This is a genomic window from Halomicroarcula saliterrae (assembly GCF_031624395.1).
In the GTDB taxonomy this organism is placed as follows: Archaea; Halobacteriota; Halobacteria; order Halobacteriales; family Haloarculaceae; genus Haloarcula; species Haloarcula saliterrae.
In genome coordinates, this window is the sequence record NZ_JAMQON010000002.1 from 1 (window position 1) to 56,464 (window position 56,464).

Consider the following 56,464-nt stretch of genomic DNA (forward strand, 5'->3'; position numbering starts at 1 on the left):
CGGAAGCCGTCGGAAGACGGCCGTGCGCTCTAAGCGAACACCCGCCGACACCCAGAGGGCGTCAGCAGGCCGTCGACCCGAGCACGCTGCCCGGGGCGACCTTCGCATCATATCCGATGGGAGGGGAATATATAAATGACTCGTCTCAGAGTCGCCCTGTGTCGGCCCCACATGGCGCACACGTGACGTGAGCCCGTCACACACTGAACCGCAAGATAGCGGCGGTGTATCGTGAATAGTAGTAAGAAATTATATATTAACTGCATCCGGACGGTTCGCCAGGGACGAACACCGGGGAGTATTGAGTGACTATATTTCTCCGGAGTGTCGGGCGCGAGCGCGCAACGTCGGCGACGCCACTGGCGTCTCGGAAGGCAGCTTCGGAGTCAACACTCGGTCGCAGAAACGGTAATTCAGGCGGTCAGGGAGTCGATGTGGCCCTCGGCTCGGAGCTGGTCCGCGTCCTGCCCCTCGTAGCGCCACTCGATGTTTGCCTTCTCGTCCTGCCAGTCCCACGGTTCGGCGAGCACGATGTCTTCCTCGTTAATCCAGGTCCGGAACTTCATCCGGCCGGGGATGCGACCCAGTCGCGTCTCGCCGTCTTCACAGCGAATCCGGACGTGGTTCCCGCCGAGGTGTTCAGTTACGACCGCGAACAGTTCGTCGTTTGTAGGCATGCGGAGATTCCGCCGCCCTGTATCTTCGCTCACAGGCCAGATAGGGTCTCTCGGGGTATAAGTGATTTGAGGGTTACGATAGCGCGTACCACACGGCGGTAATACGAGACAGCAGACTGATGGTGTGTCGGGTAACGGACGATTCGACGGGAGAAAGACCTCAGTCGGCGGCGAGCGTGAGCGGTTCGTCGCTCTCTGCGACCATATCGTCGGTGAGACCGTCCGCGAGCGCGAACACGGCTGCTTTGTGGTCTGTCTTGGACTTGTGAATCGATGTGGGTTTCACGCCGAGCTCAGCGTACTCGTCGTGTTCGACGGCTGTCCCGGTGTCGGCTTCGTAGTGGTGCTGTACCTGCGCGAGAAGGCTGTGAAGATGAATCAACTCTTGTTTCTTCATGGATAGTACCGCCTAGAAGACGAGGGGTTATAGTATTATCTTGCCACTTGTTACCAATATATAGCTGCGTAGCCACAGTACGCTCACGCTAATACGGAGTAGAATGGACGGGAAACCCACCTGTACGGCGATAATCGAACACTGCCGATGAGTGTCACCGATAGGCTGCCTCGACTGTGGACGCTGTGGTCGGCAGCGCGCCCGAGCCAGATCGCGCTCATCGGCCTCGTCTACGCGCTCGGAATCGGGATGGCACGGGCGCTGACACCCGCTGCTGTACCGTGGACGCACGTCGCTGTCGGCGGCGCCGTACTGGTGCCGGTCGCCCTCAGCGTCCACTACGCGAACGAGTTCGCCGACGTCGAGACGGACCGAATGACGGAGCGAACGCCGTTCTCCGGCGGGAGCGGTGCGCTGGAGCGAACCGGCGTTTCGCGAGGACTTCTCGCGCGCGCGAGCGGAGCAGCGCTCGCTGCCGGGGTCAGCGGTGGCGTGGTCGGCTGGCTGGCCGGGCTCGTGTCCACGACGGCGCTGGCGCTGCTGACCGGTATCGCGGGGCTAGGACTGGCTTACTCGCTCCCGCCGGTCGCGCTCGTACGGCGCGGCGTCGGCGAACTCACCAACGCCGTCCTGGGCGGGACGTTGCTCCCGCTGTACGGCGTGGCCGTCGTGGGTCGCGTCTCGCCGGCGACAGTGTTGGCCGTGCTTCCGTTTACCGTGCTGGTGGGCTGTAATCTGCTGGCGACCCACTGGCCGGACCGCGAGGCCGACGCCGCCGTCGGCAAACGGACACTCGCCGTTCGGTGGTCGCCGCGACGACTCCGCGGAGCCTACTGGACGCTTGCCGCCGTGGCCGTCCTCGTGACAGTCGGGCTCGCGGGGCGGGTGCTCCCAGTCACCGTCGTCACCACACAGACGCTCGCGCTGCCACCGCTCCTGTGGGGCGGCATCGTCCTCACACGCCAGCGCTCCCCGTTCCCGGCGGTGGCTGCGATGGTCGTCCACGCGGGCGCGAGCACAGCGGCGTGGTGGTGGCTCGCGCTGGGATAGGTCTCTAGCCGGTACTCCTCACGGGTCTCTATCGTTCCCCGTTCGTCGGTTTCGAGGCAGTCGCGGCCTCGCTACTCTTCGACGGCGTCGTGGGACCCGACGCCGCAGTTTTCGACGGCGTCGTGTGGCCCGACAGGCCCGTGGTTCGGACAGGCGCCCGCGATGGGTGTGTCGTTGAGACAGCAGTGGCGCCGCTCGGTCGCGACGAGGCCGGTCGCCAGCGGTTCGCCACAGCGCCGACAGCGAAGGGTCATACCCGACGTTGGTGGCGAACACTGTTACAGCTACCGGGCTTTTTATCCGCGCGACCCCATCCGAGAGGCATGAACGACGACGACCGTCCCGGGTTCAAACAGTTCACCCGGACGGCGGCGGCCAGAGAGCGACTGCTGGGAGCGGTGTCACCGGTCACGCGGACCGAACGAGCGGGGGTTCGGGCAGCCGACGGGCGGGTAGTGGCGACAGCCATCGACGCCGAGCGCGCGGTCCCCCACTACGAGCGGGCGGCGATGGACGGCTACGCCGTCCGGGCGGCCGACACCTTCGGCGCGAGCGAGCGGTCGCCGGCCTCGCTGCGGCTCACCGACAGTGTCGGGCCCGGAACGGCGACACGCGTCCACACGGGGAGCGAACTTCCCGACGGCGCCGACGCGGTCGTGATGGTCGAGTCGACTGATAGAACGGGCGAGGAGCTCTCGGTGTTCGAGGCAGTGCCCGAAGGGGGCAACGTCGCACCGGTCGGGGAGGACGTCGAGGCCGGGCAGCGACTGTTCGAGGCGGGACACCGACTCAGACCGTCGGACCTCGGGCTGCTCAAAGCCGTCGGGCTGGAGCACGTCGACGTGTACGAACGCCCGCGCGTGAGCGTGATTCCGACCGGAGAGGAGCTCGTCCAGTCGGACCCCGACCCCGGCGAAATCATCGAGACGAACGGCCAGACCGTCACGCAGTACGTCGAGCGGTGGGGCGGTGTGGCGAGTTATCGCGATATCGTCACCGACGATGCCGACGCGCTGCGGGCGGCCATCCGGCGCGATCTGGACCACGACGTCGTGGTGACGACCGGCGGCTCTTCCGTCGGCGAGCGCGACCTCGTGCCCGAGGTGGTCGACGACATGGGCGAGGTGTTCGTCCACGGCGTCGCCCTCAAGCCGGGCCACCCCGTCGCGCTGGGCGCCGTCGCGGACACGCCGGTCCTGTTGCTCCCGGGCTACCCCGTCGCCTGCATCGTCAACGCCGTCCAGTTCCTCCGGCCGGCGCTCGTTGAGGCCGGTCATCTGCCACGCGAGCCCCACCGGACGACCGAGGCGCGACTGGCCCGGAAACTCCCCAGCGAGCCCGGCGTCCGGACCTTCGCCCGGGTGGCGCTCAGCGGGGACGACGGGGAGCGAACGGCCACGCCGACCCGCACCAAGGGTGCAGGCGTTCTCTCGAGCGTCGCGCTGGCGGACGGGTGGGTCGTCGTCCCCGAGGAGCGGGAGGGGTACGCCGAGGGCGAGACCGTCGCCGTCGAACTGTGGGAGGGGTCCCGATGAGCGAGCGACGGGAGTTCCGCGACCTGGCGACCCCGGAGGAAGCACGGTCGGTCGTCGAGGGGCTCGATATCGACCCCGGGACGGAGACGGTCGCGCTCGCCGACGCGCGGGACCGCGTGCTGGCCGAACGGGTCGACGCCGCGCTCGACGTGCCCGGCTTCGACCGCGCGAGCATGGACGGCTACGCCGTTCGGGCCCGCGACACCTTCGGCGCCGACGAGGCCGCTCCCGAGACGCTCGACCTGGTGGGCGCGGTCCACGCCGGCGAGAGACCGTCTGTGACCGTCGAGTCGGGCACCGCCGCCGAGATATCGACCGGCGCGGTCATGCCCGAGGGCGCTGACGCCGTCGTGATGGTCGAGCGGACCACCGAGACCGACGGCGGCGTCGAGATACGAACCGCCGTCACGCCGGGCGAACACGTCATGCTCGCTGGCGCGGACATCGCCGCCGGAGCGCGAGCGCTCGGTCCCGGTACCCGGCTCACGCCGCGTGAAATCGGACTGCTCTCCGCGCTGGGCGTCGACGAGGTACCCGTCAGGTCTCGCCCGCGCGTGGGCATCGTCTCGACCGGCGACGAGCTCGTCCGGCCGGGCGAGGAACTCGACAGCGGCGCCGGCCAGATTTACGACGTGAACAGCTACACGCTGGCCGCGGGCGTGTCGGACGCGGGCGGCGAACCCGTGCTCTACCCCCACGCCGGCGACGACTTCGATGCGCTGGAAGGGCTGCTCCACGAGGCCGCCGACGAGTGTGACCTCGTCATGTCCTCCGGGTCGACGAGCGCCAGCGCCGTCGACGTCGTCTACCGGGTCATCGAGGAGCGGGGCGACCTCAGGCTCCACGGCGTCGCGGTCAAGCCGGGCAAGCCGATGCTGGTCGGGACCGTCGGTGAGTCGGCCTACGTGGGCCTGCCGGGCTACCCGGTCTCGGCGCTGACTATCTTCCGGACATTCGTCGCACCGGTCGTCCGCGACGCGGCGGGCATCCCGGAGCCACGGACCGCGACGGTCGCGGGCGAGATGGCGGTCGACGAGCGCTACGCCGAGGGGCGACTGCGCTACATGCCCGTGGGTCTCGTCGAGGGGAGCGACGGGCGGACGCTGGTCTACCCCGTCGACAAGGGCAGCGGCGCGACGACGAGCCTGGTCGACGCCGACGGTACCGTCGCCGTCGAGCCCGAAACCGACGTGCTCGCCGCCGGTGACGCCGTCGAGGTGACGCTGTTCTCGCCCGACGTTCGCGTGCCGACGCTGCTCGGCATGGGCGAAGACGACCCCCTGCTGAGCCGGCTACTGGACCGCATCGACCGGCCGCGCTACCTGCCGACGGGGACCGACGACGCCGACCGACGGCTCCGCGAGGGCGTCCCTGACGTGGCTGTCCTCGCCGGGCCGGAGCGTCCGGACGAGCCGGGCGTCGAGCTGGGCGACTGGCGCCGCGAGTGGGGGCTCGTCCTCGCGCCGGACAGCGAGGTAGACGAGCTCGCGGCGCTGGTCGACGGCGATCACCGCTTTATCAACCGCGACGGCGGTTCGGGCCTGCGCCGGAGTTTCGACGCGGCGCTGGAGCGTCTCGCCGACGAGCGCGACGCGGCGTTTGCCGACCTGACCGGAGCCATCGACGGCTACGACCTGACGGCACAGGCAAACGAGAGCCCCGCCCGGAAGGTCGCGGCGGGCGCGGCCGACGCCGGACTCGGCCTGCGGGCGACAGCCGAGACGCTCGACCTGGCGTTCGTCTCGCTCGGCACCGAGCGCGTGCGGGTCCGAGCGAACCCCGACCGGACCGAGAAGGCGAGTGTCGAACGGCTGCGGACCCTCCTCGCGGACCTGCAGGCCCCGACGGCTGCCCTCTCGGGCTTTGACACGTAGGGGCGCAGAAAGCCACTCAAGTGCCGGTCACCTACGGGGACGTATGCCTCCAGAAACGCCCGGTCTCCACCACGTCACCGCCATCGCAGGCGACCCGCAACGCAACGCCGATTTCTACGTTGGTGTGCTCGGACTGCGGTTAGTCAAGCGGACGGTCAACCACGACGACCCCGAGACCTACCACTTCTACTTCGGCGACGGCGAGGGGACGCCCGGGACGAACATCACGTTCTTTCCCTGGCGCGACAGGGGCCGGGCCGGACAGTTCGGCGCGGGCCAGACCCAGTGCGTGGCCTACGGGATTCCCGCGGACTCGGTCGACTACTGGAGCAGTCGGCTGGCGGACCACGACGTGGCAGTCAAGCGCTTCGAGCGGTTTGGCGAAGCCCCCGAACGGGCGAGCGGCGACGAGCCGCCGGCGGAGGAGGTGTTACAGTTCGAGGACCCGGACGGTATCGGGCTCGAGCTCGTCGCGAGCGACGGACCGACCGACGCCGTGCCGTGGGCAGACAGCCCGGTCCCCGAGCGCCACCAGCTCCGGGGGCTTCACAGCGTGACACTCGCCGTCGAGTCGGTCGAGCCGACCGCCGAGCTCCTGACCGAGTTGCTGGGGTTCGAGCACGAGGCGAGCGCGGGCGAGCGCCACCGCTACCGGAGCGCGACCGGCGAGTTCGCGTCCGTCGTCGACGTCGTCGAGACCGACCGCGGGCGGGGGCGCACGGGCGTCGGTACTGTCCACCACGTCGCCTTCCGCGTCGAGGACTTCGACGCGCTGGAGGCCTACCGCGAGGCGTACCTCGACTGGGGACTGCGTTCGAGCGTCATCATCGACCGAAAGTACTTCCACGCGCTGTACGCCCGCGAACCCGGCGGCGTGCTCGTCGAGCTCTCGACGATGGAGCCGGGCGTTACCGCCGACGAACCGCTCGACGGACTCGGCGAGTCGCTGGTGCTCCCGAAGGAGCTCGAAGGCGAGCGCGGGGCCATCGAACGCCAGCTCCCGCCGTTCGATGGCCCGCCGGTCCCGGAGGGGTAGCGAGATGACCGACGACCTCGCCGCCCCGTTCCGCTTCGAGTACGACCCCGCCACGGTCCGCTACGGCCCGAACTGCGTCTCCCAGCTGGCCAGCGAGCTGACCGCGCTCGGCTGTGAGCGCGCGTTCGTCGTCACCGGCTCGACGGTCGGCGAGACCCCGGCGGTGATGGACCCCGTGCGCGCGGGCCTCGACGACCGCCTCGCCGGCGTGTTCAGCGGGACGACGCCACGGAAACGCCTCGGAACTGCCTACGACGCCCTGTCGCGGTATCTAGAGGCCGGCGCCGACGCCATCGTCGCCGTCGGCGGCGGCAGCAGCCTCGACGTGGCGACGGTGCTGTCGGTGCTGGTGGCGACGGACCGCGAGCCGGCCGACGTCGGCGCCGAACTCGTCGAGCGCGGGACGCTGTCGGTGCCCGAGTCGGGACTCCCGCCGGTCGTCACGGTCCCGACGACGCTGGCGGGCGCCGACCTCTCGCAGGTGGCCGGCGTCACCGCCGACCCGGCGACCTGCCCGGTCGAGACGGCCGCGAGCGGGGCCGTCGGCGACTCCGAGCTGATGCCCGCCGCTGCCTGTTACGACCCCGTGCTGGTGGCGACCACGCCCCGGCGGGTGCTCGCGGGGTCGGCGATGAACGGGTTCGACAAGGGCGTCGAGACGCTGTACGCCCGGAACCGGACGCCCATCACCGACGCGACCGCGATGCGGGGGCTGGGCCTGCTGTCCGAGGGACTGTTGGCCTTCGGTGACGGCAGCCCGGACGAGCGGACCTATCAGCGGCTCACCCAGGGCGTCCTCCTCGTCCAGTACGGCATCTCCCGGCCCGACGGGACGACGCTGTCGCTGATTCACGCCTTCGGGCACGGTCTCACCCGGCGCTACGACGTCCAGCAGGGCGCCGCCCACGCCGTCGTCGCGCCCCACGTGCTCGACTACCTCTTCGACGCCGTCGACGGCCGACAGGAGCTGCTGGCCGAGGCGCTGGGCGTCGCGGGGACCGGAGACCCCGCGGCGGCCGCCGTCGAGCGGGTCGCCGACATCGCCGCGGCGCTAGACCTGCCGACCAGACTGCGTGACGTGGACGGCCCCACGCGCGAGGAGTTCCCCGAGGTGGCCGAGGCAGTGCTCTCGGACTCGTTTCTGGCGAACGCGCCCGCGGCGCTCGATATCGGTCGCGAGGACGTCGTGGGCGTCCTCGAAGCGGCGTGGTAGCGCTCACTCCAGCTCGCCGCGCAACACCTTGGCCGCGACGAGAATCGGGTCCCAGACGGGGCTGAACGGCGGCGCGTAGGCGAGGTCCAGCCGTTCCAGTTCGGCGACGGTGAGGTCCGACGAGAGCGCCGTCGCCAGCGTGTCGATGCGGATGGCCGCGCGGTCGCGCCCGACGATGGAGCCCCCGAGCACGCGCCCGCTCTCGCGGTCGGCGGTCAGGCTGACCGTCGTCTCCTCGTTCCCGGGGTAGTAGCCCGACCGCGAGCCCGCGGTGATGCTCGTCGTCACGGGGTCGAAGCCGGCGTCTCGCACGTCGTCGTGGTCGATGATGCCGACCCGGCCGGCCTCCAGCTCGAACGCCTTGACCACGGCGGTCCCAGCCACGTCGCCGACGGGTTCGGGGTCGCCGGCGACCGTCTGGCCGATGGCCCGCCCCGCTCGGTTCGCCGTCAACCCCAGTGGTACCCACACGGGCTCGCCGGTGACGGTGTGGTCGTCCTCGGCGCAGTCGCCCGCGGCGTAGACGCCGTCGACGGTGGTCCGGCCGTAGTCGTCGACGCTGACGGCGTCCGACGGGCCGAGTTCGACCGGGGTGTCTTCGAGCAGCCCCGTGTTCGGCGCGACGCCGATACCGACGAGCGCGAGGTCCACCGGCACGCGGCCGCCGTCGTAGACGACCGCGTCGACGCTGTCGCCGCCGGCCAGCTCCTCGACGCTGCAGTTCACGTGCAGTTCGACGCCCTGGTCGCGGAGGTGGTCGGCCACGCGCTCACAGACGGACTCACCGAACGGCGAGAGGAGGTGGCCGCCGCGCTGGAAGACGTGGGTCTCCAGCCCGTGGGCGCGGAAGGCCTCGGCCATCTCGACGCCGACGTAGCCGCCGCCGACGATGGCGACCCGCTCCGGTGGCGCCATCGCGGCGTAGTGGTCGACGAGGTCGGCGTCGACGTAGTCGATACCCGTGTCGACGGCCGGCTCGTCGGGGTCGGCGAGCGCGGCCCTGACGGCCGCCGCCGAGTCCAGACCGTGCATGGTAAAGGCCATGTCGCGGTCGAACCCGTCGATAGGAGCGGTGACGGCGTGGGCGCCGGTCGCGACCAGCAGGTCGCCGTAGGGCTGCTCGAAGGTCTCGCCGTCGTGTTCGACCGTCACCGTCTCGGCGTCGGTGTCGACGGCGACGACCTCGTGTTCCCGGCGGAGGTCGATGCCGCGCTCGGCCGCCGCTTCGGGCGACAGCGAGAGCAGGTCCGTGAGCCGCTCGACCTCGCCTTTCACGTAGTAGGGCGTCCCACAGTGGGCGTAGGAGACCCACCGTCCCCGCTCGAAGACGACGACGTCGCGGTCGGACTGTGCTCTCGTGAACTTGCTCGCGGCGCTGAGGCCGGCGGCGTCGCCACCGATGACCACGAAGGGGTCGCTCATACCGGAACGTGGGTCGCCTGTCACCTAACAGTTGAGTTACCCCCGGGTTACGGCCGGGCCAGCCCCACCACGTAGTCCGTGAACTCGAACGTCGGGATATCCAACCGCTCGTACAGCGCCGCCAACAGCCAGACATCGACCAGCAGAAGCTCCCCGCTGACCCGGCCTCGGAGGAGTGCGAGCGGAGAGTGTCGTCGGTCACTATCAGTGAGCCCATTACTAGATGTAACTATTAGTGGCAGGGAAGCGAACGACCGGCCATGAGCGACGGTACGAACGAAGCGCTGGAGATGTGGTGTGCGGGCGAGGAGTGGTGTCCGATAACGACGACGGCGACGCTCATCGGGAAGAAGTGGCACCCGGTCATCCTCCACCGCCTGCTGGAGCACGGCCCCTCGGGGTTCAACGAACTGAAGACGAACGTCGACGGCATCTCCTCGAAGGTGCTCTCAGACAGCCTCGAAGACCTCCAGGACCACGACCTCGTCGACCGCGAGGTCGTCAGCGAACAGCCGTTCCGGGTGGAGTACTCGCTGACCGAGCGGGGCGCTTCGCTGGAGCCAGTCATCACCGAGATGGCCGCGTGGGGGAAAGAACATCTCCGACCGCCCGACGAACGGGCCGACGGCGACCGATAGCCGGCGGTAACGACACCGTCTGTCCCGCAGCGTCGTACAGATTCAAGACGCTGGCTCCGTATCACCCGCTATGTATCTCGCCGACGAAGCCTGGCCGGATCTGGAATCGTATTTCGCGTCGGAGTCGCTCGCGCTCGTCCCACTCGGTTCGACGGAACAGCACGGACCACACCTCCCCGAGGGGACCGACCACATCATCGCCGAGTCTTTCGCTCGCGCGGCCGCCGAGGAGACGGGCTATCTCTGTACACCGACGATAAACGTCGGCGTCAGCCCGCACCATCGGCAGTTCCACGGGACCATGTGGGCCGACGGGCCCGCCTTCCGGGACTACGTCGAGAGCGTCACCCGCAACCTCGCGTACCACGGCATCGACCGCGTCATCTTCGTCAACGCCCACGGCGGGAACGTCGAACACCTCCGGGAGGTCGGCCGGCGGGTGCGGGACGACGGAACGATGTACGCCATCGAGTGGATGTGGGACGAGTCTATCACCGACCGCATCGAGGACGTCTTCGAGACGCCCGGCCCCCACGGCGGGCCCAAGGAGACCTCGCTCATCCAGCATCTGGCGGGGGAATTGGTCCACGAAGACCGCATCACGGACGCCCGCGACGGCGGCCTCGTCGAGTTCGACGAGGACGCGGTTCGCAAATACGGCGCCACGACGTTCTACGACGTCGTCGACTTACAGTCGACGGGCCATCAGACGCAGTCTGATGACGCCATCGACAACACGGCCAACGGCGTGCTGGGCGACCAGACCGACGCCTCCGCGGCCGTCGGCGAAGAACTGTTCGAGGCCGCGCTGTCGAACCTCTGTAAGCTCTGTGAGTGGCTGGCCGACCAGCCTTTCGAGGCCCTCACACCCAAACCGCACGTGTAGGCTTATGGTCCCCCCGACACGATGTAGAACTATCATGTACGAGCAACCGGACGGAGCGGGGGGAGCCCAATGAACACCCTCGACGAGATCGAACGCGCGGTCAAGGACACGTCACACTACGTCAGCGGCAACCTCGCGAACTACGCACACCGGTCCGCAGGCGAGAACCCGAGCGGCGAGGAGCAGGTCGGCGGCGACGTGTGGGCGGACGACCTCTACTTCGATGCGCTGTCCGGCATCGAGGGCGTCGGCGGCTACGCGAGCGAGGAACGGGAGACGGTCGTCGACACCGGCGAGGGGTACACCATCGCTATCGACCCGCTCGATGGCTCCTCGAACCTCGCCTCGAACAACAGCGTCGGGACCATCGTCGGCGTCTACGACAGCGACCTGCCCGCGAGCGGCCGTACCCTCGTCGGGTCGATGATGGTGCTGTACGGCCCCTACACCACGCTGACCGTGGCCCGAGAGGACCGCGACGTGGTCCAGGAGTACCTCCTCCGGGACGGCCACAGCGAGCGGTGGGGGACGTTCACCCAGCCCGAGGACCCGACGGTGCTCGGGATGGCCGGGAAGTGGGGCGAGCGAAGCGACGCGCTGAACGAGGTCGCCCAGCAGTTCTCCCGGGAGCTGAAACCGCGCTACGGCGGCGCGACCGTCGCGGACCTCGCGCAGGTCCTCGAATACGGCGGGCTCTTTGGCTATCCCGCGACCAACAAGTACCCCGACGGGAAACTCCGTGTCCACTTCGAGGCCGGCCCGCTCGCGTATCTCGTCGAGGCCGCCGGCGGCGCCTCCTCGGACGGGGCCCAGTCGCTGCTCGACGTCGAGCCGGACGAAGTCCACGGCCGGACCCCGACGTTCCTCGGGAACGAATCGCTAATCCAGCGTCTCGAAGACGGCCTCGCCGAGTAACGCACCTCGCGCCGGTTCTCACACCGATTCGTAGCGTCCCAGCCGCGTCCCGTCGAGCAGGAACGCCTCGGCGTCGGCCATCCCCGCCGGGAGGGACGGCGAGAGGAACGTCTGGCCCTCGACGTTGACCCACGTCCCGCCCGACCGGTCGTTGAACGCGGGGAAGACCACGAGTTCGCCGTCGACGTCCAGCGGGCGGTCGTACTGCTCGGTGAGGCCGTCGGCAGCCAGCGACCCCCGAAGCCAGACGCGCTCGTTCCGGGTGCCGCCGACCTCGTCTTCCAGCCGGACCACCGGGTGCTCGTGGCCCATACAGACCACGGCCGATTCGAGGACGTGCGGGGCGGGCCAGGTGTGGCCGTGGACGAACCCCACGTCCCCGATACTGACGCCGTGGCCCGGCGTCACCCTCACGTCGGCCCCGAGCTCCTCGAACACCGGTTCCAGGTCGCCGTCGTGATTCCCTTTCACGAGGGTAACCGGGACATCGACGGCCCCGAGGAGCGCGTCGAGTTCCTCGCGTTCGGCCTCGAACGGCGAGCCGATGGCGTGGCCGAGGTCGCCGACGACGACCAGTCGGTCGGCCCGGGCGCGGTCGAGAACCGATAGCAATCGCTCCCGTCGCCCTGTCGCCGCCGACCGGAGCTCGACCCCGTCGTACCGGAGGCCGGCCTCGATGCCGGCGTGGTAGTCGGCGACCGCGACTAGCCGCTGGCCGTCGGTCTCGACGGTGGCCGCCGGGACGCTCGGGATCGGTTCGACACGCATCGCTGTGCCGTTGGCGACCGCGGGCAAAAAGGGACGCGGGTCGCGGCTCAGATGGGCGTCAGCTTCCCGTCGTCGGGCTCGTAGCAGCGCCCGCCCATCAGCGCGTCCTGAATCGCGTCCTCGACGGCGTCGGGGTCCGCGCCGTACTCGTCGGCGACGGTCGAACGGACGGCCTCGCGGTCCGCGCCGTCGCCGTCGTTGAGCTCGGTCATGACCGCCATCACGGCGTCTTCGAGGTCGACGTCCGCCGCGGGTTCGCTCTCCGCGTCGGCCGACGCGCTCCCCTCGGTGGCCGACTCGGAAGCCGGGGCCTCGCTCGCCGAGTCCTCGCTGTCGGCGGCCGCCAGCTCGTCGGCGTCGGGCGTCTCGATGTCGGCCTCGCCGGCGTCGTCGACCTCCGTCCCGCTCTGGAAGTCGGTGCCGTACTCCTGCTCTATCTCCTCGCGCTCGTCCTCGTCCAGCTCGAACTCGGTGTCGAAATCGCCCACGTCGTCTTCGTCCCCGGCCGCGTCCTCGACATCGCCCGTGGCTCCGCCGTCGAAATCGCCCAGTGTTCCCGAGCTGCCCTCGCCGGCAGTTTCGGCCGACTGGCGTTCGTCCGGTTCTCCGGCCGACTGGAGTTCGTCCGGCTCTCCGGCGGACTGGCGTTCGTCCGGCTCGGTAGCGGCGCCGGTCGACGCCGCCGAGTCGTCGGCTGACGTTCCGCTCTCGGGGGCGTCGCTCGCGGTTTCGGTTCCTGTTTCCTTCGAGGGTTCTTCGTCGGCTGCAGTCGTCTCGGAGCGGTCTGTCTCGTCCGTGGTGTCGGTGGCCGACCCCGCCGTCGCTGGCTCGTCGGCCGGTGTCGCTTCGCCGACCCCCGTCTCCGTGCTCGGGTCCGCCTCGCCGCTTTGCTCGGTCGATTCGCTCTCGCCGGCTTCGGCCCCGTGAGCGTCGTCGCCCTCGACCGTCCCGCTATCGCCGGCGTCGGCCGACGGTGTCTCGTCGGGCGCGTCGAGGGCCATCGTCGCGAGCCCCGGAAGCGGGTCGTCCGTACCGTCGTCGGGCGACCGGGACAGCGAGCCGGCCTCGTCTCGCTCGCCCGCGACGACGCGCGTGGCGTTGAGCGCGAGTTCGCGAACGGCCGCCAGGTAGTCGCCGGTCGTCCCGTAGTAGTCGAGCGCCAGCGCGACGCCGGCCGCGTCGCTCTCCGCGACGCCGGCCTCGACCAGCGCGGTCCGGAGCGCGTCACCGGAGAGCCCGGACCGGCTGGCGCTCGCCATCCGACCGACGCGGTCGATGGTCTGCTGGGCGGCCTGGACCACCCAGCGGTCGCGTGTCTCGGCGTCGACCTCGCTGATGGATTCGGGCCTGATGGAGGTGAACACGCGGTCGCCGTCGTCGGGCTCGAAGGTCCGGGCCTTGCCGGTGACGGCGACGAACAGCGGCGGCGTCGCCGCTTCGAGGAAGGCCAGCGCTTCGGGCTGGTACTGTCCGGCGTACACCACGAACGGGCCGGTCGGGTCGACGATGCGCGCTCGCAGCACCTCCTCGTTGACCTGCTCCAGTTCCGTGAGAACGCCGACGACGAACAGGCGGTTGACCCGCGCGCCGGTCGGCGTCACGACGTAGTTCGGGGCGCGCTCCTCGTCGGACTCGGAGTAGGAGAACTCGGCGTCGTCGAACTCAGCGGCGAACAGGCGGTGGGCGACCTCGCGGCGTCCGGGACCGCTGTCCTCGGATTCGCTCATGCGTCCACCTCCGAGAGGAGGGCCTTCGCACGCTCGGCCGGGTCGGCCGTCGACTCGTCGAACTCGCTGGCGTTGAGGTTCGCGCCGTACTCGTCGACCGACAGCGAGCCACGGACCGCGTACTCCCGGCCGACTACTCTGTCGGCGATGCGGTCCGCGACGACCGTCTTGTCCATCGCGTCGCGGGCGTGTTCGCGGGCGTCGTCTAAGTCACCGCCGTACACCTGTTCGGTCAGTTCGTCGTCGAGGATGACCGTGACGGTCGCGGTGCCGTCGTCGAGGATGGCCTTCGTCCGCAGGTCGTCTTCGCCCTCGACCGCGCCGTGGGAGCGACACTGGCCGTTCTGCACCACACGGGAGCAGTCGGGACAGCGCTCGATGAGCCCGGAGCCGTCGCGTATCTGGATGACGTTGCCCACGAGCTCCACGTCGAACTGGCCGCCGCTCTCGACGGCCTCGCCGACCGACATCCGCGGGGCGTCCTCGGCCACGCTGACGGGTTCCGGGAGTTCGGTGACCGTCGAGAACTCCGAGATGTTCACCGACGGGGCGCCGCGGAACTCTCGGACGAACGTCTCCTCGATACGGACCGACGCGCCGGCTTCGATTTCGGCGTGGGGCTCCCAGTCCGTGAAGGGGAGCCGACCGGTGTCGTCGCCCACCACGCCGCTGAGAATCTCGGTCTCGCCGTCGCGGCCGTCTATCGTCTTGGTCTCGCATTCGAGCACCTGTACCTCGACGGTGATGCCGCGGTCCCCGGGTTCGAGCTCCCGGAGGTCGGCCTCGCCGCCGACCGGAGCGTCGATGTCGAGCGTCTCGTCGACGACGGTCGCGTCGGTGCTCTCCCCGAGGTTGAGTTCGGGGTTGCCGTCCCACTCGCGGACGCCGGCGTTACCGAACTGCACGGTCTGTCCCGGTTCGAGCCCGCCGTCGAAGCCGTCCCACGCGGTGTAGGAGATGGTCCCCGTCTCGTCCGCGAGTTGCCCCTCGCGGATGACGTGCTGTTCGCCGTTGTACTGGATCGACCGACGGCCCGACGTGAGCACCACTGCGGTGACCGTCACGTTCGAGTCGTCGGTGGTGACCTCGCCGATGGCCTTGCTCGACGGACCGGAGCCGCCGCCGGCGCTGCCGTCGCCGTACTTCCGGCGCAGGCTCTGTTTGGCCTCGTCCATCGGCACCGAGTAGTTCACCAGGTTCTCCAGGTCGCGTCTGACCTCCTCTTTGTCAACGTCGAGGTCGGAGGCGAGTTCCTCGACATGATCTTCGAGAGACATCGGTGGAGGGTTCGAGAGGGGTACTGAAAAGGGTTTGTGGCCGAACTGCGCTCGGAACGCTCCCCGGGGAGCGTCGGGGCCGCTACTACCGGCTGTGACGTTTCGAGAGCGTTCGCCACCCGGATGTGTCGAAGATATGTACGAGCGTACGGCCGGCAGTGTCAGCCGTCGTAGCCGGCGTAGTCCATCAGTTCACTGAACACGTCGCTGTCCATCGCCTCCCGGTAGACGACGCCGGTGACCATACCGCCCGGGTAGGTGTTCCCGTTCATCGCGTGGCTGACTTTGTGGCAGTGAGCCAGGTAGATACCCGGGTCGGCGTCGGCCTCGAACTCGATCGTGTGGCGACCCGCCGGTGGGACGCTGGTCACGTCCTGGTCGTGTCGCGCCACCTCCGGAACGGTCCCGCCGTCCTTGGCGACGACCCGGAACCGGTGGTTGTGGATGTGCATCGGGTGGTCCATGTAGCCGTTGTTACAGAGGTGGACTCTGACGGTGTCGCCCCGGTCTACGATAAGCGGCGAGCCGTCCTCGGGGTGGAGCGTCCGGGGCGCTGACTTCCCGTTGATGGTGAACGTGTCCGGTCGGCGGTTCCGGACGTCGTACGACGCGTCCATCCCGGCCATCTGCCGGTTGAGGCGGGAATCCCACTCCTTGAGCGTCAGGAAGTACTCCTTGTCGGCCGGTTCGTACCCCTCCGGGTCGACCCGGAAGATTCCGTACATGCCCATGTCGATGTGTCGATGGGTCTGGTAGTGACAGTGGTACAGATGCGTGCCGGGGACGTTCGCCGGAATCGTGTACGTGTGGGACTCGCCGGGGTTGATCTGAATGCCCGTCGTCGTCGGGACGCCGTCGTCTTCCCACTGCTTTCGGACCGCGTGGAAGTGCACGGTGTGCGGGCGGATGCCGTCGGTGTTGTCGAAGGTCACCTCCATGTCGTTGCCTTCGGTGGTCCGAAGGATCGGCCCGGGAACGCTGGGCTCCCTGTCGTCGGCTTTGAACGCCCACACCTGCGGTAGCTCGACGGGGCCGCCCATCGACTCCCCCGGATGGGCGAGATGGCGAGCGGGCGTCGACGACAGCGTCACCGACCCGCCCTGTTCGTCGACGTTGACGACTTCCGGAGGCGACGTGGTCGGCAGCTCCGAACCCTGGGTAGACTGCTGGGTCGGCGTCGACGCGGGTGCCTCGGCCCCCGATAGCCCCTGACAGCCCGTCACGCTCGCGAGCAGCCCGGCGGAGCCGGTCGCTGCCAGCAGTTCCCGCCGCGAGATACCCCGTCCAGGTGCACCGATTGGATTCGCCATTGTACAGGTAGAGATTGCGAGTGGTCCGGTAAATCCGGTCGAGTGTGTTCCCGGTGTCCGGGAATCCCGGACAGGCGTTTATATGCAAACGTCGAACTCCCGCCTGTACAATGCATCCAACCCCCGACAGGCGGTCGTTCGTTCGAGCAATCGGCGCAGTGACAATCACAGGGGCAGTCGCGGGCTGTTCGGGCGGCGAGAGTAGCGACGACAGTCCGGCCGCCGGGACCGATAGCGCCGTCCCGGAGGCCGTCTCGACGTATCTCTCCGACACCGAGAACTTCGACGGCACGCTGACAGACGAGACAGACACTGACGCGGTGACCGTGGAAGTAGGCGTCGACGGTAACGGGGGTGCCTTCGCGTTCGCGCCGGCGGCAGTCAAGATATCGACCGGGACGACAGTGACGTGGGAGTGGACCGGTGAGGGGAGCCAGCACAACGTCGTCGCCGAGGAGGGCGCCAGTTTCGAGTCCGAGCAAACGAGCGAGGCGGGGTTCACCTTCGAGCAGACGTTCGAGGACGCCGGTGTGGTGACCTACTACTGCCTTCCCCACGAGGGACTCGGAATGAAGGGCGCTCTCGTCGTCGAGTGACGGCGGCGGTTCAGTCGTCTGTGGACTCGTCGATACCGTCGACGAGCGCCGACGCGACCCGACCGTACGCACCGGCGCCGCCGGACTCCGGGGCGTGCCGGACGACCGGCTCGGTCCCGAACACGTCGGGTTCGTCGGGGACGGCCGCGAGCAGCGGCGTTTCGAGGCGTTCGGCTATCTCCTGCCCGGTCTCGTCGTCCGCGCGGGTGACGACGACGCCGGGGATGTGGCTGTCGACGTGTTCGGCCATCTCCTTCGTCCGGCTGGTGTCGGCCACGCCGTGTTCCTTGGCAGTGGTCACGAGGACGACGTCGTCGGCCAGCCCGCAGGGGACCATCGTCGCGTGGGTGACGCCGGCGCCGGTGTCCAGTACGACCACGTCGAATGCGGTCTTGAGCCGGTTACACACCGTCTTGAGCTCGGCGGGGTCGGCGTCCGTGTAGCGGTCGAGCGAGGGGTCACCGTACACCGCGGCGACGTCGTCGCTCGTATCGATAGCGGTTTCGAGCGGCGCCGCGTCGGCCAGCACGTCGTGTATGGTCGGTTCGTGGCTCGTGCCCAGCACGGTGTGCAGGTTCGGCATGGCCAGGTCGGTGTCGACGACCACGACGTCGAATCCGGCGTCATCGAGCGCGTACGCGGTGTTGACGGCCGTCGTGGTCTTGCCACAGCCACCCTTGCCACCGGCGATGGTGAGACAGTGGGCCCCGTTCATCTGTCAGTAGTGTACGGTAGCGGCCGCAAAAACCTATCTCTCCTCGACTGTCACCACGCCGGCCGATACGGGGCGGGGACCAGCAGAGCGGTCCCGCCGGCGCCGAACTAGTTACTGAACTCCGTACAGACCGGGATACCGAGCGTGTTGTACTCGCTCATCGCGGCGAGTTCGTCGGGCACCTGATGGATGTCGACAGTGTCGTCGACCAGCGCCGTCGGGTCGAGCTTGCTCGTCTCTATCATGTCGAGCATCTCGGAGTACCGCGAGGGCTGCAGGCCCAGCGACCCCTTGAACTCTATCTCCTTGGCGACGAACTCGTCGGTCGGGAGCGAGACGTGGCCCGCCTCCTCGCTCGTCGTCAGGCCGATCTGGACGTGGGTCCCGCCCTTCCGCAGGGAGTTCACCGCGTTCTGGCAGGTGGTGGCGATGCCCAGCGCGTCGGCCGACACGTCCGCGCCGCCGTCGGTGATAGCCCGGACCTCGGCCGCCGGGTCGTCGGTCTCCGAGGCGTTGACGGTCTCGACGGCGCCCAGCTCCTCGGCTTTCTCCAGTTTCTCGTCGGTCAGGTCGACGCCGATGACGTTGCCTCCCAGGGCGTCGGCGATGTGGACCGCCGAGAGCCCGATGCCGCCACAGCCGTGGATGACCACGTCGTCGCCGGCGCTGACGGGCCCTCGGTGGGCCATCGCGTGGAAGGAGGTCATGAACCGACAGCCACAGCCCGCGGCCGCCTCCGCGTCGATGTCCCCGGGCAGCGGGACGGCGTTGAGGTCGGCGTTGGGGATGTGGACCTCCTCGGCGAACGCGCCGGGGGCCTCGTTCATGAACCCGAGTCCGACGTGGTTCTCACAGATGTTCTCGCGGCCGTTCCGACAGAGTTCACAGGAGCCACAGGCGAAGTTGAACGGGATGGCGACCTCCTGTCCCTCGTCCAGTGCCTCGACGTTCTCGCCGACTTCGACGATGCGCCCGGTCGGTTCGTGGCCGAGGATGTGGGGTGGGTCGGGCCGGTAGCCGAACCAGTCCCAGTCGCCCTGCCAGCAGTGCCAGTCCGACCGACAGATACCGCAGCCGACGACCTCGGCGACGGCCCCGTCGGGGTCCACCTCGGGCCGGTCGACTTCCTGTACGCTCAGCGGCTCCTGAAACGCCTCCAGTAGTACGGCTTGCATGACAGTCGCTAGTACTGATTCCTGCCGCATAATAGTTGATTTACAATAATTATATATGTTCGGAGATACTAAGGAGCGCCGACCTCCGGACGAACGGATTCGTCTTTTACCTCCCGCTACCGGCCTCTGAGCTCGCAATTCGAGAGATCGGTTCCTTCGAGGCTCCGAATCTCGCCTCGTCATGTAAACGACACATAGTTTTTATATATGTTTGACGATAATCATTTACTGCTATGTCAGTCGATGACACATCCCAGAGTCCCGCGGAGCGAAAGTCCGCTATCGAGCAGCGCCACGAACAGGCCGCGGACGAGGTACTACCCGACCACCGGCAGCTGTACATCGGCGGGGAGTGGGTCCAGAGCATCTCGGGCGAATCCTTCGAGACCACCGACCCCACCACGGGCGAGACGCTCGCGGAGGTCGCGGCCGGTCAGGCCGAAGACGTCGACCGCGCCGTCGCGGCCGCCTGGGACGCCTACGAGGACACCTACAGCGACTTCTCGACCGCCGACCGGCAGGCGATGCTCGAAGCGATGGCCGACGCCGTCGAGGCGAACAAAGAGGCGTTCGCCCGGCTCGAATCGCTGGACAACGGGAAACCGATAACCGAGGCCCGCATCGATATGGAGCTGGTCGTCGACCACTTCCGCTACTTCGCCGGCATCGCCCGCTCGCACTCGGGCCGGACCGTCGACACGGACGACAGCCGACACGTCCAGACACTGCAGGAGCCCTACGGCGTCGTCGGCCAGATAATCCCGTGGAACTTCCCGCTGTTGATGGCCGCCTGGAAGCTCAGCCCCGCGCTTTCGGCCGGGAACTGCGTCGTCCTCAAACCCGCAGAGGAGACGCCGCTGACGATACTGAAGCTCATGGAGGAGGCCGACGACGTCGTCCCGGACGGCGTGGTCAACGTCGTCACGGGCTTTGGTCCGGAGGCCGGTGAACCCCTCTCGAACCACGAGGACATCCGGAAGCTCGCCTTCACCGGCTCGACGGAAATCGGCAGCGAGGTGATGAAAAGCGCCGCCGACAACATCACCGACATCACGCTGGAACTGGGCGGCAAGAGCCCGCTCGTCGTCTTCCCCGATGCGGACCTCGAACAGGCCGTCCAGACGACGATTACGGCCATCTTCTTCAACACCGGCGAGTGCTGCTGTGCCGGCTCGCGGCTGTTCGTCCACGAGGACGTCAAAGACGAGTTCCTCGACGAACTCGCGGCGGCGGCCGACGAGCTGACCGTCGACGACCCGCTGCTTGACTCGACGGACCTCGGGCCGAAGGTCACCGCCGAGCAGGTCGAGCGGACGATGGAGTACATCGAGCAGGCCGAGTCGGAGGGCGCCGCCTTCGTCACCGGCGGGAGCCAGCCCGACGACGAGGCGCTCTCGGACGGCTGTTTCGTCGCGCCGACGCTCATCGACGACATCGACCACGACAGCGACGCGGTCCAGGAGGAGATATTCGGCCCCGTCCAGGAAGTGTTCGAGTGGAGCGACTACGACGAGATGATCGAACTCGCGAACGACGTGGACTACGGGCTCGCCGCGGGCGTGCTCACCGAGGACCTCACGACGGCCCACCAGTGTGCGAAAGACATCGAAGCCGGTAACATCTGGGTCAACACGTACAACGACTTCCCGGCGGGCCAGCCCTTCGGCGGCTACAAGAAGTCCGGCATCGGCCGCGAGACCGCCCAGGAGGCCGTCGACCACTACACCCAGACCAAGACCGTCAACATCAGTCTGGACTGATGATTCCCTTCCCGCCGGTCGAGGGGGAGTTCCGCGCGAAGCAGGTCGCCGTCGCGCCCGAGGGGACCGCCTACGTCGTCCCCTCCGGGATGCACGAACGGCTCCGCGAGGCCGTCGCACCCGAGCGGACCGACAGCGACCCGAAGGTCGCGCTCGCCCTGGCGGGATGGCTCTGTCTCCAGACCGACGGGATGACCGACCGCGTCAACGTCGACGCGCCCGACGACTACTCCGACGGCGCACCGATTCGACGGTTCGCCCGGGCCCACGACGCGGGGTCGGTCGCGGTGGCGTTGCACCCCAGCGGGGAGGTCGTTCGGTCGAACGAGCCCGAGACGTTCTCGTTCGAGAAGTGACGGGGGGACTGCGTCGGCGGTTCGGCGCGTCACTTTTCAGTATCGACCGCGACGGGTCAGTATCGTGACGTTCGACGCCGTGCTCTTCGACCTCGACGGGACCCTCGTGGGGCCCACTCAGGACATCGCGACCGTGTACGAACGGGCCTTCGAGCGGGTCGGCGTGGAGCGATTCGCCGAGCCGCCGGAGCTGTGGGCCGTCCTCGACGGCCCGCCGGACCCCGCCGACCAGGTGGGCTATCTCGGCGCCGGCTTCGCCCGGCTCGCCGCCCAGCACGGCCGGCGCGACGTCGACCCGCTCGCGCTCGCCGAGGCGTTCGTCGAGGGCATCGACAACACGCAGGTAACGCTACACTCGGGGGCCGAGCGAGCGCTGTCGGCCGCCCGAGCGGCGGGAGCGACGGCCGTGCTCACCAACGGCCCCGAGGCCCGACAGGCGGACAAGGTCGGCGCGGTCGACCTCGACTCGCGGGTCGACACCGTCGTCTACGCCGGCGACATGGCGCGACGGAAACCACACGCCGCGCCGTTCGAGGCGACGCTCTCCGCGCTCGACGTGGCGCCCGACCGGGCGCTGTACGTGGGCGATTCGCTCGGCTACGACGTGGCGGGCGCGCACAACGCCGGACTGACGGCCGCCTACCTCGACGACGGCGACGGCCCGGCCCCCTACCGCCCCGAACACGTGCTCGAATCGCTCGCCGACCTCCCCCCGTTGCTGGAATGAACCGCTCGCTCGTCGCCGCGGTCGCCGAGTCGTGCTATCCGCGACGGGCGATACGCGCGGTCGAACCCGTGACCACGGGCGGGCGCCGGGAGACCGCGGTGGTCCGCTTCGACGGGCACGGGCCGCTGGTCGTCCAGCTGTCGACGGATATCGAAGCGGTCGAAACCGAAGCGGCGCTCGTCGAGGCAGTCCGGGCGCGGACCTCGGTCCCGGCGCCGGCGATTACGGCCACCGGAACCCGCGAGGGAACCGCCTATCTGGTGAGCGAACACTGGCCCGGCGAGGACCTCCACGAGACTTTCGCCGCCAGTGCGCCGGCGACCCAGCGCGCCGTCGCGGCGCAGTTCGGCCGCTATCTCGGTGAGCTCCACGCCGCGTTCGCGTTCGACGGCTGCGGTGAGCTGTCCGCGGAGACAGCCCCGTCCAACGGCGACCGCCTCGCCGCTTCGGGGACGGACTGCAGGCGCTGGCTCGTCGGGTACGGCCGACGCGCGGTCGACCGACTCCCCGCCGAGTTCGACTCCCACCGGGGGCGACTGGGCGACTGCCTCGACGCCGCGCCGGCCGACACCGCGACCCCGACCCTGTTCCCGTGGGACCTCCGGCCGGGCAACGCGCTCGTCGATTCGGGCGCCGTCTCGGCCGTCGTCGACTGGGAGCGCCCGATGGCCGCTCCGCCGGCCCTGGCCCTGGCCAAGGTCGAGTACCTCGTCGCCGACTGGTACGTCGACGACCCGGCGCCGCTGCGCCGGGCCGTTCGCGACGGCTACGGCGCCGTCAGACCCACCCCAGCGGTCGGTCCCCACCACCGGGTCGCGGCCATCGCAGCCAGCGCCGTCGACTCCCGCGGTGCCGTGACCAATCCCGGCTATCCCGAACGGGACCGGGCCGCGTCCGTGGCCTTCCACCGGGCGGCGCTGACCGCGGCACTGCCAGACTGACGCGGGGCGGCCGGGCGGTTCAGTCGCCCGTCGCGAACACCCTGTCGAACACCTTCCGTTCGGCCTTCCGGAGGTGCTGGTGGAAGGTCGGCGGGGCGACGCCGAGGGATTCGGCGACCGTCTCGCCGGAGGCCGCCCGCGGCCACTCGAAAAAGCCCGCGTAGTAGGCCGTCTCCAGAACCGTCAGCTGGCGGTCGGTGAGAGCCCCGGTGAGCGCGTTCCCCTCAGAACCGCTCCGGTCGCGTTTCGTCAGCTGGCGGCGCTTGAGGAGGGTCGCGTCCGGGTACCGGTCCTTCACGGCGTCGATGACCCGCGACACGTCCGCGGTCGGGGAGAGATGGACCGTCAACTGGTAGCTGCCGTCCTCGACGACCGCCGTCTCGACCGAGCCGCCCAGCGACGCGATAGCCGAGAGGATTGGGGGCTCCGAGACCCGGAGCTCGAACCGCTCCCCGTCCTCGCGGAAGCTCACCGTCTCGTAGTACGGGAAGGCCTCTACCATCCGCTCGACGGTGTCGGCGGCGGCCGGACTCGCCCGTCCGAAGAGGACGAACTCCCCCTCGTCGATAGAGACGGTGTGTTCGAGTTCGATAGTGCCCTCGTTTGGCCCCTCCATACCCATCGAGGCGAAGGCGTTCTCCATCTGGAACGACAGCTCGACCACCTCGTCAGAGAGCAGCGCTTGCTTGCGCTCGACGGCGGCGATAGCGTGGCCGACGATCTCGCCGAGCTGTCCGACCATCTCCCGCTCCTCGCCCTCGAACGCCGAGGGGCGTTGGGCGTACACGTTCAACACTCCGTAGGTCGTCCCGTCGTGGACGACGGGTATCGCCGCGGACGACCGGAAGCCGTAGGCCTCGACGTAGTCCCGCCACGGCTCGTACCGGCTGTCGGTAACGAGGTTCCGCGTGGTCTCGACCTCGCCCGTCCGGAAGGCTCTGCCCGTGGGCCCCTCGCTCCGGTCGTCCTCCGGGTCGACCGAGATGGTGATATCGTCGAGATACCCCTCGACGCCGGCTTCCGTCCGGAGGTTCACGGTCTGGCTTTCGGGGTCCGCGTCACCGATCCAGGCGAACATGTACGACTCGGAGTCGGCGAGCAGTTCGCAGACTGACCGCTCGATTTCCTCGCGCGTGGACTGCTCGATGACGGCCTCGGTTATCTCGCGGACGACCCGGTTGAGGCTGTTGAGCGCGGTGAGCTGTTCGCGCTGCCGTTCGAGCTTGCGCTCGCGCTCGACGCGGTCGGTCATATCCCGGGCGACGCCACAGCGCCCGCTGACATCGCGGTAGCTGTACGGGCGGAAGTGGCCCTCGACGGGCACCCGGTCGCCGGACGCGGTCCGGAACTCGAACTCCAGCGTCCCGACCTCACGGTCCCCCTCCGTGACCGCCTGTTCCAGCTCGTTCGCCCGCTCGTTGACCGTCTCGCTGTTGATGAGCGTCGGCCGTTCGCCGAGCAGTTCCTCACGGTCGTAGCCGACGAGCTCACAGAACGCTTCGTTGACGAGCACGAATCGATCGTCCCCGTCGAGCGCGTAGACCCCGTCCGGGACAGTCTCGGTGATAGTCGCGTACAGTTCGAGCTCCTGCTGGCGCTCGATGCGCTCGGTGATGTCCCGAACCACACCGGCACGCCCTTCCCCGCCGTCCACGGCGAACTGGCTGAAACGGCTCTCGACGGTGATGGCGTCTCCGTCTGCCGTGTACAGCTCCTCTTCGAACACCGCCACGTCCCGGTCGTCCCCGGTCTCGCCGCGGGCGAGTTCGCCCCGCTCTTCGAACCCGTCGCCGAAGACGGCAGAGGCGTGTGACCCCAGCAGCTCCGTCCGGTCGAACCGGGTCATCGAGACGAACGCGTCGTTTACCTGCTGGAACCGGTCGTCCTCGTCGAGGACGTAGATACCGTCGGCGACGGTCTCGACGATACGCTCGTATTCTTCGAGTTCCCGCTCGCGCCGCTTGCGGTCGGTCACGTCGCGGAAGTACACCGAGAGGCCGGTCTCGGAGGGGTAGGCCGCCACCTCGAACCAGGTGTCCAGTGGCGCGTAGTACTCCTCGAAGGTCACCGACTCCGTCGATTGGAGCGCCCGCTCGTACTCGGCCTGGAACACCGAGCCCTCGGCCTCGGGGAACTCCTCCCAGATGTTCCGCCCGATGAGTTCGCCGACCGGCCGGTCCAGCAGCCGTGCGGCCTGCTCGTTGACGTGCGTGAACCGCCACATCTCGTCGACGGCCATGAAGGCGTCGTCGATGCGGGCGAACACCTCCCGGAGCTCGTCGTCGAGCTCGTCGCGCTGGCGTTCGAGCTGCTCGGCCTGTTCGACCAGGCGAGTGATATCCGTCACGGCGGCGACGACCCGTGAGAGCTCCCCGTCGTCGGTCACCGGTGTCGCGTCGACCGAGAGCCACCGGGTCGTCCCGTCGTCTCTCCGGCACTGGACCTTCTGGTCGAACACGGGCGCGCCGGTTTCGAACACCTGACCGATGGGGAGTTCCTCGACCGAAAGCGGCTCGTCGTCGGGGTCGAGGAGCGTCAGGTCCCCCACGGTGTAGTCGTCGATGTTCTCGGTGGACAGGCCCACGATATCGGCCAGTCGCCCGTTGGCCCGAACGACGTCGCGGTCGGGGCCGAACTCCGCGAGCCCGATGGGTGCGGTCTCGAACACCCGTTCCAGCAGCTCCCGTTCGCGCTTCAGGCGCTCCTCGGCCTGCCTGTGGCCCAGCAACTCGCCGAGTTCCGCGGCGACCGACGAGACGAGCCTGACCAGCCGCTCGTCGGTCTGTCGGCGCTCCCCCAGCAGGAAGGTGAGCACGGCGACGGTGTCGCCGTCTGCCACGACCGGGACCCCGAGCGAGGACACCAGTCCCGCGTCGAGCGCCGCAGCGAGTCTGGGGTACACCTCCCGGGAGCCGGCTTCGAGGTCGGTCGCCCACTCGTACGTTCCGGACTCGTACACCCGCCCGGGGAGCCCCTCGCCGGGGTCGAACCTGAAGGACTCGGAGAAGTCGGCAAACGACGCGAGGTCGTCCGCGTGGTAGTCGGCCGGCGCGCGCCGCAGCTCCCCCTCGTCGGTTGGCATCCAGGCTTCGGCGTACTCCCAGTCGGTGACCGCACAGATGTCCGCGAGCGCCGCCTGCAGCCCGGCCTCGAACGTCTCGGCCGCCGCGACCGAGCGCGTCGTGTCGTAGAGCAGTTCCCGTTCGGCCTCGGCGTGTTTCCGCTCGGTCATATCGCGGGTGACCTTCGCGTAGCCGTCGAGGTCACCGTCGTCGTCGCGAATCGCCGTGATGGTCACGTTCGCCCAGAAGCGGGAGCCGTCAGCCCGCACCCGCCACCCCTCGTCCTCGACCGACCCCTCGGCCCTGGCCGCGGCGAGGTTCGCCTCGGGGACGCCGGCCGCGCGGTCTTCGTCGGTGTAAAACACCGAGACGTGCTCGCCCAGAATCCCCTCGGCCTCGTAACCCTTGATCCGCTCGGCGCCGGGGTTCCACGTCCGGACACGGCCCTCGGTGTCCAGCGTGAAGATGGCGTACTCCTCGACCGCCTCGACCAGCGACTGCAGCGTCTCGCTGCGTCCCGAACCGGTCGCGGTCTCGCGCTTGCGCTCGGTGATGTCGTCGTAGCGTTCGACGCGGCCGCCCGCGTGGGGGCCCGACTCTATCGGCTCGCTGTGGTGTTCGAGCCACCGCTCCTCGCGGTCGGGCCCGTCGGTGACGTGGCAGTCGAACTGTCCGGGCCCGCCCTCGCCCGCCCCGGTCGCGAGGACGGCCTCGCTGTCGCCGTCCGAGACGACGCCAGCGAGTCGCTCCTCGGCGAGCCAGCGATGGGGCCGTCCGAGGACGGCGTCACGGTCGAGACCGAAGTACCGCTCGGCCGCGTCGTTGACCCACGCGACCTCGCCGTCAGCGTCGACGACGACGAGAGCCGCGTCGACGGCGTCGAGGATATCGGGGGCGAGCGAGCCGCTGTCTCCATCCCGACTACTCGCCGGTGGGCGCCACCAGACCCGGGCACTCGCTCCCACTTTCTTCGTGGCCAGTCGGTCCGCCTCGACGAGGCGCTCCAGACGGGCGTAGGTGGTCCGACGCCCGACGTCGAGTTCCGCCGCGACCTCCGGCGTCGTCAGGGGCGTTCCGTCCGCGTCGAAACGACCGAGCGTCTGACGGAGCCCGTCGGAGAGCGCTATCGTATCCATACAGTGATACTACTCCCGGAGTGTCATTACGTTTCCGCCGATGGAAACCACGTCCGGACAGGGGCCGGAATGACCGAACCGGCCGCGACCCGAACGCCGACGATTTGTCAGCTGAGCTGGGCGTGGTTCGAGTCCGACCGAGCGGCGTGCGGAGCCTAATTTGTTCTAGTACAGACTTAGGCGAACACTCTACGTGAGTACAGACACCGGCACCGGACTGCCGACGAAAGAGGGTCAAACATGAGCAATACTTCAACACACGTTCCCGAGTCACCCGAGAGCATCACGGGGCTCTCCGAAACCGAACAATACCGGCTTCTGTCGGTCGAACGCCGTCGACTCGTCCTCGATATCCTCGAAGGGCAGACGGCCACGACGCTGGACCGGCTCGCCTCGGCGGTCGTCCGACGCGAGCCCGGGCTCGACCCGGCCGACGTGTCCGCCACACAGCGAGTTCGAGTGTCGCTCCACCACAAACATCTCCCCCTGATGGCCGAGCTGGGGGTTCTGGAGTACGACGACGAGGCGAATCGAATCCGACTGTAAGGTCGTCCAAACGCCCCGCCCCGCCGTGTGTTCTGCGTGCTTACTGAACCGGTAGGCGCGGGCACGTGGTCCGGTGTCGCCGCCCGCTCGCAGACGGGACAGAAGCGAGACGGTCAGCCCGCGGGCCGGGCACCACGCCGTCGGACCGTGAACTCACCCGTCAAGACCGAAAGCCGGACAGAGCCGGCGTGGAAACTCCGGCTTTCCTGGTTTACGTCCGTGGTTACAATTCATCGCCTGCACGTGGTCTCTCCGCACCGATGACCGATATCGACCCGAACGCGTGGCGAACGCTCGTACTCGACGCCGACAGTCAGGCCGGCCTCTGTGTGATCCGGTCGCTCGGGAGACGCGGAGTTCCCGTGACCGCGGGCAGCGAATTCGACCACTCCCTCGGCTCGCTGTCGAAGTACTCCGAGAACGACCTGTCACACCCGTCACCCACGGACGCGCCCGAGGCGTTCGTCGACCGGCTGTACGGCGTCCTCGACGAGGACGACTACTTCGCCGTCATCCCGGTCAACGACGCGACGAGCAAAGTGGTCTCACAGGCGAAGGCACGGCTCGAAGCGACGGGAACGATAGTCGGCATCGGGGACTGGGACCAGGAGCAGGCGGTGTACGACAAGGCGCGGACCTTCGAGCTGGCCGAGTCGCTCGATATCCCGATACCCGAGACCCACGCGCCGTCGTCGCTGGCCGAGGTCGAACGACTCGCCGACGACATCGCCTATCCGGTCGTCGTCAAATCGCGGAGCAAGTACGTCCGTGACCTGGCCGGTCGGCTCCAGCTCCACCGCGTCGGCGACGACAGCTACGCCGCCGACCCGGACGAGCTCGTCTCGACCTACAGCGACGTGCTCTCGAAAAACGAGCACCTCGAAGCGTTCCCACCGCTCATCCAGGCGTACGTGCCCGGTGAGACGACCACCACCGTCGGCCTCGCGGACGAGGGCGACCTCCAGGCCTGGTTTCAGGAGCGCCGGCTCAGAACGACGCCGGCCAGTGGTGGGAACTCGACGCTCATCCGCGGCATGCGCGACCCGGCGATGCGCGAACACGCCGCGGAGCTGCTCGACGCGCTGGAGTGGACCGGCCCCGTCCAGGTCGAGTTCATGCGTACCCTCGACGGCGAGTACTACCTCATCGAGGTGAACGGGCGGTACTGGGGGTCGGTCCCCCTCGCCGTCGCCTCCGGCGTCGACGTGCCGTGGCTCCACCTCTGCCAGCTCGCGGGGTACACGCCCACGAGCCCGCCGGTGTACCGGGACGACGTGGTCCAGCAGCGACTGCTGTACGGCGACTTCAAGTGGCTCGCCGAACGCCTCTCCGACGGGCATCCCTCGGCTCTCGCCGAGTTCCTCGCCACCTTCGGTTACGCGACGCCCGTGTTCGCGCGCACCGACGACCCCCTCCCGAGCGCCATGGCCCCGTTCAGGTGGGCGGAACACCGAGCGAGCAAGGTCTACGAGAAAGCGATGGGCGCGTTGTCGTCCCAGTCAGAGGACGCCCCAGAGGAGATGCCAAAGCAGGTCGCGACCGCTCCGGACGAATCGCCGTGAATTACGGGGTCCACGGGTGCCAGTCGAAACGGCCGGCTCGATTCCAGCGAGATGGTCGATGCTGACGGCGGTGTCGAAAACCGTCATCGGGGCCGCTCGAAGGGCTCGGGGGAGTCTTTCAGTCGGTCTCGGGCATCGTCGGCCGTCTCGTCGCTCCAGACGCCCGGATTCTTATTTTCACCGCCGCGGGCGAGACGGTTCAGGAACCTCCGATGTCTTCGTCGCCTCCGACGGTGAAGCAACCGTATTGAATTTAGTGACTTGGGTTTCGCGTTCCAGATTTGGCAGGGCTATCGTTCACTCCAGACAGCAGGAACTCCTGATACACTGAGTTAGCAAGATTCAGCCCGATATAATATTTCACGATAGAAATCCGGATACGCTGGTCAATCTGGGTCCGTGGTCCCAGTGGTGATTCTACCGTGCCACTGGCCGTTACTCTCGGCCTCGGTCGAGCGAGGGGTTAATCCCCGCGGTCGTATCTGCTATCATGGTGGCAGGGCCACGAGAGTCGCGACGGGGCGGTGTTGCAGCACCGAGTCTGTTTCTGGGAACTATTGCAGCAGTCCAGATGACTTCCGTATGATATTTTTACTTTGGGAGTATTAGTACTTTCCAGAGTTATAATAATATTGGGAGTAATAATACTCCGCCCACGCTCATTTGCCAGCGAAAGCCGATATGCGGTGTAATGGCTGGCCGAAAACCCGATGTGACTGATTAAGAGATTATTTCAGTTTTAGCTGACACCTCTGATCTAGTGTTATCTACGAACGAGGTAGCAGAATGCCTCCCGATAAAATCGAATGCGACACAAAAGCGTCTCAAAGAACTTCACTCAGAAGGACAAATTGAAAGTAAGCGAGCAGGACTTAGTTGAGTATGACGGTCAAAAGATTAAAAAGCCTAATACTTAGTGCTAAGCCTATTCAAGAGATATCGGTGTAGCCATTTCTATCAAAGCTTGCAGCATCAGCTGCAGTAGTCATGTCTGGGAATTCTTCGGCAAGAACCGAATAGGTGTAATGATTCATTCTCATTTGTTTAACAAATCCAGCATCCAGATCTTTACGGGATGAGTTAGACTTCACCGTCTGATATTCATTATATAATTTCTCGCAGGCTGGGCAGTGATTTATATCAAGGTTATTATTTTTCAACATCATATCTACTGCTTTAACATAGTGGTCGCTATCTTCAGTTGTGCTAACTGAGTGGGATGAAGAATCATATTGTCGCACACGTTTCGGAATATTCTGGAAAGCAGCATCTGGGATATCATTCGGGAAACGGGGTTCGATTGAGAAGTCACCAACCCCATCAACATTAGCATGCTTGCCCATCACAAGGCCGTAATTATAATTCACTTCACCTCTGGGCTCGAAAACATCGAATACATAAAAATCTTGATTCCCGATTTCTGACTTGATGAAGTCAATATTTGGTCTTACAGCAGTAGAAAGTTGGTCAACGTCAACAACATCAGCAAGAACTGCATCCTGATCACGCAGTTCACTAATGATAGATTTGAGTTCATTTTCTTCTGATGACGTGAATGTGTTAATGGGGATGAATAGTCGAACGCAGATACGGTTAAAATCTGACTGAAGACTCTGGATATATTGCACAAAACCAGAGTATGATATCGGATCAAGGCTACCAGAGATAACTGGTGTATAATCTAGCTTTGAATTTTTGCTAAAGAATTTAACCGGATCGTTGTTATAATCTGAAATAATATCGGATACGTCATCCTTGTGCTTGTTCTCTCTGTCTACAAGGTATCTTGGGAAGTCTACAAACACCTCGTCGAACTCGGACGTATAGTGTGCGATATTATTTAAATCGTCGTTGTGAACGATTTCCAGTAGCGGCTTTACTTTATTTGAGGCTTGCTGGCCGCTTTTTTGGCTCAATTCTTGGCTGAGTTTGTTCAGCGCTTTTTGTTCATTAACGCCATGACGAATTGCAGGTATAAATTGATACACATGCCCTGATATGTAACCCAGACATAAATGCTGTTTGGATATACTTACCTACCAAATGTTATGTGAGTTTTGCCAACACACTCACCTGAGTAAGATTATGAATCCAAGTACTGAAATTATTTAACCGAGACAGTTTATTGTAGGTTGTGGCCTATCCGAAGGGTTCAAATTCGGTGGGTCAAGATGCTCAGCATCATCAATTTCAGCGTACTGGACGCCGTTTCGGTGCATATCGTATAGCGAGACTCATCGACACGACCGACACCCCCGATAAATCACTGGCCTTCTATAGGTTCGACCGGCGCACCGTCAACAATCTGCGAAGAATCGTCAGCCTCAGGGTCAAATCCCGTCTTTTCCACCATCTCCGGTTCGTCATCTGGAATATCTGAATCCGGCCGCTTTTGCTCTATCATCTCGTTCGCGCCGGTACTGAACCGGACCAGCTGCGTCCCGGTGGCCTACACGGCGGCACGGAAAGTCAACTTCTCAGTACTACGTTCGAAAAGGGACTCTCCGTAGGCACCGATGTACTCACCGATGTCCCTCCCAACGTTCGTGATGTCCTCTACGTCCTCCCGGTTGGGTTCGAGGTCGGTGTCGACGGCGTTGATGGAGATCGGGCGCTTGTCGTCGTCCTGGTGGAAGTAGTCGTGGGCGTCTCGATGGGCAATCTCGCACTCTCGCAGGTGGGCGTCAATCGCAGTATGAAAATCGGATCCACTGGCTTAGTTTTGGCGGGGTGGTCACAGTAAGAGCGGAACTAGCAAGCATACGCCGAGCGGACGCGAGGCGTTTCACCGGTCGCGAGCGGAGCGAGCGACCGGCAGTTTTTCCCCATGTTTTTACAAGGAGTGGTGCCCGCAGCGAGCCGAAGGCTCGCGAGGACACCCGACGCCGTAAAAAGTGGTAGTGGGACCGCCGAGATTCGAACTCAGGTCCGACGGACCCCATCCGCCGAGGATACCGCTACCCCACGGTCCCGTGTTTTGGACGACGGGGGTTCGTTAATTAAGGGTGTCGTTTCGGGGGCGCTGTGTCACACCAGCACTCGCTCCGGGTCGGCCACCGTCCCCGACTCGGCGTCGGGGTCGCCGACCAGCGTTCCCAGGGCGACGGCCGACCCGTCGGGGGTGAAGACGGCCACCAGTTCACTCTGTTCCGGTACGGCATCGCCAACCGGGGCCGCTTCAGCACCGATGACGCCGGGCGCGTACACCGGCGCGCCGTCGGCGATGGCTTCGGCGGCGGTCGGGGCGACGACGAGCCGTGGCAGGTGGTCCAGCGCGCGCTCGGCGGGCTGGACGGCCTCGCGCAGGGCGCTCTCCTCGCCCGCCTCCGCGAACGCCAGCGCGTCGACGAGGTCGTGCATCGACACCAGCGAGCGGTCGTCGAACTGGCCGGTGACGGTCCGGCGGAGGTCGCCCATGTGGGCGCCGGTGCCCAGCGCCAGCCCGATGTCGTGACAGAGCTTCCGGATGTACGTGCCCGAGGCACAGCGGACCCGGAGCAGCGCGCGGCGGTCGTCGCGTTCCAGCACGTCCAGCGCGTGAATCCGGCGGGTCCGGAGCTGGCGCTTGACGGCGCTCTTGCGCGGGGGCTTCTGGTAGATGTCGCCCTCGAACGCCGAGACGACCGACTCGAAGTCCGCCGGCGCGCGGTCGTGCAGCTCCAGGACGGCGACGTACTCCTTGACGGCGTGGTCGAAGATGCGCGCGGCGCGGGCGGCGTCGCCCAGCAGGACGGGGAGACAGCCCGTGACCTTGGGGTCCAGAGTCCCGCCGTGGGCGACGCGGTCCTGCGCCGTGGCGTCGCGGACCCACGCGGCGACCTGGTGGGCCGACGGCCCCGGCGGCTTGTCGAGGTTCACGACGCCAAAGGAGAGCAGGGCGTCGCGGTCGCGGTCTTCGGGCGGGGCGCGGAGCATCAGAACTCGTAGCGGATGCCCTCGATGGGGGTCTTGCCCTCGTCGACGTCCGCGTCGTAGGAGTCGACGGCGTGGAGGGCGATACTCAGCGTTCCCTGCTGGTCCCACCGAGCGGTGTTGATAGCGAGGTCGTAGATAGAGAGGTCGTCGAACTCGATGTCGTAGTACTCGGCGTAGCGCTGGGCTTCGCTCTCGCTGCGCTCCTCGGTCTCGGTCCGGGCCTGCTCGAAGGGTTTGTTCTCCCGCTGGGCGATTCGGTCGGCGCGAACCGCGAGCGGCGCGGTGAGCCAGAGCTTGATGTCGGCGTACTCGCCGGCCATCCAGCCCGCCAGCCGCGACTCCAGGACGAGGTCGTCCCGTTCGGCGGCGATGTCGCGCAGCCGTCGGTCGAGGTCGCGGTCTATCTGGGCGTCGTCCTCGGCGGCCTTGTTCAGCTCCAGCGGCGTCATCCCCCGCTCCTCGGCCAGGGAGCGGAAGATGTCACCGCCGGAGACGTGCTCGTAGTCCAGCGCGTCGGCCAGACTCCGGGCGAGTGTGCTCTTCCCGCTGCCCGCGGGACCGGAGACGGTAATCAACATGGTGGTTCTCCGAGGCTACCGATAAAAGGAGTTGTGTCTTGCTGTCGCTGGAGCAGCTGGCGTGTTGGTTTCGCGAGCGTCGGTTCAGGACAGCCAGAAAGTCCCGGGACTGTCGACTCGGGGCCTCGCTGCGCTCCTCGCTCGTCTCACTCGCTGTGGTGCTTGCTTCGTCCGCAGTAGTCGAGCGACTGGGGGCTTTCTGGCTGTTTTCGCGTACGGTGAAGCAGTTAGAACGGAAAGGTAGGTGTCCGCCGTCTCAGCTAGCGGTGGGCGTGGTCTGGACGTTGAGCGCCTTCCGGATGACCTGCGTAAAGGAGAGCGAACACAGGAAGTACCAGACGATCCACGCCTGCATCGGGCCGACGAGCCCCTGGCGCCAGGTCTCGACGTCGCCGAAGAGAGGCAGCGTGATGACCGGCGAGCCGATGCTCAGCCCGGGGCCGAACACCATCCAGTATATCCAGAGGAAGACGGGGATGTTGATGAGCATGATCCACACCATCGGGCGGAACTGCTGTTTGAACATGCCCAGCTGGTCGGTCATGAGCTCCATCTGCTCCTCTTCGATGCGTTCGAGGGCCTCCTCGTCGTCGCGCTCCTTGGCCTCCTTGCGGCGCTCCTTTATCGCCTCCATCTTCGCCTGGTGGTCGCCCATCCCCGACATGTCCATCATGTTGTCCTGGAGAATCGAGGAGGTCGCCCCGGTGAAGACGGCCAGAACGAGGATGAGGACGTAGAAGGGGAGAATCTCCGCCAGCGGGCCGAGCGCGATGTCGATGGTCCCGCCGATAGCGTCCCGGATGGAGTTGATGGAGTAGCCGGCAAACAGGCCGACCGTCCCGAGGGCGGCCAGTTTGTCCCACTGGCTCCACCCCTCGTCGTCGTCCTCTTCGGGCGCGGCGTCGGTGTCTTCGAGCGCCTCGCGCACGGCCTCGGGGTCCTCCACGACGAACCCGTCGCCGTCGGCGTCGACGAGGAGGCCGGACTCGATGAGTCGGCCCCACTCGCCGCTGGTGATATCGTCACTCACGTCGCTCCACGTGACGGTCCCTTTCTCCTCGGCGACGTCGAGGACCTCGCCGAGCGCGTCGGTCATCGCTTCGCCGTCGTCGGCGAGTCGCTCTACCTTCGGCGCGGTTCGTGCCATTGTGCGTGGAAAAGCGGCGGCGACGTATGAACTTTATTCTGTGCGCTCGTCGACCGCCGACCGGATATCGCTCCAGACCTCGTCGGGCGTCTGCTCGCCGTCGATGGCGACGAAGCCGTCGTGGTCCTCGTAGTGGTCGATGACGGGTGCGGTGTTCTCGTCGAAGACGTCGAGTCGGTTGCGGACCGACTCCTCGTTGTCGTCCTCGCGCTGGATGAGCTCGCCGCCACACTGGTCACACACGCCCTCGGTCTCGGGCGGGTTGAACTCGACGTGGTAGTTCGTGCCACAGTCGTCACAGACCCGGCGGCCGGTGAGCCGGTCGACGAGTTCGTCCCGTGAGACGTCGAGCGAGAGGATGACATCGAGGTCGGTCATCCCTTCGAGCTCCTCGGCCTGGTCGAGGTTTCGTGGGTAACCGTCCAGCACGAAGCCGTCGGCGGAGTTCAGCGCCTCGTCGACGATGGCGTTGACGACGGCGTCGGGCACGAGGTCGCCCGCTTCCATGTACTCACGCGGGGTGTCGTACTCGGTGTCCATCTCGCTGATGTCCATGTCCTTGTTCGCCCGGAGCGCGTCGCCGGTCGTGATGTGGGAGACGTCGTACTCGTCGGCGATGTTCGCGCTCTGTGTCCCTTTGCCCGCTCCCGGCGGACCGAGAATCAGGAGTCGTGGGTTCGACATGTTCCCGAGTTCCGCCGGCGAGGTTAAAGGGTTGTCCAAATTCCGCCGGACACGGCAGCGACTCTCACCCCTACCCCAACCGGTAAAACCGCGCCGACCCTGTGCTCGCTATGCTCGAACCCGGCGACCCGGCCCCCGAAATCAGCGCACAGAACCAGTACGGTGAGACGGTCACGCCCGACTTCGCCGAGCCCACGGTCGTCTACTTCTACCCCGAGGACTTCACCGAGGGCTGTACCATCGAGGCACGTGACTTCCAGGAGACGATGCCGAAGTTCCGCGAGGGCGGCATCGCCGTCTACGGCGTCTCGATGGACTCCGTCGAGTCACACGACGAGTTCGCCGAGGAGATGGACGTGCTGTACGACCTGCTGGCCGACCCCGACGGCGAGGTCGGCGAGGCGTTCGGGCTGGACACGAGCAGCGGGCGAGTAGATAGGTACACCTTCGTCTTGGCCGACGGCGAGGTCAAGCGGGTGTACGACCCCGACAGATACGACCCCGAGGGCCACGCCGAAGAGGTGCTGCTAGAGACGCGCAACGAGTTCGTGCAGGGCGGCTGAGCCCGGGTTACGCCGGCGGCCCGTCCCACTCCTCGCCGTTGTCCCGCGGCTCGTAGCCGACGGTCTCGCGGGCGTCGTCGAGGTCGTCCAGCCACCGCCGGTCGTTGGCGCTGACGCCGTAGAAGTGGTCCCACTCGACCGTGTCGTCGTCGAGACAGCGGGCGACGAGCTGCGCGCAGTCCCGGCGTGACTGCCACAGCCCCTTCATGCGAGCCGCCATCTCCTCGTAGGCGTCGCTGCCGCGCTCCCAGCGCCCGGCTTCGACGCCCGCCTCCGCGTCGCCGTAAGGGTGGTCGTACTCGGGCCGGCGGACCGAGCCGATTCGCAGCGCGTAGAAGCGGATATCGTGGGCCTCGGCGGCCAGCCGCCCCAGGTCCTCGCCGTAGCACTTCGTCAGGCCGTAGCGCGAGTCCGGTCGGTGGGGTTCGTCGTGGCCCGCGAGAACCCCCTCGTCCCGGGACCCGTCGGGGTCGTTGTGGTACACCGCGGGCTCGTTGCGGACCTCGACCATCCCGACGGCGTGGTTCGATGAGGCAAACACCAGGCTATCGAGCCGGGCGTCGACGGCCGCCTCGGTGACGTTGTGAATGCCTTCGAGGGTATCCCGCTGGGCACCGGACCACCCCAGCGAGCGGTCCTCGGGGCCGCCGGTCCCCGGTGGCAACGCGAGATGGACCACGGCGTCCTGCCCGTCGAACTGCGGGCGGAGGGCCTCGTAGTCGCGCACGTCCGCGACCACGTCGGTGTGCTCGCCGTCCTCGACGTCCAGCAGCGTCAGGTCGTACTCGTCGCCGAGATGGTCGACGAGTGCGCCGCCGACGACGCCGTTCGCTCCGGTGATGAGAACGTCCATAGGGTGCGTTGGTCGCCGCGCTATTTCGGTGTTGGTGACGGGACTGGCGAGCAGACGGGACGGCGTCAGTAGATCTGGGCACCCCGACCGATACGGCTCTGGTACGCGCGGGCCTCCACGTCGTGCTCGCCGAAGGTGTCGAGCATCGCACTCGCGATGGCGCGCTGTGAGCCCTCGTAACACGCGGCAATCACCGTGGGACCGGCGCCGGAGATCGTCACGCCGGTCGCGCCCGCCGCCAGCGCGGCCTCGCGGACCGACTCGTAGCCGTCGATGAGTTTCGCGCGGGCCGGCGTGACCACGGTGTCGTGCATCCCCTCGCCGACGAGGCCGGGGTCGTCGCGGTGCATGCCGGTGGTGAGCGTGGCGGCGTTGCCCACGGTCTCGACCAGTTGCTCGACGCGGGCGTGTTCCGGGACCACGCGGCGGGCGTCCCGCGTCGAGACGACGATGTCGGGGAGACAGGCGACAAGCGGGATAGAGGCGTCGACCTGCCGGACGCCGGATTCGGTGGCGATGGTGAAGCCACCCAGAATCGACGGGGCGACGTTGTCGTCGTGGGCGTCGCCGGAGACGACGGCCTCGCCCTTGGCCGCGACGGGGACCAGCTCCTCGCGGCTGTAGCCGCGGTCGTACAGCGCGTTGAGGCCGACGGCCGCTGCGGCGGCGCTCGCGGCCGACGACCCCAGTCCCGACGCCGGCCGTACGCCTTTGTCTATCTGGATGTGCGCGGGGGCCGAAAGCGCCTCGGCGACGGCGCCGACGGTGTTTTTCTCCGGGTCCTCCGGGATGAACTGGCTGCCGGCGCCGGTCACCTCGATGGTCGTCCGGTCGGCCTTCGAGACGCGGACGATGTCGGCCGGGCGCTCCAGCGCGACACCGAAGACGTCGAAGCCGCTACCGAGGTTCGCGCTGGTAGCCGGCGCCCGGACAGTTAGCATGCCCTCGAATTTTTGCAGTGTGGTCAAAAAGGTAGCGGGTCGACGCACGCGCTCTCAGGATTGAGAACATGGCCCAAACTGATAAAGAGTAGAGACGGATGCTGGTAGTAGAGGGATGTACGCCGACGTCGTCGTGGTGGTTCTCGCTGGAAGTGCAGCCGGTGCTGTCGTCAGTGGGGTGCTCGCGGCGGGCGCGTGGCGCGACCGGACGGTCCCGGGGACGGTCCCGTTCGCCTGGCTGATGGTCGCCGCCGCCGGCTGGTGTCTGCTGAACATCGCGTGGCTCACGACCTCCGACCCGGCGGTCGCTACGGGCGTGTTCCTGTTTACGCGGCTCACCTCCGGCCTCATCGTCGGACTCTGGGTCGTGTTCGCGCTCGCGTACACGGGCCGGGACAGCTGGCTCACGCCCGCGCGGCTGGCCGGCCTGTTGCTGACGCCGACGCTGTACGCCGTGTTGGCGCTGACGAACCCGCTTCACGGGCTCGTCACGGCGAACGTCGTTTCGGTCACGCGCGCCGGTCTGACGCTGTTCGTTGGCCGGGCCGGACCCGTCTACACGGTCCAGACGGTCTTCGCCGCCGGCCTCGTCGCGGCCGGCTACGTCCTGTTCGGGGAGTTCCTGCTGCGCTCGCGGAACCTCTATCGCAAACAGACGTTCGTCATCCTCACCGCGGGGCTGTTGACCGCCGGCGCCCACGGCCTGTTCGTGCTCGGTGCGACCCCGCATCCCGGCATCGACAGCACGCCGCTGACGTTCGCGCTCAACGGCGCCCTCGTCGGGGTCGCGCTCCTGCGCTACGATTTCGTCTCGGTCACGCCGCTGGCGGGCGACCTGCTCGTCGACGAGCTCCCCGACCCCGTCCTCGCGCTCGACGGCGACGACCGCGTCATCGACTACAACGCGGCCGCGGCGACACTGCTCGGCACCGGGGAGCTCGGCGGACGCCCCGTGGACGAGGCCTGTGACGGCCTGCTCGGCGACATCGAGCGCGACGAGGTGTTCGCCGTCGGCGACCCGCTGTCGTACTACGACCCACAGACCAGCCCCATCACGGACCAGCGCGGCGCGGTCCGGGGCCGGCTGGTCGTCCTCCGGGAGGTCACCGGCCAGCAGCGCCGACAGGACCGGCTGGAGGCGCTGCAGGCGGCGACCCGGCAGTTCATCGAGGCCGACCAGCCGGAGACCGTCTCTGAGCTGACCGTCAGCTTCGCCACGCGGGTGCTCGACCAGAACGCGGCCGCCGTCTTCCTGGCCACCGACGACGGCCGGCTCGAACCGGCCGCGATGAGCGACGTGGTCTCGGAGTCGGTGGCCGAGTCGGTGTTGCAGATCGACCCCGAGCAGACACCGGCGCACAACCTCTGGCGGACCTACGAGAGCGGCGAGCAGCGCGTCGCCGAGTGTGGCGGCTGTGGCGTCCCGATGGAACGCGCGCTGATGGTGCCGATGGGCGACCACGGCGTGCTGGCTATCGCCTCGGCGGACGAGCGCTACGTGAGAGAAGACCGGCAGTACGCCCGGATACTCGCCCACACCACACAGGTGGCCCTCGAACAGCTCGCCCGCCAGCGCGAACTCAGGGAGAGCCGCGCGTCGATACAGCGCCGCAACGAGCAGATAGCGTTCTTCAACGGCGTCCTCAGGCACTCGGTGCGGAACGCGATGCTCGTCGTACAGGGGCGTTCTGACCACCTCAGAACCAGCGTCGGCGAAGACGAACACCACCACATCGACAGCATCACCGACTGGTGTGACCGCCTCACCGAGATGAGCGACGCCATCAGGGATATCAACGAGACGGTGACGGCCAGCGAGAGCGAGCGCCTGGAGGCGGTGTCGCTGTCGGCCGCCGTCCGGGACGCCGTCGAGCGCAGTGTCCCCGACGACAGCGCGGTCGCGGTCGAACTGGCGGTCGCCGACGACTGGGTGCGCGCCAACCACCTCGCCGAGGAAGTGCTCGGCAGCGTCGTCGAAAACGCCGTCGAACACAACACGAGTGCGGAGCCCCGCGTCGAAATCGAAACCCGGCACGCCGGCGACTGGATTCAGGTCCGCGTTGCGGACAACGGCCCCGGCATCAGCGACGAACTGAAGACCACGGTGTTCGAGCGGTCGCTCTCCAACGACCAGACCGCCGGCGGCTTCGGCCTCTACTTCGTCTCCGTGATGATGGACCTCTACGGCGGGAAGGTGTGGTACGAGGACAACGACCCGGAAGGCGCCGTCGCGACACTGGAGTTCCAGCGGGCCGAGCCGCCCGAGCGCGGGGCCGGGACGGCGGCCCGAGCGAACGCGACGACGGAAACACAAAGTAAATCCCACGACGAGTGAAAGCGCACTGTATGATCGGTGTCGTCGGTGGCGGTGTCGCCGGCCTCGCAGCGGCGTATCGGCTCCAGCAGCGCGGACACGACGTCCGCGTCTTCGAGGCGAGCGAGGACCTGGGGGGACTGGCCGCGGTGTACGAGACGGACGGGGACCCTATCGAGAAGTTCTACCACCACCTCTCGAAATCCGAGGAGACCATCGTCGAACTCGCCGAGGAGCTCGGCCTGGGCGGGGACGTCGAGTGGCGAATCGGGGAGAACGCCTACTACGTCGACGGCGTCGTCCACCCGATGGACAAGCCCTGGGAGATTCTCTCCTTTCCCCACTGGAGCCTCTACGATAAGTTCCGGCTGGGCATGCTGACCCTCGACGTCGACGTCCGGGGCGGGATACCGAAGTTCGACACCTACGAGAAACTCGAAGACTTCGAGGACGTCCCCGTCGAGGAGTTCGCCCGCGACCACACCACACAGAACGTCTACGAGACCTTCTTCGAGCCGCTGCTGGACGCGAAGTTCGGCTCCCGGAAAGCCGACGTGAGCGCCGCCTGGCTGCTGGGCCGCATCAAGTTCCGCGGCGAGCGCGACATCCTCAACGGCGAGATACTGGGCTACCTCGACGGCGGTTTCGGCCGCCTGCTCGACGCGCTGGTCGACGCCGTCGGCCGCGAGAACGTCGAGACGGGGACCCGCGTGACCGACATCGAGAGCACGGACGGCGAGGTGACGGGGTTGACCGCCGAACACGAGGGCGAGGACGGCGAGACGGTCACCGAGGCACACGACGTGGACAGCGTCGTCGTCGCGGCGATGCCCGACGTCCTCGAAGATCTGACCGGCTACCCCTGTGAAATCGACTTCCAGGGAACCGTCTGCTCGGTCATCAGCATGGACGAGCCGCTGCTGGACACCTACTGGCTGAACATCGCCGACGAGGCGCCCTTCGGCGCGCTCATCGAACACACGAACTTCGTCGAACGGGAACGCTACGGGGGCGAACACCTGCTGTACGTCGCCCGCTACATCCAGTCGCCCGAGGAGGACGTCTGGCAGCAGGACGACGACGAGGTGCGGGAGACGTGGCTCTCCGGCATCGAGTCGCTGTTCCCCGAGTTCGACCGCGACGCCGTGAACTGGGTCCGGACCTCGCGCAACCCGCGCACGGCACCGGTGTACGAACGCGGCTATCTCGACATGGTCGTCCCCTACGACCTCTCGGAGGACGTGGCCGACGGCGTCTACTACGCCGGGATGGCCTCGGAAGCCCAGTACCCCGAGCGGTCGCTCAACGGCGGTATCGTCGCGGGCTACGAAGTGGCCGACCGCATCCACGAGACGTAACCGCCGAACGGGGCTTCAGTCGGCGGTGTGCTCGTCGTCGACGCCGGGGGCCTCGCCGGGGTCGATATCTTCGGGTTCTTCCTGCCCGCCCACGACGAGTTCGCCGTCCTCGGTCTCGACGTAGGCGTCGTCGGCGAAGCCGCCCTCGGCGTGGGGGTGTTCGGGGTCGTCGAGCTTCTCGGGCGTCGACGGCGCCTCGGCGATGCCGTCGGCCGGCCGGAACGTCCCGAGGGGGTCCTCGATGGTGATACCGTGGCGTCCGAAGAACGCCTCGTAGCGCTCGTGGTGTTCGGTGAGCTCGTCGGCCGGGAACTCCATCATCTCCGTCCAGCCGTGGTTGTAGAAGTCGAAGTTGGCCTGCACGTGGGTTATCTCGCGGGCTTTGGCCTCCGGGAAGCCGGCCTCCAGCGCGGCGACGTACGTGTCCATCGTCGCGTCGAAGAAGTCGTCCAGATGGTCCCGGCGCTCGTCGGCCCGCTCCGGGTCGGCCTTCCCGGCGAAGATGTCCGTGTGCATCCCGACCAGGCGGTCGTTGACCTTCTCCCCGACCACCGGCAGCGTCAGTGCCTGCTTCGCGGCGAAATGTTTGACGTTCTGGCGGAGTTTCATCGATGCAGCGTTGGGAACGGAGCTTCTTGAAAGGCTCGACGGGTCGGGACGGGAGACGGACGCAGTCTGGCTCTCAGGGGCGCCGAGTCCACTGCTAGCCGGTATCGCAAACGATAGCGAGATAGCAATCCACATTAGGCGTCGTGCCGAAGCGTCCGAACATGAGCACGTCGCACGTGATTATCGGGGACGGTATCGCGGGAGCGTCCGCAGCGGAGACTATTCGGGAAGCGGACCCTGACGCATCAGTGACCGTCATCACCGACGAGGGAGAGGCCCTCTACAACCGGATTCTCATCAAGGAGTTCGCGAAGGGGAAACTGCCCGAGGCCCCCATCTCCATCCACGAGCCCGAGTGGTACGACGAGCGCGACATCGACCTCCAGCTCAACACCCACGTCACCGATGTCGAGCCCGTCGCCCACGAGATTCACACGCACGAAGGCGAGACCTACGAGTACGACAAGCTGCTCGTCGCCACCGGCGGGACGCCTGCACAGCTCCCCGTCGAGAACAGCGACGCCGACGGCGTCCACCACTTCTGGACGTTTCAGGACGCTCGGGGCATCCGCGAGCACGCAGAGGAGTCCGACCAGGGCATCATCGTCGGCGCGGGGCTGCTGGGTATCGACCTCGCCGCCGTCTGTGCGGCCCAGGGCATCGACGCCAAGTACCTGATGCGGGGGGACCGCTGGTGGCGCTACGCGCTGTCGGCCGACGGCGCGGAGATAATCCACGAGGCCCTGCGCGAGAACGGCGTCGAACCCGTCTTCGACTCCGGCGTCGACCGCTTCGAGGTCGACGACGACGGCCACGTCTCGGGGGCCGTGGACCCCAACGGCGAGCAGTTCGACGGCCAGTGGGCCGGCGTCGCCATCGGGCTGAACTTCAACACGGAGTTCCTCGACGGCGCGGGCATCGAGGAGGACGACGGCATCGTCGTCGACGAGTACATGCAGACCAGCGTCGAGGACATCTACGCCGCGGGCGACATCACCCAGTTCTACGACACCATCCTCAACTCGCGCGCCCAGAACGGCGCGTGGGGCTCGGCCAAGGAGCAGGGGTCGGTCGCCGGGCGGAACATGGTCGCCGACGACGAGGCAAAGGAGTTCCGCTGGGTCTCCTCGTACTCCATCACCCACTTCGACTTCCCCTTCCTCTCCTTTGGCCACCCTGCCCGGGGCGACGACGAGGCGGAACGGAAGTACTCCGACAGCGAGTGGCGCCGACTCGCCTTCGAGAACGGCCAGCTCATCGGCGGCGTGCTAATCGGCGACCTCTCCCAGCAGTCCAAGTTCAAGAAGCTCATCCGCGAGGAGCGCAAGGTCGCAGACCAGAAAGAGCTCCTGCTGGCGAAAGACGTCGACCTCGAAGAAGTGAAGGCCAACACGGCCGCGCCCGCCGAATAACCGCTTCTCGCCGCTTTTTGTCTCGGCTGTTCGATTGTGGGGCAGTTTTTTGTGCATCCGGGCACAAATAGCGCACGTGATTGGGCGACTGTTCCAGCGGTTCCTGAACGCGGTGTCCGGGGACAGCGACGAGGACAGAAGCGACGGGAGCGGTGACGACAGCGTGTTCGCCGGCTCGTTGCTGGACTGGTCGATCAACTACGGCCACGGCCCGGACGGCGGCCGCGGGGAGGCCGCCCGCGAGATGGCCCAGATACAGGAGAAAGCCGAGCTGCTGGACGAACAGGACCACTACCGACGGTAATCGCGGTCTGCTGGCGGCACCACAGCAGCGAACCTCGTTTCACCCCGTAACATCGGTACCTTTATCGGTAAAGTTTGATTTAACGGCTATTTATGGTGAAAGAATCTCGGCGCCGCGAGATACTGTCGGTGCTCGGGGCGGTGGGGGCCAGCGCGCTCGCAGGGTGTGGAACCCCGTCCGACGGGGAAACGAACTCACAGGACTCGGGTACTGCGGGGCCCTGGCCGATGTACTCGGTCGACGCGGCCAACGTCGGGAGCCTGCCGGACCAGTCCGGCCCGAGGGAGAACATCACGACCCAGTGGTCGTTCCGGACCAACGACGAGGTGTATTCCTCGCCGGCGGTAGCCGATGGCACCGTCTACGTCGGGAGTTCCGACAAGACCGTGTACGCGATAGATGCCGAGAGCGGTACGGAAACGTGGGCGTTCGATACCGACGGAGTGGTGTACTCCTCGCCGGCTGTCGTCGGCGGGACAGTGTACGTAGGCTGTCACGACACCAAGCTGTACGCGATAGACGCCGAGAGCGGCGAACAGGAGTGGGTGTTCTCGGAGCCCGGTAACAACCTCTGGACGCCCGCCGTAGCGAACGGGACGGTGTATGTCGGTAGCTGGGACAACAACCTGTACGCGGTCGACAGCGAGAGCGGGGAGCAGGAGTGGCTGTTCGAGACGGGCGGCGTCATCCAGGCGTCACCGGCGGTCGCCGACGGCACCGTCTACGTCGGCAGCGACGACGACACCGTGTACGCCCTCGACGCCGAGAGCGGCACGGAGCAGTGGACGTTACAAACAGGCGGCTTCGTCCAGTCCGCACCAGCGGTCGTCGACGGCACCGTCTACGTCGGGAGTCACGACGACACCGTGTACGCCATCGACGCCGAGAGCGGCGAGGAGCAGTGGCGCTACGAGATGCTGGGCTCACTCAACTCCTCGCCGGCAGTGGCCGACGGCAGGGTCTACCTCGGCAACATCGACGGGTTCGTCTACGCCGTCGACGCAGCGACCGGCGAGGAACAGTGGAAGTATCGGACTGACGGCTACGTCTCTACGCCTGCAGTCGTCGGCGACACTGTCTACGCGGGAAGCCGGGACAACAGCGTCTACGGACTCGACGCCGAGAGCGGCGAGGTGCTGTGGACCTTCGAGACCGGCAGTCGGGTCGAGTCCTCGCCGGCGGTGGCCGACGGCACCGTTTACGTCGGCAGTGACGACCAGTCGGTGTACGCACTGACCGAGGAATAACGAATGGCACGTCAGGACCATCTCTGCATGAAGGATACGAAACAGCAGCTCGGTTCCCAGTCGAACAGTGCGTCGAACAGCAGCCGCCGGGCCTTCGTCGCGGCACTCGCAACGGGCGCGACGGCCGGACTCGCCGGATGTGGCGGTAGCGGTGACGGTGGCAGTCCCGAGCAGACCGGCGAAAGCGCCGGAAGCGGCCCGCAACTCGACCAGCACGTGCGATTCTATCGCGGGGACACCGCCCGAACGGGTGCGTTCCCGGACCGAACCGGCCCCGACAGTGCCGTCTCGGAATCCTGGTCGGTCTCACTCGACATCCCACGGGGTGCTCGAATCAGAGGCCACCCATTTGCGGCAGGGGGGTCGGTGTTCGTCGTGTCGAGAAAGACGCTCCACGCGATAGATCCGTTCGACCAGTCGGTCCGGTGGCGGGTCGCCGACGGGAGCTTCAGGGGTAGCCTCGCCGTCGTCGACGGGAGCCTGTACGCGCCGACACGGGGGAGCGAGGTCCGCGTCTACGACACGGCGACCGGTGAGAAACAGTGGCAGTACGAAACCAGGGACAAGGTCCAGAACGCGCCGGCGGTCCGCGACGGGACTCTGTATCACGCCAGTTACTCCGTCGGCGGCCAGGGCAAACTGGCAGCGATCGACGTCGAGACCGAGCGGGAGGAGTGGGAGACCGAGTACAACTACGGCGGTGGAGTGACACCCGCCCTCACCGACGAGCGGGTGTTCTACGTGGGTGACAACGCCAGAATCGTCGCCGCGACGCTCGACGGGGAATCCGACTGGGAGTTCCTCGGCACGTACGAGAAGAAAGCGGTTTCAGTCGGTGGAGGTGGCGTCTACTTCGTCCGCGACCGACAGGGCGGCCGCGGATACCTCGACGAACAGGACGCCAGCGTCGTCGCACTGGACGCCGATGAGGGGAACAAGCGGTGGCGGTTCGACACGGGCAACGAGGAGATAGCGGGCGCTCCGGCCGTCGGTAGCGACGCGGTGTACGCCGCGAGCGGGAACAGCGTCTACCGAATCGACAGCGAGACCGGCGAGAGCGACTGGACGGCCACGTTGTCCGGCGGCGTACGGACGACCCCGATGCTGTACGGGGAGACGCTGTACGTTACGAGCGGTGGGGAGGCGCTCGTCGCACTGAACAAGGCCGACGGGTCCGAGCGGTGGCGTACCGAAGCGCCCACCGTCGGCTCGCACGAACCCGTCCTCGTCGACGGAACCGTGTACCTGGCTGCCGGCGACGCCCTTAGAGCGTACAGCTGAGTTCCTGGACTGTTCGTGAGCGATTCGTGAAGCGCACTGCTACGGCCGGCGGGCAGCCAGGCCGGCGACCCGCGATGCTGGCTGGCCCACTTTGATTTTCCCGCGCTTCGATAGCGGACAGACATGGCAGACACTGTCTGGGTCGTCCGTCACGGCCAGCGCCGGGACAGCGTCGACCCCGAGTGGGAGCACCACGCCGACCGCGTCCACGACCCGCCGCTGACCGAGCTGGGCCGATGGGCGGCGTGGCGGACCGGCCGCTACTTCGTCGAGTCGGTCGTCACGTTCGACGCCGTCTACGCCTCGCCGTTCCTCCGCACGGCGGAGACGGCCGAGGAGATCTGCCGCGAGACCGGGAACGTGGCCCTGCTGGAGCCCGGACTGGGCGAGCACCGCAACGCCGAGTGGTTCGAGACCGACCCCGAGACCGTCCCGAACGAGCGGCTGGCCGAGTGGTTCGACCCGATCGAACTCGACCACGACCCCCACGTCGTCCCGGAGTTCCCCGAGAGCCACAGCGAGGCCATGGAGCGGGCCGGGCGGGCCGCGCAGTCGCTCGTCGCCGACACCGACGGGACGGTGTTGTTCGTCGGCCACGGGTTGAGCGTCGGGGGCGTCGTCCACGGGCTCGTCGGGTCGGCCGACGAGGTCGAGGCGCCGCTGTGTGGGCTAACGCTGCTTGAACGCGACGGCGAGGAGTGGGTGCTGGAGTTCTCCGGGGAGACGAGCCATCTAGACGACGAGTGACCGCCGGGGCAGTGCCGGCGACCCCGAACGGGAACGACGCCCTTTTTTCGGCTGACAGCGGAGTATGCTGTATGGATGGCGGCAGCGGCGACATGACACTCGCGTTCGACCTCGGAGCGCTCAAGGAGCTGGCCTACCCGGACAGCGTGTTCACCGACGCACGCCAGTGGTCCGAGTACGTCGGCGTCATCTCCGAACAGCCGACCTACGTGGTGACCAACTTCACGCGAAAGCACCGCATCAGGCAGGACTTCTTCTCGGGGCCACGCGGGCGCGAGGAGAGTCTGGAGAACGTCAAAGAGCAGTTCGACACCGACCGACACGTCTTCGTCGGCAGCGGCGAGGCCGACGCGGCGCTCGCCGAGGCGACCGGCTGGGAGTTCCTCCCGGTCGCCGACGCCGCCGAGGCGGCCGACTGGGAACTGGGCGAGCCCCAGGCCCCCGAGGCGACGGCAAACGAGGACGCGGACGCGCGCGACGACTGGCCCTGAGCTGACCGGACAACGCGCCGGCCGGAGCGGGGACATTTATTACACAGTGTCGTGGAAACGAAGCTATGTCCCTGGATGTCGGGACGGCCCTCCGCAGTGGTATCGACGACCTGACCAGCGAGACCGGGGTGCTGGTCGGTGCAGTGTTTCTCCTCTACAACCTCGGCGCGGTCGTTGTCAACGAGAGCCTCACCGCGGAGCTGTTCGCGCTGCTGTACGAGCGGGGCGTCTACACGGAAGCCGAGCGGGCGGCGATAGAGTCGGTCAGCGGCGGGACGCCGTTCGCGCTCGGCGTCGGCCTCTCGCTGACCGTCGCACTGGTCGTCGTCGTCACGCTGCTGGGCGAACTCGTCCGCTACTGGGCGATACGCCTGTTTGCCGGGCCCGACGAGACGGCGACCGCCTCGTTCGGCGACAGAGCCGTGATGGCGGTCCTCCTCGGCGGTGGTGTCGCGGTGACCGTGCTGGTCTTCCAGTCGGTCCTCCCAATCGCGGGCCAGCTGGGCGGCGTGGCGACGACGCTCGTCGGCTCGATAGCCGGACCCGTCGTCGGGCTCGTTTTACTGACCGTCTTCGTCTATCTCCGCCAGGAGATCGCGCTGAACGACGGCGGGTACGGCGAGACGCTTCGCAACAGCTTCGCCCGGTTCATGGACGACCCCGCCTCGATTATCGTCCTGCTGCTGGTGCTCGGCCTGTTCGGCCTCGTCGGGAGCCTCCCGGGGTTCGTCACGGGGCTGGTCGGCGGCTCGTCCGCAGTCGGCGGCCTCCCCCTGTCCGTCGTCTCGCGGCTCCTTTCGGCGGTTCTGGGCACCGTGTTCCAGACGCTCGGCATCGCTGTGGTCACGGACGCCTACCTGCAGGTCAGGACCAGCGCGCGCGAGTCGGCGGCCTGAGCCTGCCACGGCACTGGCGTATCGCGGGCTTTAACCACGCCAGCGGCCTAGCGGTACCAATGGCAGAACCGCGCGTGCCCGGCGGGCGCGAGTCCGAGCTCGAACTCGCCTGCGGCGAGGTCATCGACACCCACGACGACCTCCACATGGGAATCCGGCAGTTCGACTGCGCGTGCGGGTCGACCCACGCCGTCGTGGTGGGCGCCCACCCGCTGGCCCGTTTCGTCCCCGAGTTTCTGGAGGAAATCCTCGTCGAGACCATCGAACCGGCCGACGACCACGAGGAGTTCACGATGGCCCACCTCATGGGCGTCGTCATCGAGGAGTTCCCCGAGAAGGTCGCGTTCGCCGACGCCAGCGAGGACGGCGCCGTCGGCTTTTCGATGGCCTGGGTGACCGATTTCGACGCCCGGCGCCTCCACGAAATCGTCGTCGAACTCATCGTCGAACTGATGGAACACGCCGTCTCCCACGCCGAGGACGACGAGATGGCCGCGGAGTTCGAGTCCCAGATGCTGGAGTTCGACATCGGCGTGTTCGTCGACCAGTACCGCGCCCAGAGAAACTTCGAGGACGAGCACGACTCGGCGGTCTGATAGGAATCGTCGTCGAGGCCACGGGACGCGCCGAGCCGGTCGGAACTAATCTACAGCGGTCCAGCTCCGTGAGACGAGTTCGCTGTGACGGGAACTGCGTGCCGGATGCAGCGGGTGAAATCGGCCGAGACGAGGGCGTGTGTGCACGAGCGCCCGAATCGGGCGGCGTCCGCAAGCGGGTCTCAGCCGCCTCGCCGAGCGCGCTCGAACAGGAGGATACCGATACCGAACGATATCAGCTCGAACAACCGCTCCGTGAGCGGCTTCTCTCCGAGGGTACTTCGAGTGTCGGCGACATACACGATGTAGTAGCGCCCGCTCGAACTGACGAGCACGGGTTCGGACAACGAATCGTCGGCCCACGCCGAGCCTGTTTCGACCGTTCGGCGAACCGGCCGCGCGGACTGTCCGACCGGCTGGGAATACAACTCGAACACCCTGCTCGCGTTGGTTCGTTCCAGCCCGAGCACGTATGCTTCGGCCGAATCGTTCCACCCCGTCGTGCGCTCGTACACCCGTCCAGTGTCGGCAAAGGCGACGTACGGCTCTCGCACATCGAGTCTCGAACTCCGAGCGCCGTTCCTCGCGCCGGGGTAGGGCGCCTGTATCGACGAGCCGTTGACAATTCGGGACTCCACCGCACACCGGCGCGAGTGGCGGGGCTCCTCGAAGCAGTCGATAGCATCGAAGCCGTTGAGCTCCGAGTGGTCACCCTCGACCTGAATCCGATTGTCGTCGACCGTAACGAGTGCGGCTTGGTACTGGTAGTCCCTTCCCGTGATGTCCAGTGCCGGCCCCCAGACCGGCGTCGTGATAAAGAGGGCGGCCATCACGAGGAGAGCGGTCCGACGGAGAGGGTCTGCCATTGTTCAGTTTCGAGAGACAGACACAAAAAATAATTCGATACGATTCGACAAGATCCGCCCAGTAGACACGTCGGCTCCGCTATCGGGTACCGGTTCCGGGATTCAGGAGTACGCCAGCGCACGCTCCAACAGCCGCGTTGAAGATGAGTCGACCGCACTGGACGGGACACAGTCGTGCCAAACGATCACCGTTCGAGGGTTTCGACGGAGCCACCACCCCATCTGAGTCGTCTCGGTCGCTCCGGAACGGCCGGTAGCTACCTGGCTGCTATTCGAACACGCGCAGACAGTGTATGACAACGGGGTGCAGAACGCGTCCCGTTGCTGTCCGTCGGTTTCGGCTAAACCGGCGTCAGACACCAGTCTGACGGTGTTATATGGGGTTTCGGCTATTGAATACCGATATGGCCATCCGTCACGGCGAGTTCGAGCGCATCCAGTCCGTCCTCGACGACGCCGACGCCGACGGTCCCCTGACGGCCCGCGAGATTCTGGAGTTGCTGGAAGAGCACGACGAGGAGTTCGAGAGCGCCCACCGCGTCGCCACGGTGCTCGGTCGGCGGGCCCAGACCGGCGAAGTCGAGGTCATCAGGGACCAGCCCTACCGCTACAGCGTCACCGACGAGAGCTAGAGGCGCGGGCGGGTGCGACTACCCCGTGTGACGCTGTCGCATTACGATATTCGAAATGCGGCTTCGAGCTTCGTACCTTTTCGCCGGGCTTATTACGATGTATCGGCTCGAATCGGGTAATGACAGCCGAGGAAGACCGCACAATCCTGCTTATCGGGAGTGGCCCTATCAAAATCGGCCAGGCCGCCGAGTTCGACTACTCCGGCGCGCAGGCCTGTCGGGCGCTCCAGGAGGAGGGGGCACGCGTCGTACTGGTCAACTCCAACCCGGCGACCATCATGACCGACCCGGACATGGCCGATAAGGTGTATCTCGAACCCATCAACACCGAGGCCATCACCGAGATCATCCGGAAGGAGAATCCCGACGGCGTCATCGCCGGCCTGGGCGGCCAGACCGGCCTCAACGTCACGGCCGAACTCGCCGAGGAGGGCGTTCTCGAAGAGTACGACGTCGACGTGATGGGTACGCCCCTCGACACCATCTACGCCACCGAGGACCGCGAGCTGTTCCGCCAGCGCATGGAGTCCATCGGCGAGCCGGTCCCCCGCTCTACCACCATCTCGCTCGACGAGGGCGAGTCGGTCACGGACTTCGACGAGGAGAACTTCCGCCAGCGGATTCAGGACGCCGTCGACGAGGTCGGCGGCCTCCCGGTCATCGCCCGCACGACCTACACGCTGGGCGGCTCGGGCTCCGGCGTCGTCGACGAGTTCGAGGAGCTCGTCGAACGCGTGCGCAAGGGGCTGCGCCTCTCGCGTAACAGCGAAGTCCTCGTCACCGAGTCCATCTCCGGGTGGGTCGAACTGGAGTACGAGGTCATGCGCGACGCCGACGACTCCTGTATCATCATCTGCAACATGGAGAACATCGACCCGATGGGTATCCACACCGGGGAGTCGACGGTCGTTACGCCCTCGCAGGTCATCCCCGACGAGGGCCACCAGCAGATGCGCGACTCCGCGCTGAAGGTCATCCGCGAACTCGGCATTCAGGGCGGCTGTAACATCCAGCACGCCTGGCGCGACGACGGCACGCCCGGCGGCGAGTACCGCGTCGTCGAGGTGAACCCCCGCGTCTCCCGCTCCTCCGCGCTGGCCTCGAAAGCGACGGGGTACCCCATCGCCCGCGTCACGGCGAAGGTCGCACTCGGCAAGCGGCTCCACGAGATCGAGAACGAGATCACCGGCGAGACCACGGCCGCCTTCGAGCCAGCCATCGACTACATCGTCACGAAGGTCCCGCGCTGGCCCATCGACAAGTTCACCGACACGGACTTCGAGCTGTCGACGGCCATGAAGTCGACGGGCGAGGCGATGTCCATCGGCCGGACCTTCCCCGAGTCACTGCTCAAGGCGCTGCGCTCCTCGGAGTACAACCCCGCCGTCGACTTCGAGACGGTCGGCGACGACGAGCTGGAGGAAGAGTACCTCGTCCGCCCCTCGCCGGACCGGCCGTACGCCATCTTCGAGGCGTTCCTGCGTGGCTACTCGGTCGAGGAGGTCGTCGAACTGACCGACATCCACGAGTGGTACGTCGAGCGCTTCGAGGAGGTCGCCGACGCGGCCGAGGCGGCCATCGCCGGCGACTACGAAACCGCCGCGGCAGCCGGTTTCACCGACCAGGAGATAACCGCGCTCGCGGGCGGCGAGTTCAACGACACCCACGTCTCGTGGCTCCCGGCCGGACTGGAGAACGACGACGGCGACGGGGCCGAAGTCGAGGCCGCGACCGACGGGAGCGGCGTACAAATCGAAGACGTCGAGTCGGAGACGGTCCATCGGGACTACAAGCTCGTCGACACCTGCGCCGGCGAGTTCGAGGCGACGACGCCGTACTACTACTCCACCCGTGACCCCATCTCGGGCATCGACCGCAACGAACTGCTCGTCGACCCCGACGTCGAGAGCGTCGTCGTGGTCGGCGGCGGCCCCATCCGCATCGGGCAGGGCGTCGAGTTCGACTACTGTTCGGTCCACGCCGTCCAGGCTCTGGAGAACATGGGCATCGACGCCCACGTCGTCAACAACAACCCGGAGACGGTCTCGACCGACTACGACACCTCCGACGGGCTGTTCTTCGAGCCCGTCACCGCGGAAGAGGTCGCCGACGTGGCCGAATCGACCGGCGCCGACGGCGTGATGGTCCAGTTCGGCGGCCAGACCTCGGTCGACATCGGCGAACCGCTGGAGAAGGAGATTCAGCGCCGCGGGCTCGACTGCGAGATTCTGGGCACCTCGGTCGAGGCGATGGACCTCGCCGAGGACCGCGACCGCTTCAACAAGCTGATGGACGACCTCGGCATCGCACAGGCCGAGGGCGGCACGGCGACGAGCAAGGAAGAAGCGCTCGACCTGGCCCACGACATCGGCTACCCCGTCCTCGTCCGTCCCTCCTACGTGCTGGGCGGCCGTGCGATGGACGTCGTCTACAACGACGACGACCTGGAGACCTACATCGAGGAGGCGGTCCGCGTCTCGCCCGACAAGCCCATCCTCGTGGACGAGTTCCTCGCCGACGCCGTCGAGCTGGACGTCGACGCCGTCGCCGACGAAGACGACGTGCTCATCGGCGGCGTGATGGAACACGTCGAGACCGCCGGGGTCCACTCCGGCGACTCGGCGTGTATGATTCCGCCCCGTTCGGCGGACATAAAGGAGGTCATGCCGCGCATCCGCGAAGTCACCGAGGACATCGCCGACGCGCTCGATACGGTCGGGCTGCTGAACGTCCAGCTCGCCGTGCGTGACGGCGAGGTCTACGTGCTGGAGGCAAACCCGCGCTCGTCCCGTACCGTCCCCTTCATCTCGAAGACGACGGGCGTCCCGATCGCGAAGATCGCCGCCCGCGTGATGGCCGGTGAGAGCCTGTCGGAGCTGGATATCGACGAGCAGATCCCCGAGCAGGTCTCGGTCAAGGAAGTCGTCCTGCCCTTCGACCGCCTGCCGGGCTCGGACCCGCGACTCGGCCCGGAGATGAAGTCCACGGGTGAGGTCATGGGCACCGCCGGCTCCTTCGGCAAGGCATACCAGAAGGCCCAGATGTGCGTCGGCAAGGACATCCCGCTTTCGGGCACCGCGCTCGTTGACCTCCCGATTCTGGGCTACGAGGAGCATTTCGACGTGAAGAGCCTTGACGACTACGCGGACACCGGGGCCGTCGTCGAGGCCATCCAGGCGGGCGACATCGACCTCGTTGCCTCCCGTGACCGCGACGTACTGGAGGCCTGTGTCGAGGAGACGGTGACGTACTTCTCGACCCGAGAGAGCGCCGAGGCGGCCCTGGAAGCCATCAACTCCGCCGACCAGCCGCTTGCGGTCCAGGCGGTCAGCGAGCGCCCGAAGACGACGCGCGACTGGGGCAGCGAATAAGAGCGCCCGAGCGGAGAGGGTGGCGGACCGCACCGCGGGGAGCAGCGAGCCGCCACCGCACCGTCGATTTCTCACGCGCGAAGCGCGGCGACACTCCCGTCCGCCAGCAGCGCGAACACCGTCCCGTCGGCGAGCGCGAGGGTTCGGACCGGGACGTCGAACGTCGTCCGCCACTGCGGAGCCCCAGTGACGTCGAACGCCCGGACGGACCCCCGGGGTATCCCGGTCTGTTCCATCCGGTCGTGGCCCGTCGCCAGCAGGACCGCCTCCTCGCCGGCGGCGACGTCACGAACGGCCGAGTCGAGCGGCCGTCGCCACCGTCGCTCGCCGCTGGCGGCGTCGACGCCGAGGAGACGCCACGTGCGGCGGTCGCTCCCGGTTTCGACCGCCGTAGCCGTCACAGCCGTTCCGTCGACCACGACGGGCGCTCGGGTAGCCGAGACCTCGTCGTCGCCCGGCGTCGGCGCGACCCGCCAGCGCCGCTGGCCGGCTTCGAGGTCGAACGCCTCGACGGCGACGGTCGACTGGCGGTTGCCGACGAGGAGCGCCCCGTCGTGGACGGTTAGAGTCGTCCGGGCGGCGTTCAGGTCGCTCGTCCACTGACTGTCGGGGAACCGCCCGACCGTGGCATCGGCGACCGTCGGGCGCTGGTATCGCTGGACGGCGTACGGCCCCGCGCCGTAGAGAGTCCCCGCGGCCACCGCGAGGGAGCCGTGGCCCCCGTGCCGCGTTCCGGCCCGCGACCGACCGTCGGTGCCGAACGCCCGGAGCGCGCCGCCGAGGGCGCTCGTGAGGACGCCGCTCGACAGCGGGAGGACGCTGTCGGCCGGCCGCAGTTCCACGTCCCACTGAACCGTCCCCTCGCGGTCGAAAGCCCTGAGTCTGGGCGACTCGCTGCCCGACTGGGATTCAGAGACGTAGAGATGGTCTGTCCCGAGGGCACAGCGGCCACCGACGCCGATGGCCGACCACCGCTCGGTGCCGTCGACTCGGTCGAACGCGTGGACGTGGGCGGTGCCGACGAAGACGCGCTCCCGTCCGACGACGAGACCTACGGCGTCCCCCGTCCCCCGAGCCTCGGTTCGCCACGCGACGCCGGGGGCCGACGGCACCGTGACGGGCGCTCGCGCCGTGTTCCGGTGGTCGTACCGGGGACGCGGCCACGTGTCCGAGGGGACGGCCGTCGGTTCGAACCGGTCGAGTCGGACCCGCGAACCGAGTCCAACAGCGCCGCTCGCTAGCAGTCCCGCGAGTACCGAACGCCTGGAGGGCATCGTCGGGTGATAGAGGCGGGCCCAGATATACGGCGGGGCTCGCGTAAATCTGGCCACCAAAACCCGTCGCCGGCACTGGTCCCGGACCGCAGTGTCGTTCGCCCTCGGTGACAAAACCGATATAACTGCGTACCAGTAAGTTACCGGAAGTTTGCTCGCTGGTATCGGCATCGGTGGACTGGTCGTCGGCAGTTCGATTACTGCCGGCGTCGGCACGCTCGCACTCGCCGGCTACCTCTATCGACACCGCGGGAGCCCGGGTGTCCCCTGGTTCATCGCGGCGGCACTCGCCATCTCGGTGTGGTGTCTGGCGTACGGGACGGCGCTGGTGGTCTTCGAGTTGCCGCTCAGGGCGCATTTGACGGCCCTCTGGCTGCTGGCCGCCGTCTGGTCGGGGCCGCTGTTCTTGCTGTTCGCACTGGCGTACACCGGCCGAACCGCCGTCGTGCGCAGCTGGCAGGCGCTGCCGCTGCTCGCGGTGCCGACGGTGGCGACCGGGCTGCTGGTGACCCACAGCTGGCACTCGCTGCTCTGGACGACGTTCCGAATCGACCCGGTGTTCGACCTCGCGACGGCCAGCTACTCCCTCCAGCCGCTCGCGTACCTCGTTCTGGTGTTCACACTGCTGTCTGCCGGCTTGAGCGCGCTGCTGCTGTTCGAGACGGTCGTCAGCTACGGGCCGCTCTACCGGGGGGAGGCGGTCGCCGTCGGCCTCAGCGTCGTCCCGCCGGCCGTCGGGTCGCTCCCGTGGCTCTTTGGCTTTGGCCCGTATCCGCAGCTCAATCTCACACCGGCGCTGTTTCTGGTCCACGTGGCGCTCGACAGCTACGCCTTCGTCGAGCGGAACATGTTCGAGACGAACCCCACGACCCGTCGGGCCGCCGAGCGGTCGGCCGTCGACGACATCCCCACGCCGCTGTTCGCGCTCGACACGGAGGACTGCGTGGTGACCGTCAACGACGCCGCCGTCGAGACGTTCGAGCTCGACCGGTCGGCCGTCCTCGGCGAACCGTTCGCGGCTGTCGTCCCCGCCAGCGGCGGGACCGTCGACGGGTCCGAGTCCATCACGACCACGACCGACGGG

At 67.1% G+C, this 56,464-nt stretch carries 50 protein-coding genes, 1 tRNA gene and 1 pseudogene (1 of these 52 cut by a window edge); 29 read left to right on the forward strand and 23 right to left on the reverse strand.

From position 1 onward, the window contains the following. Positions 1–413: 413 nt before the first annotated feature. Entirely contained in the window at positions 414–710 is a 297-nt protein-coding gene (locus NDI56_RS07970) for a translation initiation factor eIF-1A (RefSeq protein ID WP_310918929.1), read from the reverse strand. A 127-nt stretch (positions 711–837) separates the two neighbouring features. Further along, entirely contained in the window at positions 838–1,074 is a 237-nt protein-coding gene (locus NDI56_RS07975; RefSeq protein WP_310918930.1) for a UPF0058 family protein, read from the reverse strand. Between the two features lie 147 nt (positions 1,075–1,221). On the opposite strand from NDI56_RS07975, the gene NDI56_RS07980 reads away from it, so the two are divergent. Further along, positions 1,222–2,124, forward strand: coding sequence for a prenyltransferase (locus NDI56_RS07980; RefSeq protein ID WP_310918931.1), 903 nt, complete (start codon positions 1,222–1,224; stop codon positions 2,122–2,124). A 71-nt stretch (positions 2,125–2,195) separates the two neighbouring features. Here NDI56_RS07980 and NDI56_RS07985 read toward each other — a convergent pair whose 3' ends face one another. Next, positions 2,196–2,378 carry a hypothetical protein gene (locus tag NDI56_RS07985; RefSeq protein WP_310918932.1) on the reverse strand — a complete coding sequence of 61 codons (183 nt, stop codon included), beginning with the start codon at positions 2,376–2,378 and terminating at the stop codon, positions 2,196–2,198. 69 nt (positions 2,379–2,447) lie between these two features. On the opposite strand from NDI56_RS07985, the gene NDI56_RS07990 reads away from it, so the two are divergent. The 4 genes from NDI56_RS07990 to NDI56_RS08005 are packed head-to-tail and all read left to right on the forward strand — an operon-like array spanning position 2,448 to position 7,782. Next, positions 2,448–3,659 carry a molybdopterin molybdotransferase MoeA gene (locus NDI56_RS07990; RefSeq protein ID WP_310918933.1) on the forward strand — a complete coding sequence of 404 codons (1,212 nt, stop codon included), beginning with the start codon at positions 2,448–2,450 and terminating at the stop codon, positions 3,657–3,659. Next, entirely contained in the window at positions 3,656–5,533 is a 1,878-nt protein-coding gene (locus NDI56_RS07995) for a molybdopterin biosynthesis protein (RefSeq protein WP_310918934.1), read from the forward strand. Before NDI56_RS07990 ends, NDI56_RS07995 begins: the two co-directional genes overlap by 4 nt. A gap of 43 nt (positions 5,534–5,576) precedes the next feature. Continuing rightward, the gene (locus tag NDI56_RS08000) at positions 5,577–6,569 is read left to right on the forward strand and encodes a VOC family protein (protein WP_310918935.1); all 993 of its coding nucleotides are present in this window, start codon (positions 5,577–5,579) and stop codon (positions 6,567–6,569) included. A 4-nt stretch (positions 6,570–6,573) separates the two neighbouring features. Further along, positions 6,574–7,782 (forward strand): iron-containing alcohol dehydrogenase family protein, encoded by a 1,209-nt coding sequence (locus tag NDI56_RS08005; protein ID WP_310918936.1) that lies wholly within the window; start codon positions 6,574–6,576, stop codon positions 7,780–7,782. A 3-nt stretch (positions 7,783–7,785) separates the two neighbouring features. Here NDI56_RS08005 and NDI56_RS08010 read toward each other — a convergent pair whose 3' ends face one another. After that, complete coding sequence (locus tag NDI56_RS08010) at positions 7,786–9,204, reverse strand: FAD-dependent oxidoreductase (protein WP_310918937.1); 1,419 nt, start codon at positions 9,202–9,204, stop codon at positions 7,786–7,788. Positions 9,205–9,464: 260 nt separating this feature from the next. Here NDI56_RS08010 and NDI56_RS08015 point away from each other — a divergent pair, with 260 nt between their 5' ends. The 3 genes from NDI56_RS08015 (at position 9,465) to NDI56_RS08025 (ending at position 11,643) form a co-directional block, all read left to right on the forward strand. Further along, positions 9,465–9,842 carry a winged helix-turn-helix transcriptional regulator gene (locus tag NDI56_RS08015; protein ID WP_310918938.1) on the forward strand — a complete coding sequence of 126 codons (378 nt, stop codon included), beginning with the start codon at positions 9,465–9,467 and terminating at the stop codon, positions 9,840–9,842. 70 nt (positions 9,843–9,912) lie between these two features. Next, a complete protein-coding gene (locus NDI56_RS08020; protein WP_310918939.1) occupies positions 9,913–10,728 on the forward strand; it encodes a creatininase family protein in 816 nt (271 codons plus the stop codon). 69 nt (positions 10,729–10,797) lie between these two features. Next, positions 10,798–11,643: a class 1 fructose-bisphosphatase gene (locus NDI56_RS08025; protein WP_310918940.1), complete on the forward strand. Its 846-nt coding sequence runs from the start codon at positions 10,798–10,800 to the stop codon at positions 11,641–11,643. A gap of 18 nt (positions 11,644–11,661) precedes the next feature. On the opposite strand, the gene NDI56_RS08030 is transcribed toward NDI56_RS08025, so the two are convergent. From NDI56_RS08030 to NDI56_RS08045, 4 genes are all read right to left on the reverse strand, one after another. Continuing rightward, complete coding sequence (locus NDI56_RS08030) at positions 11,662–12,411, reverse strand: metallophosphoesterase (protein WP_310918941.1); 750 nt, start codon at positions 12,409–12,411, stop codon at positions 11,662–11,664. 47 nt (positions 12,412–12,458) lie between these two features. Further along, positions 12,459–14,138, reverse strand: coding sequence for a hypothetical protein (locus tag NDI56_RS08035; RefSeq protein ID WP_310918942.1), 1,680 nt, complete (start codon positions 14,136–14,138; stop codon positions 12,459–12,461). Then, complete coding sequence (locus NDI56_RS08040; protein WP_310918943.1) at positions 14,135–15,415, reverse strand: Single-stranded DNA binding protein; 1,281 nt, start codon at positions 15,413–15,415, stop codon at positions 14,135–14,137. The genes NDI56_RS08035 and NDI56_RS08040 overlap by 4 nt, the downstream gene beginning before the upstream one ends. Before the next feature lie 161 nt (positions 15,416–15,576). Beyond that, positions 15,577–16,725, reverse strand: a complete 1,149-nt coding sequence (locus NDI56_RS08045; protein WP_310918944.1) for a multicopper oxidase domain-containing protein — start codon at positions 16,723–16,725, stop codon at positions 15,577–15,579. A gap of 110 nt (positions 16,726–16,835) precedes the next feature. Between NDI56_RS08045 and NDI56_RS08050 the strand changes: the two genes are divergently transcribed. Next, positions 16,836–17,321, forward strand: a complete 486-nt coding sequence (locus NDI56_RS08050; protein WP_310918945.1) for a halocyanin domain-containing protein — start codon at positions 16,836–16,838, stop codon at positions 17,319–17,321. A 10-nt stretch (positions 17,322–17,331) separates the two neighbouring features. On the opposite strand, the gene NDI56_RS08055 is transcribed toward NDI56_RS08050, so the two are convergent. Together NDI56_RS08055 and NDI56_RS08060 are read right to left on the reverse strand one after the other, a co-directional pair. Continuing rightward, positions 17,332–18,036, reverse strand: a complete 705-nt coding sequence (locus tag NDI56_RS08055) for a MinD/ParA family ATP-binding protein (protein WP_310918946.1) — start codon at positions 18,034–18,036, stop codon at positions 17,332–17,334. A gap of 107 nt (positions 18,037–18,143) precedes the next feature. Further along, positions 18,144–19,211 carry a zinc-dependent alcohol dehydrogenase family protein gene (locus tag NDI56_RS08060; RefSeq protein ID WP_310918947.1) on the reverse strand — a complete coding sequence of 356 codons (1,068 nt, stop codon included), beginning with the start codon at positions 19,209–19,211 and terminating at the stop codon, positions 18,144–18,146. 233 nt (positions 19,212–19,444) lie between these two features. Here NDI56_RS08060 and NDI56_RS08065 point away from each other — a divergent pair, with 233 nt between their 5' ends. From NDI56_RS08065 to NDI56_RS08080, 4 genes are all read left to right on the forward strand, one after another. After that, positions 19,445–20,971: an aldehyde dehydrogenase family protein gene (locus tag NDI56_RS08065; protein WP_310918948.1), complete on the forward strand. Its 1,527-nt coding sequence runs from the start codon at positions 19,445–19,447 to the stop codon at positions 20,969–20,971. Next, complete coding sequence (locus NDI56_RS08070) at positions 20,968–21,327, forward strand: hypothetical protein (RefSeq protein WP_417935991.1); 360 nt, start codon at positions 20,968–20,970, stop codon at positions 21,325–21,327. The genes NDI56_RS08065 and NDI56_RS08070 overlap by 4 nt, the downstream gene beginning before the upstream one ends. Positions 21,328–21,388: 61 nt before the next feature. Further along, entirely contained in the window at positions 21,389–22,054 is a 666-nt protein-coding gene (locus NDI56_RS08075; protein ID WP_417935992.1) for an HAD family hydrolase, read from the forward strand. Next, positions 22,051–22,995, forward strand: a complete 945-nt coding sequence (locus NDI56_RS08080; protein ID WP_310918951.1) for a phosphotransferase family protein — start codon at positions 22,051–22,053, stop codon at positions 22,993–22,995. Before NDI56_RS08075 ends, NDI56_RS08080 begins: the two co-directional genes overlap by 4 nt. 19 nt (positions 22,996–23,014) lie before the next feature. Here NDI56_RS08080 and NDI56_RS08085 read toward each other — a convergent pair whose 3' ends face one another. After that, entirely contained in the window at positions 23,015–27,193 is a 4,179-nt protein-coding gene (locus tag NDI56_RS08085) for a PAS domain S-box protein (RefSeq protein WP_310918952.1), read from the reverse strand. A 240-nt stretch (positions 27,194–27,433) separates the two neighbouring features. On the opposite strand from NDI56_RS08085, the gene NDI56_RS08090 reads away from it, so the two are divergent. Together NDI56_RS08090 and NDI56_RS08095 are read left to right on the forward strand one after the other, a co-directional pair. Then, on the forward strand, positions 27,434–27,739 hold the full coding sequence (locus NDI56_RS08090; RefSeq protein ID WP_310918953.1) for a DUF7344 domain-containing protein: 306 nt from the start codon (positions 27,434–27,436) through the stop codon (positions 27,737–27,739). A 260-nt stretch (positions 27,740–27,999) separates the two neighbouring features. Then, the gene (locus tag NDI56_RS08095; protein ID WP_310918954.1) at positions 28,000–29,301 is read left to right on the forward strand and encodes a carboxylate--amine ligase; all 1,302 of its coding nucleotides are present in this window, start codon (positions 28,000–28,002) and stop codon (positions 29,299–29,301) included. Between the two features lie 929 nt (positions 29,302–30,230). Here NDI56_RS08095 and NDI56_RS08100 read toward each other — a convergent pair. The 7 genes and pseudogenes from NDI56_RS08100 to NDI56_RS08125 all read right to left on the reverse strand — a co-directional run bounded on the left by NDI56_RS08100 (position 30,231) and on the right by NDI56_RS08125 (position 35,625). Then, positions 30,231–31,289 carry a hypothetical protein gene (locus NDI56_RS08100; RefSeq protein WP_310918955.1) on the reverse strand — a complete coding sequence of 353 codons (1,059 nt, stop codon included), beginning with the start codon at positions 31,287–31,289 and terminating at the stop codon, positions 30,231–30,233. Between the two features lie 461 nt (positions 31,290–31,750). After that, positions 31,751–31,993, reverse strand: a pseudogene (locus NDI56_RS21735) (replication protein); the annotation flags it as partial. Between the two features lie 209 nt (positions 31,994–32,202). Continuing rightward, a tRNA-Pro gene (locus tag NDI56_RS08105) sits at positions 32,203–32,273 on the reverse strand. Positions 32,274–32,328: 55 nt separating this feature from the next. Beyond that, positions 32,329–33,219, reverse strand: a complete 891-nt coding sequence (locus NDI56_RS08110) for an RNA-guided pseudouridylation complex pseudouridine synthase subunit Cbf5 (protein ID WP_310919627.1) — start codon at positions 33,217–33,219, stop codon at positions 32,329–32,331. Further along, positions 33,216–33,794 (reverse strand): (d)CMP kinase, encoded by a 579-nt coding sequence (gene cmk / locus NDI56_RS08115; protein WP_310918956.1) that lies wholly within the window; start codon positions 33,792–33,794, stop codon positions 33,216–33,218. Before cmk ends, NDI56_RS08110 begins: the two co-directional genes overlap by 4 nt. Before the next feature lie 256 nt (positions 33,795–34,050). Continuing rightward, positions 34,051–34,941 (reverse strand): DUF106 domain-containing protein, encoded by an 891-nt coding sequence (locus NDI56_RS08120; RefSeq protein ID WP_310918957.1) that lies wholly within the window; start codon positions 34,939–34,941, stop codon positions 34,051–34,053. Positions 34,942–34,974: 33 nt separating this feature from the next. Continuing rightward, positions 34,975–35,625 carry an adenylate kinase gene (locus NDI56_RS08125; RefSeq protein WP_310918958.1) on the reverse strand — a complete coding sequence of 217 codons (651 nt, stop codon included), beginning with the start codon at positions 35,623–35,625 and terminating at the stop codon, positions 34,975–34,977. 110 nt (positions 35,626–35,735) lie between these two features. On the opposite strand from NDI56_RS08125, the gene NDI56_RS08130 reads away from it, so the two are divergent. Further along, the gene (locus NDI56_RS08130) at positions 35,736–36,188 is read left to right on the forward strand and encodes a peroxiredoxin (RefSeq protein ID WP_310918959.1); all 453 of its coding nucleotides are present in this window, start codon (positions 35,736–35,738) and stop codon (positions 36,186–36,188) included. 7 nt (positions 36,189–36,195) lie between these two features. Here the strand turns inward: NDI56_RS08130 and NDI56_RS08135 are convergent, their stop codons facing one another. Beyond that, positions 36,196–37,041 (reverse strand): NAD-dependent epimerase/dehydratase family protein, encoded by an 846-nt coding sequence (locus NDI56_RS08135; protein WP_310918960.1) that lies wholly within the window; start codon positions 37,039–37,041, stop codon positions 36,196–36,198. Between the two features lie 65 nt (positions 37,042–37,106). Next, positions 37,107–37,982, reverse strand: a complete 876-nt coding sequence (locus NDI56_RS08140; protein ID WP_310918961.1) for a homoserine kinase — start codon at positions 37,980–37,982, stop codon at positions 37,107–37,109. A 115-nt stretch (positions 37,983–38,097) separates the two neighbouring features. On the opposite strand from NDI56_RS08140, the gene NDI56_RS08145 reads away from it, so the two are divergent. Together NDI56_RS08145 and NDI56_RS08150 are read left to right on the forward strand one after the other, a co-directional pair. Next, positions 38,098–40,317 (forward strand): sensor histidine kinase, encoded by a 2,220-nt coding sequence (locus NDI56_RS08145; RefSeq protein WP_310918962.1) that lies wholly within the window; start codon positions 38,098–38,100, stop codon positions 40,315–40,317. Positions 40,318–40,328: 11 nt separating this feature from the next. After that, positions 40,329–41,654, forward strand: coding sequence for an NAD(P)/FAD-dependent oxidoreductase (locus tag NDI56_RS08150; RefSeq protein ID WP_310918963.1), 1,326 nt, complete (start codon positions 40,329–40,331; stop codon positions 41,652–41,654). A 15-nt stretch (positions 41,655–41,669) separates the two neighbouring features. Here the strand turns inward: NDI56_RS08150 and NDI56_RS08155 are convergent, their stop codons facing one another. Continuing rightward, complete coding sequence (locus tag NDI56_RS08155) at positions 41,670–42,263, reverse strand: DUF6149 family protein (RefSeq protein WP_310918964.1); 594 nt, start codon at positions 42,261–42,263, stop codon at positions 41,670–41,672. A gap of 161 nt (positions 42,264–42,424) precedes the next feature. Here NDI56_RS08155 and NDI56_RS08160 point away from each other — a divergent pair, with 161 nt between their 5' ends. The 8 genes from NDI56_RS08160 to NDI56_RS08195 all read left to right on the forward strand — a co-directional run bounded on the left by NDI56_RS08160 (position 42,425) and on the right by NDI56_RS08195 (position 49,237). Then, complete coding sequence (locus NDI56_RS08160; protein ID WP_310918965.1) at positions 42,425–43,675, forward strand: NAD(P)/FAD-dependent oxidoreductase; 1,251 nt, start codon at positions 42,425–42,427, stop codon at positions 43,673–43,675. Positions 43,676–43,751: 76 nt separating this feature from the next. Then, positions 43,752–43,979 (forward strand): hypothetical protein, encoded by a 228-nt coding sequence (locus NDI56_RS08165; RefSeq protein ID WP_310918967.1) that lies wholly within the window; start codon positions 43,752–43,754, stop codon positions 43,977–43,979. 92 nt (positions 43,980–44,071) lie between these two features. Next, positions 44,072–45,226, forward strand: coding sequence for an outer membrane protein assembly factor BamB family protein (locus NDI56_RS08170; RefSeq protein WP_310918968.1), 1,155 nt, complete (start codon positions 44,072–44,074; stop codon positions 45,224–45,226). A 3-nt stretch (positions 45,227–45,229) separates the two neighbouring features. Then, positions 45,230–46,507 (forward strand): PQQ-binding-like beta-propeller repeat protein, encoded by a 1,278-nt coding sequence (locus tag NDI56_RS08175; protein ID WP_310918969.1) that lies wholly within the window; start codon positions 45,230–45,232, stop codon positions 46,505–46,507. A gap of 123 nt (positions 46,508–46,630) precedes the next feature. Then, positions 46,631–47,254, forward strand: coding sequence for a histidine phosphatase family protein (locus tag NDI56_RS08180; RefSeq protein ID WP_310918970.1), 624 nt, complete (start codon positions 46,631–46,633; stop codon positions 47,252–47,254). Between the two features lie 71 nt (positions 47,255–47,325). Beyond that, a complete protein-coding gene (locus NDI56_RS08185; RefSeq protein ID WP_310918971.1) occupies positions 47,326–47,745 on the forward strand; it encodes a DUF7124 domain-containing protein in 420 nt (139 codons plus the stop codon). Positions 47,746–47,810: 65 nt separating this feature from the next. Next, positions 47,811–48,641: a DUF7847 domain-containing protein gene (locus NDI56_RS08190; protein ID WP_310918972.1), complete on the forward strand. Its 831-nt coding sequence runs from the start codon at positions 47,811–47,813 to the stop codon at positions 48,639–48,641. A gap of 59 nt (positions 48,642–48,700) precedes the next feature. After that, positions 48,701–49,237 (forward strand): DUF5815 family protein, encoded by a 537-nt coding sequence (locus NDI56_RS08195; RefSeq protein WP_310918973.1) that lies wholly within the window; start codon positions 48,701–48,703, stop codon positions 49,235–49,237. Positions 49,238–49,419: 182 nt separating this feature from the next. Here NDI56_RS08195 and NDI56_RS08200 read toward each other — a convergent pair whose 3' ends face one another. Continuing rightward, positions 49,420–50,103, reverse strand: a complete 684-nt coding sequence (locus NDI56_RS08200; RefSeq protein ID WP_310918974.1) for a DUF8127 domain-containing protein — start codon at positions 50,101–50,103, stop codon at positions 49,420–49,422. Positions 50,104–50,507: 404 nt separating this feature from the next. Here NDI56_RS08200 and NDI56_RS08205 point away from each other — a divergent pair, with 404 nt between their 5' ends. Next, positions 50,508–50,735 carry a hypothetical protein gene (locus NDI56_RS08205; RefSeq protein ID WP_310918975.1) on the forward strand — a complete coding sequence of 76 codons (228 nt, stop codon included), beginning with the start codon at positions 50,508–50,510 and terminating at the stop codon, positions 50,733–50,735. A 119-nt stretch (positions 50,736–50,854) separates the two neighbouring features. Next, positions 50,855–54,106 (forward strand): carbamoyl-phosphate synthase large subunit, encoded by a 3,252-nt coding sequence (gene carB / locus NDI56_RS08210; RefSeq protein WP_310918976.1) that lies wholly within the window; start codon positions 50,855–50,857, stop codon positions 54,104–54,106. Between the two features lie 71 nt (positions 54,107–54,177). Here the strand turns inward: carB and NDI56_RS08215 are convergent, their stop codons facing one another. Next, a complete protein-coding gene (locus tag NDI56_RS08215) occupies positions 54,178–55,380 on the reverse strand; it encodes an outer membrane protein assembly factor BamB family protein (protein ID WP_310918977.1) in 1,203 nt (400 codons plus the stop codon). Positions 55,381–55,531: 151 nt separating this feature from the next. Between NDI56_RS08215 and NDI56_RS08220 the strand changes: the two genes are divergently transcribed. Then, positions 55,532–56,464, forward strand: partial view of a histidine kinase N-terminal 7TM domain-containing protein gene (locus NDI56_RS08220; protein WP_310918978.1) — the 5' portion only. 762 nt of this gene lie beyond the right edge of the window; 933 of the gene's 1,695 nt are visible here — the first part of the coding sequence; it begins with the start codon at positions 55,532–55,534; its stop codon lies beyond the right edge, outside the window.

What these genes read in the sequence shown, in the direction of transcription:
- NDI56_RS08125 (WP_310918958.1), bottom strand. Translation starts at nt 35,625, where the DNA reads ATGTCGAACCCACGACTCCTGATTCTCGGTCCGCCGGGAGCGGGCAAA.
- NDI56_RS08030 (WP_310918941.1), bottom strand. Translation starts at nt 12,411, where the DNA reads ATGCGTGTCGAACCGATCCCGAGCGTCCCGGCGGCCACCGTCGAGACC.
- NDI56_RS07995 (WP_310918934.1), top strand. Translation starts at nt 3,656, where the DNA reads ATGAGCGAGCGACGGGAGTTCCGCGACCTGGCGACCCCGGAGGAAGCA.
- NDI56_RS08095 (WP_310918954.1), top strand. Translation starts at nt 28,000, where the DNA reads ATGACCGATATCGACCCGAACGCGTGGCGAACGCTCGTACTCGACGCC.
- NDI56_RS08140 (WP_310918961.1), bottom strand. Translation starts at nt 37,982, where the DNA reads ATGCTAACTGTCCGGGCGCCGGCTACCAGCGCGAACCTCGGTAGCGGC.
- NDI56_RS08215 (WP_310918977.1), bottom strand. Translation starts at nt 55,380, where the DNA reads ATGCCCTCCAGGCGTTCGGTACTCGCGGGACTGCTAGCGAGCGGCGCT.
- NDI56_RS08200 (WP_310918974.1), bottom strand. Translation starts at nt 50,103, where the DNA reads ATGGCAGACCCTCTCCGTCGGACCGCTCTCCTCGTGATGGCCGCCCTC.
- NDI56_RS08000 (WP_310918935.1), top strand. Translation starts at nt 5,577, where the DNA reads ATGCCTCCAGAAACGCCCGGTCTCCACCACGTCACCGCCATCGCAGGC.
- NDI56_RS08190 (WP_310918972.1), top strand. Translation starts at nt 47,811, where the DNA reads ATGTCCCTGGATGTCGGGACGGCCCTCCGCAGTGGTATCGACGACCTG.
- NDI56_RS08205 (WP_310918975.1), top strand. Translation starts at nt 50,508, where the DNA reads ATGGCCATCCGTCACGGCGAGTTCGAGCGCATCCAGTCCGTCCTCGAC.
- NDI56_RS08085 (WP_310918952.1), bottom strand. Translation starts at nt 27,193, where the DNA reads ATGGATACGATAGCGCTCTCCGACGGGCTCCGTCAGACGCTCGGTCGT.
- NDI56_RS08180 (WP_310918970.1), top strand. Translation starts at nt 46,631, where the DNA reads ATGGCAGACACTGTCTGGGTCGTCCGTCACGGCCAGCGCCGGGACAGC.
- NDI56_RS08130 (WP_310918959.1), top strand. Translation starts at nt 35,736, where the DNA reads ATGCTCGAACCCGGCGACCCGGCCCCCGAAATCAGCGCACAGAACCAG.
- cmk (WP_310918956.1), bottom strand. Translation starts at nt 33,794, where the DNA reads ATGTTGATTACCGTCTCCGGTCCCGCGGGCAGCGGGAAGAGCACACTC.
- NDI56_RS08040 (WP_310918943.1), bottom strand. Translation starts at nt 15,415, where the DNA reads ATGTCTCTCGAAGATCATGTCGAGGAACTCGCCTCCGACCTCGACGTT.
- NDI56_RS07985 (WP_310918932.1), bottom strand. Translation starts at nt 2,378, where the DNA reads ATGACCCTTCGCTGTCGGCGCTGTGGCGAACCGCTGGCGACCGGCCTC.
- NDI56_RS08120 (WP_310918957.1), bottom strand. Translation starts at nt 34,941, where the DNA reads ATGGCACGAACCGCGCCGAAGGTAGAGCGACTCGCCGACGACGGCGAA.
- NDI56_RS07980 (WP_310918931.1), top strand. Translation starts at nt 1,222, where the DNA reads ATGAGTGTCACCGATAGGCTGCCTCGACTGTGGACGCTGTGGTCGGCA.
- NDI56_RS08145 (WP_310918962.1), top strand. Translation starts at nt 38,098, where the DNA reads ATGTACGCCGACGTCGTCGTGGTGGTTCTCGCTGGAAGTGCAGCCGGT.
- NDI56_RS08175 (WP_310918969.1), top strand. Translation starts at nt 45,230, where the DNA reads ATGGCACGTCAGGACCATCTCTGCATGAAGGATACGAAACAGCAGCTC.
- NDI56_RS08035 (WP_310918942.1), bottom strand. Translation starts at nt 14,138, where the DNA reads ATGAGCGAATCCGAGGACAGCGGTCCCGGACGCCGCGAGGTCGCCCAC.
- NDI56_RS08080 (WP_310918951.1), top strand. Translation starts at nt 22,051, where the DNA reads ATGAACCGCTCGCTCGTCGCCGCGGTCGCCGAGTCGTGCTATCCGCGA.
- NDI56_RS08010 (WP_310918937.1), bottom strand. Translation starts at nt 9,204, where the DNA reads ATGAGCGACCCCTTCGTGGTCATCGGTGGCGACGCCGCCGGCCTCAGC.
- NDI56_RS08150 (WP_310918963.1), top strand. Translation starts at nt 40,329, where the DNA reads ATGATCGGTGTCGTCGGTGGCGGTGTCGCCGGCCTCGCAGCGGCGTAT.
- NDI56_RS08170 (WP_310918968.1), top strand. Translation starts at nt 44,072, where the DNA reads ATGGTGAAAGAATCTCGGCGCCGCGAGATACTGTCGGTGCTCGGGGCG.
- NDI56_RS08055 (WP_310918946.1), bottom strand. Translation starts at nt 18,036, where the DNA reads ATGAACGGGGCCCACTGTCTCACCATCGCCGGTGGCAAGGGTGGCTGT.
- carB (WP_310918976.1), top strand. Translation starts at nt 50,855, where the DNA reads ATGACAGCCGAGGAAGACCGCACAATCCTGCTTATCGGGAGTGGCCCT.
- NDI56_RS08135 (WP_310918960.1), bottom strand. Translation starts at nt 37,041, where the DNA reads ATGGACGTTCTCATCACCGGAGCGAACGGCGTCGTCGGCGGCGCACTC.
- NDI56_RS08015 (WP_310918938.1), top strand. Translation starts at nt 9,465, where the DNA reads ATGAGCGACGGTACGAACGAAGCGCTGGAGATGTGGTGTGCGGGCGAG.
- NDI56_RS08160 (WP_310918965.1), top strand. Translation starts at nt 42,425, where the DNA reads ATGAGCACGTCGCACGTGATTATCGGGGACGGTATCGCGGGAGCGTCC.
- NDI56_RS08020 (WP_310918939.1), top strand. Translation starts at nt 9,913, where the DNA reads ATGTATCTCGCCGACGAAGCCTGGCCGGATCTGGAATCGTATTTCGCG.
- NDI56_RS08025 (WP_310918940.1), top strand. Translation starts at nt 10,798, where the DNA reads ATGAACACCCTCGACGAGATCGAACGCGCGGTCAAGGACACGTCACAC.
- NDI56_RS07990 (WP_310918933.1), top strand. Translation starts at nt 2,448, where the DNA reads ATGAACGACGACGACCGTCCCGGGTTCAAACAGTTCACCCGGACGGCG.
- NDI56_RS08195 (WP_310918973.1), top strand. Translation starts at nt 48,701, where the DNA reads ATGGCAGAACCGCGCGTGCCCGGCGGGCGCGAGTCCGAGCTCGAACTC.
- NDI56_RS08065 (WP_310918948.1), top strand. Translation starts at nt 19,445, where the DNA reads ATGTCAGTCGATGACACATCCCAGAGTCCCGCGGAGCGAAAGTCCGCT.
- NDI56_RS08090 (WP_310918953.1), top strand. Translation starts at nt 27,434, where the DNA reads ATGAGCAATACTTCAACACACGTTCCCGAGTCACCCGAGAGCATCACG.
- NDI56_RS08155 (WP_310918964.1), bottom strand. Translation starts at nt 42,263, where the DNA reads ATGAAACTCCGCCAGAACGTCAAACATTTCGCCGCGAAGCAGGCACTG.
- NDI56_RS08005 (WP_310918936.1), top strand. Translation starts at nt 6,574, where the DNA reads ATGACCGACGACCTCGCCGCCCCGTTCCGCTTCGAGTACGACCCCGCC.
- NDI56_RS08050 (WP_310918945.1), top strand. Translation starts at nt 16,836, where the DNA reads ATGCATCCAACCCCCGACAGGCGGTCGTTCGTTCGAGCAATCGGCGCA.
- NDI56_RS07975 (WP_310918930.1), bottom strand. Translation starts at nt 1,074, where the DNA reads ATGAAGAAACAAGAGTTGATTCATCTTCACAGCCTTCTCGCGCAGGTA.
- NDI56_RS08185 (WP_310918971.1), top strand. Translation starts at nt 47,326, where the DNA reads ATGGATGGCGGCAGCGGCGACATGACACTCGCGTTCGACCTCGGAGCG.
- NDI56_RS08060 (WP_310918947.1), bottom strand. Translation starts at nt 19,211, where the DNA reads ATGCAAGCCGTACTACTGGAGGCGTTTCAGGAGCCGCTGAGCGTACAG.
- NDI56_RS08045 (WP_310918944.1), bottom strand. Translation starts at nt 16,725, where the DNA reads ATGGCGAATCCAATCGGTGCACCTGGACGGGGTATCTCGCGGCGGGAA.